Below are 57,671 nucleotides of genomic sequence, written 5' to 3' on the forward strand. Positions count from 1 at the left end.
ACTCATCCAGAAAAGGCATATAATTGGAATTGGAGACCAAATCATCGTTCCTTTGGATTTGATAAATCCTATGATATAAATGATTATGTTATAGATGAGGAAATTGGACCAGGAATTTCAGATGGATCATTCTTTAAGCAAACAATGGCTTATATGGAAAAAGAAAAAAATCCATACTTTTTACATTCTGTTACATTGACAAGTCATGGACCATTTGAAATGCCTGAAAAGGAAAGAGGATTAAAATTAGAAAAAGAATTTGATGAAAGCATAATGGGTTCTTATTTCCAAAGTGTAAATTACGTAGATAAACAAATTGGAAATTTAGTTAATATGCTAAAAGAAAAAAAACAATTAGACAATACAGTTTTGGTTATTTATGGAGATCATACAGGAGTTCATAAGTTCTATCAAGATAAAGTAAATGATATAAACGGTATGAAAGAGAGTTGGAAGGATAAAGATTTAAGAGTTCCATTTATAATATATAATCCAGAGTTAAATGGTGAGAAAAAGGATGTTATAGGTGGTCAAGTAGATATGATGCCTACAGTAGCTTATCTAATGGGAATAGAGAGAGACAGGTTAAAAGATAGTGCTATGGGAAGAATTCTTGTTAATACTGAAAGGAACTTCACTATATTAAATAATGGAGAGATAATGGGTGAACCTAAAAGTAAAGAAGAAGAAAATCATATAAAAAATGTTTTTTCAGTTGCAGATAAGATGATAGAGGGAAATTATTTTAAAGACAATCAATAAAATTATATGTTTAAAAGATATTTTAAAAAGGCATAAAATTTAAATAAGCACTATGATAATTATTGAATTTTAGTAATTATCATAGTGCTTTTTCTTTATCCTATAGGAATTCATAATCAAGTTAAAGAGGTAGATAACTCAAAATTAATGAAGGTAATCTTCATCAATAGTTATTACACAATTATACTCTGGAAATTTTTCTTTAACCTTAGATTTGATATCGTTTTTTAATTCTTCGTCACTCATTATTTTTCTCTTTTTATTGGAATCTACAACTACATCAAAAATTAAATTTTTAATTTCACCTTCTCCTACTATTCTAAAATCATGCATAGATTTTATTAGTGGGTGGTTATTTAATATTTTTAATAAATCATGCTCCGTTTTAAGAACTTCCTTATCATCTACATTTATTGGATCCATGTGTATAACTAAATAAAGCTTCAATTTTTTAGAAACTTCTTTTTCAGCTCTATCAATAACTTCATGTATAGTAATTATGGATAAATTGCAAGGAACTTCGGCATGGATAGAAGCCATTATTCTTCCAGGTCCATAATTGTGAATTATTAAGTCATGAACCCCAAGTATATGATAATAATTAAGCACAGAGGATTTTATGTTTTCAACAAGTTCAGGATCAGGAGCTTCACCAAGTAAAGGATTTAGAGTATCTTTTACTAAACCAAATCCAGAGTATAAAATCATAAGAGATACAAGAACTCCTGCATAGCCATCTATAGGAAGAGTTGTGAAGTTAGATGATACTAATGATAAGGCAACACAACTAGATGTTATAACGTCACCTAAAGCATCAATAGAAGCAGCTTTTAATGCGGCAGAATTTATTTTTTTGCCAATTAACCCATTAAACTTTGAAAGCCATATCTTAAATAAAATTGACACTAATATAAGAATAAATGATATAATTTCAAAAGTAACAGGTGTGGGTGAGAGTATTCTTCCTACAGAGGATTTTATAAATTGAAGTCCTACCAAAATAACCATAAAAGAAACTATCATAGCAGATATATATTCAAATCTACCATGTCCAAAAGGATGCTCTTCATCAGCAGGCATATTAGCTAGTTTAAAACCTAATATAGTTATAATTGAAGATGCTGCATCAGATAAGTTATTAAATGCATCAGCAGTTACAGCTATACTTCCGAGAATTAAACCTAAAGATAATTTAATTATAAAAAGCAATGCATTTATAATTATGCCTACAACTCCAGCTACAATGCCATAAGATGTCCTAGTTTTTTCATTTGATATAGAATCCCTATCTTTAATAAAAGTTTTTATAATTAATTTAGATAACATATATTCACTCCTCTATTTAAACAATTATAAATTGGCATAGTTTGCATCTAAACTATGCCTAAATATTAAAAAAAATTTTTAAAATCATCAAATTATTATATCATATAATAAAAACATATTCATTTATAAATAAGAAAATTTTATTTTAAAATGAATAAACTTCTATTTTTATAGGAAGTGAATATATAGGAAGTTTAGGGATATAGTCGAGTATATCCTTCATTTTATTATGTTTTACATTAAAACTTTTAATAAAAAAAATCCACATGTCTATAATATAAGTATGATAAAAAAACAAAACCTATAAGTCAAAATAGTTTTTATTTATAGGAGGTATATTATGGATAAAAAAAAATTAATCTTAATAATCTTTTTTATGTTAACACTTAATATTACAACACCTTTTAATTTTAATAAAAAGAATTTAGTTAATCCTAATCCTATGGAATTAAAAAGAAAAGGATGCATAGAGGTATCAAATTATAATAATATTCTATCCTAAAAAAAAATTGATATGCATGGTTAGTAGTATAAATTTCGAGTTTATTCAATATTCAATATTCAATAAGAAAAATTAAATACTTTTACAAAATTAAACTTTGTAAAACAATACATTAATGATAAAATATAATTGTATATATTTATTTACAAAGAATATTAAAATTTTACAAAAATGTGGGGGTAAATAATGAATAATGAATTGAAATTTGCAGAGGAACTTATAGACTTTTTATATGAAAGTCCAACTGCTTTTCATGCAGTAGAAAGTATAAAAAAAGTACTTGATGAAAATGACTTTGAGGAATTAAAAGAAGAAAATAGATGGAATATAAAACATGAAGGTAAGTACTATGTAACTAAAAATCAATCAGCATTAATAGCATTTGTTATTGGAAAAGGAGATGTAGGAGACAATGGTTTTAAGATTGTAGGAGCTCATACAGATTCTCCAACTTTTAGAATAAAACCAAACCCTGAAATCATGGTAGAAGATAATTATGTTAAATTAAATACAGAGGTGTATGGCGGACCTATACTTAGTACATGGTTTGATAGACCTTTATCAATAGCAGGTAGAGTAACTTTAAAAAGTGAAAATCCATTAAATCCAAACAATCAGTTAATTAATATAAATAAACCAATTTTAATAATCCCTAATATAGCAATACATATGAATAGGGAAGTAAATGATGGATTTAAGATAAATAGACAAAAGGATACTCTTCCATTAATATCATTAGTTAATGATAAGCTTGAAAAAGGAAAGTATTTATTAAATTTATTAGCACAAGAATTAAAAGTTAATATGGATGATATAATAGACTTTGATTTATTCTTATATGAGTATGAAAAGGGAACTATTATGGGATTAAACAATGAATTTATTTCAATGGGAAGACAAGATGATTTATCAATGGTTCATGCTGGAATAAAAGCATTAATTAATTCAAAAATTAATATGGCAACAAATGTAATGGTATGTTTTGATAATGAAGAAGTGGGAAGTTCTACAAAGCAAGGAGGAGATTCTAACTTACTTGTAAATATATTAGAAAGAATAGCTTTATGTTTAGGAGAAGATAAGGAAGATTTCTTTAGAGCTATAGCTAAATCTTTTATGATATCTGCAGATTTAGCTCATGCATTACATCCAAACTATATAGAAAAAAATGATCCTACAGTTAAATGTTTTATAAATAAGGGACCAGTTATAAAAATTAATGCAAATCAAGCATATACTTCAGATAGTGATTCAATAGCTGTCTATGAACAAATATGTAGAAGAGCAAAGGTGCCAGTACAAAAATTTGTAAATAGATCAGATTTAAGAGGAGGATCAACTATAGGTCCTATATCATCAACTCATTTACCAATACGTTCAATAGATATAGGTAATCCAGTATTTTCAATGCACTCTATAAGAGAATTGGGTGGGGTTTTAGATCATATGTATATCTTAAAATCATTTGAAGAATACTATAATTTATAATATTTAAAAGCAAAGCATTACTTTAATGAAATTAATTTATCATTAAAGTAATGCTTTTTTACTTTATAGGATATTATAAAATTTCAAATCTGTGGGTAACTTTTATAACTATTAAAATATATAGATTTTTTAGTTGAAAGCTTTAATGAGTGAAAAATTTAAAGTGGCAAGTTCAAGAGTTTAAGAAATTGACAATTGAAAATTGACAATTCAAGGATAAATCTTCTAAGGAAGATTTTAAAATTTAAAAAATATGATTTAGAGAAAACCTGTGATTTTCAACCTGAACTTTCAACTTTCAACTTTCCACTCTCAACTTTATATTTAGGAAGTCTTTGACTTCCAACAATAATCGTCAATTATCAATTATCAATTGTCAATTAAAAAAAGGGTGCAGCCTTTTGTTCTGTATAAGAATTGATATTAACCTATAACTTTACAGTTTGTCCATCCACTTAATTTGAATTGTTTAGTCATCATTTTTCTTATTTAGATGAATTTCTTTACATTAAATCCTTTTTATTTTGATATTATTCTTATAATTTTTATAATTTAAGGCAAGGCTATAAAGTAGTAACATTAAAAAATAGGAGGATTTTGCTAATGGTTTTGCTTTATATATTTGGAATTGTTACGTTAATAATCTTACTCTCATATCTAATAATTATAGATAATAAGACTTATTTAAAAGATAAAAGTAAAAAAATAAATGATTTATCTTATAGGGAACTTGAAAATTTGGGAGAGAATTTTTCAAAACATAATTTAACAAAGACCAACTTAATAAAAAGAAATATTTTTATAGATGATATTAAAAAAATATATTTTGATATATTAAATAATCATGATTATTTAAATGATTTGTATAAAAATCATGTAAGAATAAGTGGGGGAAGTCAATGGATTTTAGATAATATACATATGATAGAAAAAGAATATAATCATATAATGGTCAATTTTACTAAAAGTAGAAAAATAAAACTACCTCATATGAAGAATGATGAACTAAGATTATATAGAATATGTGAAGAATTTTTTTTAAATACAAATTTAAACATTACAGAAGAAAAATTATATTCATTCTTTAAGGAAGTTGATTTAACAACAGAAGAACTATGGTATTTTCCTTTGTTTATGAGAATAGTAAATCTAAATGTAATAAGAGATTTATCTAATAAAATTCTTAATGAAGAAAAAGAATATTTAGAGGGTGAATATTTAGCACATGAATTTACTGAAATTATAAATGATGAGGAACTCAATGAAATTATAAATAAATTTAAAAATGATAAAACACAAATTACCATTAATATGGCTGAAGGATTTTTAAATATAATAAGAAATAATGGTATACCGGAAAATAAAATACTTTTAATACTAAAAGATAAATTGTGTTTAAACGAAGAATCAATATTGCAAGCTTTAAAAAATTTAGAAAGAAAGAAAAAAAATAATGAGAAAAATATAGGCAATTCAATAAATTCTTTAAGATTTATAGATTCATTTAAATGGGAAGTATTTTTTGAAAAAGTAAGTATTGTAGAAAAAATACTTGCTAAAGATCCAAGTGGAATATATAAAAAAATGGATTTTCAATCAAGAGATTATTACAGACATAAAATTGAGGAAATATCAAGAGTATCTAACATAGATGAAAAGACAATTGCTAGCACTTTAATAAAATGTTGTAATTCAAAAGATTCCATAAAAAATCATGTTGGATATTACTTAATAGATGAAGGAATAGAAGAATTATATAAAAAATTAAACATAAATAAAAAGGTGAATAATCCTTCAAATGAAAAAAAGCTTTCTATGTACATTATATCTAACCTATTAATAATGTTAATCATAGAACTATTAATAATAAAATTTTTGGTTAATGATCTTAGTTTAGTTACTATTGTATTGAATATTTTAGCATTAATACCAATGAGTGAAATAGCTAAAATATTTACTAATACAATATTATCCTACATTATAAGTCCTAATTTTATACCAAAACTTTCCCTTGAGCATGGAGTAGATGAAGATAAAGCAACTTTAGTAGTAATTCCTGCAATATTAAATAATAAAAATAGAACTGAAAAGCTTATGAGAGATTTAGAAATTTATTATTTAACTTGTAGAGAGAATAATATTTATTTTGCACTATGTGGAGATTTTACTGATAGCAACAAAGAAGAAGGTAAGGACGATAATGAAATAATATCTGCAGGTATGAAAATTGCAAAAGAATTAAATGAAAAGTATGGTGAAAAGTTTCTATTTTTACATAGAAAAAGGCTATATAATTCAATAGATAAAATCTATATGGGTTGGGAGAGAAAACGTGGGAAAATAACAGAATTAAATAAACTTTTAAGAGGAGATAAGAGCACAAGCTATATTTATGGAGTAGAATTTCTAGAGAATTTACCCTGTATAGAGAATGTTATAACATTAGATGCAGATACTAAAGTGCCATTAGGAGAATTTAAGAAATTAATAGGTGCTATGGCTCACCCATTAAATTATAAATATAATATCATGCAACCAAGAATTATTGGAGACTTAGAAAACTCAACAGATACAGAATTTATTAAAAATTATATGGTAGATAAGGGATTAAATATATATTCAAACATGGTATCAAATATATACCAAGATGTTTTTCAATGTGGAATTTTCATGGGGAAGGGCATATATAGAGTTGATGAATTTATAAAGCTTTTAGAAAATAAGTTTAAGGAAAATTCTGTGTTAAGTCATGATTTGCTAGAGGGATGTCTTTTGCACACAGGTTTTTTAAGTGATGTAATCCTTGTGGAAGGATTTCCACTTAATTATTATTCCTATGCTATGAGATTACATAGATGGGTAAGAGGCGATATACAAAATATTATATATGCATTTAATAGAAATTTTAGTTCTTTAAATAGATACAAAATTCTTGATAATATTAGAAGATCATTATTGTATCCAAGTATTTTATTTACAATTATAGTCTCTAGTTTTGGAAAAACCTATAACCAAATGGGCTGGATAAGTCTTGGATTCTTAACATTAGCAATGCCAATTATTATGGATATACTTACATTAAGAAAATCAGGTTTGATAAAAAATATAAAAAATTATTTTTTAGTATTTACATTTTTTATTGATGAAAGTTGTTTATATATAAATGCTATAGCAAAAACACTTTATAGAATGGTATTCTCTAAAAAGAATCTTCTTCAATGGAAAAGTGCGTTTTTTGTTGAAAATGAAGAGAATGATAGTTTTATTTGGTATGTTAGATTTATGATGCCAGGCTTAGTTATCTCTGTTTTGTTATTTTTGATTTCGCTAGGTAACTCTACTGAAAACTTTAAATTTATTTTACCATCTATAACAGTATGGATTTTAAGTCCAGCTATTGCTTATTTGGTAAGTGTTAATTGGAGAGAAAAGAGAGAAAGTCTTTCAAAAGAGGAAATTAAAAAAGCTAGAATTTTAGCAAGAAGAACATGGGCATATTTTGAAGATTTTGTTAATGAAGAAAATAATTATTTAGGACCAGATAATTATCAAGAGGATCCTATGAAGGGAATAGCACATAGAACTTCTCCAACTAATATTGCAATGACATTAAGTAGTAATTGCTGTGCTTATGATTTGGGGTATATAGGTATATGTACATTTATTTCAAGAACTAAAAAAACATTATGCACTCTTAAAGACTTAGAAACAATTAACGGGCATTATTATAATTGGTATGATACGGTAACATTAAAACCATTATATCCAAGATATATCTCAACAGTAGATAGTGGAAATTTACTAAGCTATTTATGGCTTGTAAAACAATGTATAAAGGAATACACAAATAAACCAATTGTAAATGAAAACTTTAAGCAGGGTATTAAGGATACAATGGATGTATCTATGGAAAATAAGGATCTTCAGGTTTATTTTAATACATTCTTAAAAACCTTTGAAGAAGAATTGACAATAGATAAATATAAAATAATTCTTATGGAAATAAGATGTAGGTGTAAGGACATACAGAAAATAGAAGGGAAAAATTATTGGATTTCAAAACTTAAAGATAATGTTACTCAATATATAAAAGAAATTCAAATATTAATTCCATGGGTTCATATAGTGGATAAGGGAAATACGGACTTGTATAAGAGTTTAAGGAAATTAGTATTTAATGAGCCATTAAGTAATATTCCAGATAAGTTAAATAATATTTTAGATAAACATATTTTAGAACTAGATAAACATGAAGAACTTAAAATACTAATTAAGAAAAGTATAAATTCTTTTGAAAAACTTTTAAAAGAGCTTAAAAATATAGAAGATGATTTAGAAATCATAAGTGATGGAATGGATTTTTCTATGCTTTATGATAATAAAATGGGGTTATTTTCTATAGGATATGATGTTGAAAGCAATAAATTAAATCAGTCTTATTATGATTTAATGGCCTCAGAAGCGAGGATAGCTTCCTATGTTGCAATAGCTAAGGGAGATATACCAAAGCTAAACTGGAAAAATCTCGGGAGACAGCTTACAAATATGGGTGGAAGAAAAGCATTGGTATCTTGGAGTGGAACAATGTTTGAGTATTTAATGCCATTAATAATTTTAAAGAATTACGATGGCTCTATTTGGAATGAAACATATTATGGTGTTGTTAAAGAACAAAAAAAACATGGATTTAAAAATAGTATACCATGGGGCGTGTCTGAAAGTGGATATTTTTATTTTGATAGAAGTATGATTTATCAATACAAAGCATTTGGAATACCTAAAGCAGGATTAAAGACCGGATTAGAAAATGAACTTGTTATAGCTCCATATTCAACAGTAATGGCTCTAATGGTTGATCCTAAGGGAGCATTAGCTAATCTAGATAGACTATATTCTTTAGGAGCTAATGGAAGGTATGGATTATATGAAGCTATTGATTATAATAAAGAAAGAGTAACCAAGGGAAAAGGATTTTCAATAGTAAAATCATTTATGATTCATCACCAAGGAATGTCACTTATGTCACTTACTAATACCCTTAACAACAATATATTTAGAGAAAGATTTCATAAAGATTCTAGAGTTGAATCTTGTGAATTATTACTTCAAGAAAAATATTGTAATAAAGCAACATTTTCAAGAGAAAAAGTAGATACTGTAAAGTTATTAGAAAAGCCATTAGAGGATATAATAATTAGAAGTTATAGTACACCATATACAGAATTTCCAGAAATAGCTACTTTATCTAATGGAGAATATAATTTAATAATAACTAATAGAGGTAGCGGATATAGCAAATTAAGAGATATAAACCTTTATAGATGGAAAAAAGATTTTATAAATGATAATAAAGGAATGTATATTTATATAAAAGATATTAATGAAAACAAGTATTGGAGTGCAACTTATGAGCCAACTAGAATAAATACGGATGAATATAAAGTTAAATTTGCTTTTAATAAAGCTAAGTTTAATTGTAAATATAATAACATTAATAGTAGTTTATCTGTAGATATAAGTGGTGAGGACAATATAGAAATAAGAATATTAGAATTAGAAAATCTAAGCAATGAAGATAAAATTTTAGAAATAACAACATATAGTGAAATTACATTAACATCTAATGATGGAGATACATCTCACCCTGCCTTTAGTAATTTATTTATAAGTACTGAGTCTTTTGAAAACAATACTATTTTAGCATATAGAAGACCTAGAAAGAAAAGTGATAAAAAAATTTACGGATATCAAAGACTATTATGTGATGGAAACATGGTAGGAGATATAAGTTATGAAACTTCTAGATTAAATTTTATAGGCAGAGGAAACACTTTAGAAAATCCTAAAGTAATAAGTAGCTCAATATCTTTAAAAAATACAATGGGAGCAGTATTAGATCCCGTATTTAGTCAAAGAGTGAAAGTTCGAATGAAAAAAGGAGAAAAATCAAAAATATATATATTAATGGGTATTGAGGAAAGTAAAGAAGATGCAATGAATACCTTGAAAAAATATAATACAATAGATGAATGCAGAGGGATATTAAATAACTATAATTTAAATACAAGAGAAAATTTAAGAAGCTTGGGTGTCAAATATAAACAAACGCTATTATATGATATAGTAGCTAGCAGAATATTATATAATATAAAAGATGTATTAAAAAGAGAAAATTTCATAAAAACTCTTGATAATTCGCAAAAGGACTTGTGGTCTATAGGAATTTCAGGAGATATACCTATAGTTACTGTTTATATAGAAGATAATAAAAATATAGATTTAATAAGACAGTGGATTCAATGTCATAGATATTTAAATTATAGGGGTATAGAATTTGATTTACTTATAATAGATAACGAAGAGTTTAGTTATGATATGGGGTTGAAGTCAGAGTTAATAGATTTAGTTAATAAATATACTAGTGAAAAAGATTCGAATTTAAGAGGAAAAATTTATGTAAAAGGAAATGAATCAATTGATAAACCTATGATGAATTTTATAAGGGGAATCAGCAGCATTTTTGTAGATAATACAGAAGAGGATTCATTTTTCACAAAGCTTACAGAGGGGTATGATAACTTAGAAGAGAATCTTAGGGGAGTTCATAGCAATGTAATGTATAAGATGGAACATCAAATTAAACAAGTTCCATTAAAATGGGAAAGGGAAAAATATTTAGCTGAATTTTCTAAAGAAGATTTTCTAGAAGATAATTTTACAAAAGAAAAAATATATGATACATCAAAATTAAAATTTTTTAATGGGTTTGGTGGATTTAATGAAAAAAATCAGTATGTGATAATATTAAAAAATAATAAAAATACACCAGCTCCATGGATAAATGTTATAAGCAATAGAAATTTTGGGTTTCATATATCTGAATCAGGATCCAGTTATACATGGTACAAAAATTCAAGAGAAAACAAATTAACTCCTTGGAGTAATGACTTTGTAAATGATACCATAAATGAAGCTTTGTTTTTAAGAGATGAAGTTAGTGGAGAAACTTGGAGTGTAAATGCAAATTTAACAAGACACGAAAGTGAATATATAATAGAGCATGGTTTTGGATTTTCAAAATATTATCATTCATATAAGGGAATAAGTGGAGAGGTAACTTGGTTTGTTCCTGTAAATGATAATTTAAAAATAGGTAAACTAAAACTTAAAAATAATTTAAAAATAAACAAAAAAGTCTCTATAACATACTACAGTAATTTGGTTTTAGGAGTGACAGAACAAAGCATTCTTAATGGAATATCCACATATTACAATGAGAAAAATAATTTTATATACGGAATAAATCCTTATAATGAAAGCTTTAATAAAACAAAATGCTATTTAACTATAGTAGGTGGAAATGAAGAAAGTTATTGTTGTAGCAAAAAAGACTTTATAGGGGTAGGTAGAAATTTACAAGGTTCTATTGCAATGGAGGAAAAGGATTTAAACAAAGTTTTGTCATGTGGTGTAAATGGAGCCTTAAGTTATAGAAGTAAAATAGAACTTATGCCTAATGAAGAAAAAGAGTTGTTTATATTATTTGGAGCAGAGGATAGCTTAGAATCTATAGGGAAAAACGTTGAAAATTATAGTGATAAAGATTGTGTTTATGGAGCTTTTGAAGAAGTTGAAAACCATTGGAGTAACATAACAAATAAATATAAAATAAATACTCCAGATGAAAAAATAAATTTATTGATGAATGGATGGCTTATTTACCAAGTAATAAGTTGTAGATATTATTCAAGAAGTGCATTTTATCAATGTGGAGGAGCCTTTGGTTTTAGAGATCAGCTTCAAGATAGTTTATCAATAGCACTAATAGAACCAAGTATTACTAGACAACAAATTCTTTTAAGTGCATCAAGGCAATTTGAAGAAGGAGATGTGGAACATTGGTGGCACCCTGTAGTTAATTCTGGTATAAGAACTAAATTTAGTGATGATTTATTATGGTTGCCATATACGGTTATAGAATATATATCATTAACAGGAGATGATGATATTTTAAAAGAGGAGACTAAGTATCTAAAGGGTGATATTTTAAGCTTTAATGAGGATGAAAGATATGGTATATATGATGAGTCAAGTAAGATAGATACAGTATACAATCACTGTAAAAAGGCCATAGATAAAAGCTTAAAATTCGGAGAACATGGATTGCCTTTAATGGGGTGCGGAGATTGGAATGATGGAATGAGTAATATAGGTGTTGAAGGAAAAGGTGAAAGCGTATGGCTTGCATGGTTCTTATCCTATATATTAGATAATTTCCAAAACCTTTGCACAAAGATGGATGATAAGGAAACACAAGAAATTTATAAAGAGAAAAGAGAATCTATATTGAAAAATGTAGAGAATCATGGATGGGATGGAAACTGGTATAGACGTGCATATTTTGATGATGGAACACCTTTAGGTTCTATAGAGAATACTGAATGTATGATTGATTCCCTTCCCCAAAGCTGGAGCGTAATATCCCAAGGCATAGATAAAAAGAGACAAATAGAAGCTATGAACGCTGTAGAAAATCATTTAGTAAACAAGATGAATGGAATGATTCTACTCTTATATCCACCATTTGATAAATGTATGTTAGAACCTGGATATATTAAAGGATATATACCTGGAGTAAGGGAAAATGGAGGGCAATATACCCATGCAGCTATTTGGGTTATAATGGCTACATTATTACTTAAAGAAAATGATAAGGCATATGAATTGATAAGTATGATAAATCCAATAAATCATACTCTTTCATCTATGGATTGTGAAAAATATAAATTAGAACCTTATGTAATGGCAGCAGATGTTTATATAAAGGAACCACATGGTGGAAGAGGTGGTTGGAGTTGGTATACAGGGGCGGCATCATGGACATATAAGGTTATATTAGAGAATTTATTGGGATTTAAATTAAATGAAGGAAAAGGATTTTCTATAGATCCTAGAATACCTTCAACATGGAACGGATTTAATATGGAATATAAAAAAGACGAAGACACCATTTACAAAATAAATGTAGTTAGAGAAAATATAAATGAAATTTTGATAGATGGAATTAAGATGGAAAATAAGTTTGTGAAATTTGAAAAAGGTATCCATGATATTACAATAAAGATTTAAAAAATACTCAGGTAGAATGGTTCTGTCATCTACCTGAGTATTAAAATTTTCTGAAAGTATATTAGTAATTATAATTACTGATAATGAATTCAGAAAATAAGAAATATTGCAACGAAATTCTTCGGTTTAGTGTATAATGTAAGTAAGGCACATTCAAAAAATAACAAGTCAGTATGTTAGTCTATTTTGTGTCATACTTCGTCAGAGATATTAGCCCATAGTCTATGCTGTGAACTAATATCACTTCCTTGTCTTACACAAAATATACATGGCATCTTGGACATGTTATTTTCTTTCATGTGCCTAAGTGAAAATGGAAAGGAGCTTTTTATGGATAGAATTAAAGAATTGCTAGAGAAATTAAAGGAGCAAAAGTTAGAGGGGATATTTTTAACAAAGGAATCTAATGTAAACTACATAAGTAACTTTAGTGATGAAGCAGCTTTTGCACTTATATGTGAAAAAGGAAATTTTCTTATAACAGACGGTAGATTTACAGAACTTGCTGAAAGTTTATGCAAGGGGTTTACTATAGTTAACTGGCATAAATTTGATAGAAATCTTCAAAAAGCTGTGGCAATTGTATGTAAGGAAAATGAGATTAATAAATTGGGATTTGAAAAAACTCATATGACTTTTGATGTTTATAAAAAACTTGAAAATGAAGCTAAAAGTCTAGATATAGAATTAATACCTACAGAGGGTCTGGTTGAAGAGTTAAGATATATTAAAGATAGTGAAGAGATAGAGAATTTAAGGAAAGCCTGCAAAATTGCGGATAAAGCTTTAGAAGAATTGTTACCATATATAAAACCTGGAATTTCTGAAAATGATTTAGCTGCTAAGCTTGAATACTATATGAAAGTAAATGGAGCACAAAGCATAGGATTTGAAACAATATTAATATCAGGAAGTAAAACATCTCTTCCTCATGGTAAGCCAAATAATAAAGTAATAGAGAATGGAGACTTTGTAACAATAGATTTTGGTGCCCTTTATAATGGTTATATCTCAGATATGACAAGAACTTTTGTTGTAGGACAACCATCAGAGGAACAAATAAAGGTCTATAATTTGGTGAAAGATGCTCAAGAGGTTGGGTTAAACTCATTGAAACCAGGAATTTGTTCTAAAGTTCCTGATGATAATATAAGAGAAATAATAAAAGAATATGAAAAATTTTACTATCCAGGTATAGGACATGGAGTAGGAAGAGAACTGCATGAACAGCCGTTTTTAGGTAATTACGGAACAAAAATCATAGAAGCTGGATGTGTAATAACAGTGGAACCAGGATTATATATTCCAGGTTGGGGTGGGGTAAGAATAGAAGATACCGTATTGGTTAAAGAAGAGGGAATTGAAATACTAACGCATTTTTCTAAGGACCTCATAATTCTTAAATAAAATAAGACTAGGCTATGTTTTATAGCCTAGTTTTTATTCTAATCTTCTTCTTTAAAAATTGAGTCTGTGTAATCAAATTCAGAAGTTGCTATATTATTTGAAACTATTGGGTCAACCTTTGGATTTGGAAGCATAGTTGAGGTTTTACCATTTTTAGAAACGCTTTCAATATTTTTTGGACCCTCTTCTAAATAATCTCTTTCATTTGGAGGGTAAACTTTTTTGGAATTTCTATTCATGAACAATCACCATCCTTATAAATAGTATTACATTTTAAATTAAAAATTATTCTAACTAGAAAACTATTAGTGATTTTTAACTTCAAGTAGAGTTGGATTAAAATGAATACTTAGAAAAATTTATTTGTAAATTTAAATTAGAGAACAATAAATATATAAATAATAATGTTTTTTTATTTATTGAATATAATATATTTGGAAGCGAATTTAAAGTTAAGGAGTGTTGAAATGACTAAAATGAATGAAATCTATAAATGTGAGGTCTGCGGTCATATAGTTGAAATTATTCAACCATCAAAAGCATCTTTAATATGCTGTGGAAAACCTATGGTACTTCAAATAGAGAATACAGTTGAAGCATCTAAAGAAAAGCATATACCTGTAGTTGAAAATACTGATTTAGGACTTCGTATCAAAGTAGGTGAAGTAGAACATCCAATGATAGATAAGCATTATATAGAATTTATAGAAGTGATAACTTTATCAAAAATTTATAGAAAACAATTAAATCCAGGAGATAAACCAGAAGCAATCTTTTCTATAGATGAGGAAATATTGTGTGTTAGAGAGTACTGTAATATACATGGCTTATGGAAAGCATAAGCTAATTAAGAAAATAAGAGAGTGCATCATAGCACTCTCTTATTTTTGAAAATTAATCGTCACTTTTACCTATACCAGATAAAACTAGGCCTTTATTATGATCTAAAGCCCAACTTATACCCCAATCATTTTGGAATATAAGAAGATCTCTATCTTTTAAATCTTTAACTTTTTTTGTATCAGATGTTAGACTTAGTTTAGTAACATCTAAATCCTTGTTTTCAATCCATCTTATATTAGTGTAAGGAAGTCTATCAATTTTTATGTCAACATTGTATTCATTCTTAAGTCTATATTCAAGAACTTCAAACTGAAGAACACCAACAACACCAACAATGATTTCTTCCATACCAACAAAATCTTCTTTAAATACTTGAATAGCACCTTCTTGAGAAATCTGAGTCACACCTTTAACAAATTGTTTTCTTTTCATTGAATCTATAGGTTTAACTCTAGCAAAATATTCAGGAGCAAATGTTGGTATCCCTTCAAATTTAAATTTTTTGGGATTTTTACAAAGTGTATCACCTATACTATAAATACCTGGATCAAATACACCTATTATATCTCCAGCATAAGCCTCATTAACAATTTCTCTGTCCTGAGCTAAAAATTGTTGAGGTTGAGCTAGTTTAACTTTATTTCCTCCTTGAACATGGAAAACATCCATTCCTTTTTCAAACTTACCAGAGCAAATTCTCATAAATGCTAATCTGTCTCTATGTTGAGGATTCATATTAGCTTGTATTTTAAACACAAAAGCAGAGAACGGCTCATCAAATACATCTATTTCTCCAATACTAGATTGTCTAGGTAGTGGTGAAGATGTCAATTTTAAGAAATGACCTAAAAAGTTTTCAACACCAAAGTTAGTTAAAGCACTTCCAAAGAATACAGGAGTAAGATCTCCAGACATTACTTTATCCATACTAAAGTCATCCCCAGCATAATCAAGAAGTTCTATATCTTCTTGAAGTTTAGCATGTAGATCAGCACCAAGTAATTCAGAGAACTTTGGATCATCTACAGTTCCTTCAATAGTCTCAACTTCAGTTTGACCATGATTACCACCATTAAAAGATAAAATTTTATTAGTTTCACGTTCAAAAACTCCTTTGAAATGAGCACCTGAACCTATTGGCCAATTCATAGGATATGATTTTATACCTAATTCATTTTCAATTTCTTCTAATAATTCGAAAGGATCTCTAGCTTCTCTATCCATTTTGTTTACAAAAGTAAAGATTGGGATACCTCTTAGAGCACAAACTTGGAAAAGTTTTTTAGTTTGTGCCTCAACACCTTTAGCTCCATCAATTACCATTACAGCACTGTCAGCCGCCATTAATGTTCTATATGTATCCTCACTGAAGTCTTGGTGACCAGGTGTATCAAGTATATTTATGCAATAGCCGTCATAATTAAATTGCATAACAGAAGAAGTAACAGATATACCTCTTTGTTTTTCTATTTCCATCCAGTCAGATACAGCATGCTTTGAAGATTTTCTTGATTTAACAGAACCAGCAAGTCTTATTGCACCACCATATAAAAGAAGCTTTTCAGTAAGAGTTGTCTTACCAGCATCTGGATGGGAAATTATAGCGAAGGTCCTTCTTTTTTCGATTTCATTTAAATATTCCCTCATAATACCTCCTATAGATTCTAAGATTTAATATTTTTAATGTTACCTTAAATTTTATAATTAATTATCTTAAAATGCATTAAGATAATTTTACTGTTTACAGGATAAATTAAGCGTCTTTAATTAAAGTTTCATCCTCAAAACCAAGTATTTCTAAAATTTTCTTAGCTCTTTCTTTAGTATCTCCATTTATTGTTGTATAAGATACATTTTCATCATCAAGGAAACCTTTAATAGTTGAGTCTACAGATTTTGCTAAATCTTCATCTTGCCATCTTACACCATCTTGAGCATATCCAAATTCTCTTGGAACAAAGAATATATGATTATATTTTTTTATATCTTTTAATGCAAGAGCATATAGATCTTTTACAATTTCTATATCCTTATCTGATCTTCCATTTAAACCTGACATAAATCTAGCATATATATAAGGGACAAAAGTCGCATAATCAGTAAGAGCATAGTCAAATGAATTCAATGAATTTTCTAGTAGCATTTGGCCAAGGTAGATACCGTATTGTTCAGCTAGGTTTTCTATAGGGCCTTTATCTCTTAGGTATTCTGTACTATATTCAGTTGCCATTCCCACATTAAGGCCTTTAATTTTCATATCTACATAAAGTTGTTGGATAAGAGTGGTTTTACCACATCTAGGTCCACCTAAAATAGCTATTCTTATAGGCATGTTTAATTAATCCTCCAGTTTAAAATAAAATATTTTGGCTAGCATATGTTATCCTCTAAGGGAATATCTCATAGAAGATAACAGCTACTAGCCATTTAACGTAGTAATTATATCAGTTTATTTGGTATTTTTCAATTGAAATTGAAAAATACTGTTATCTTAAACATAAGAGAGATAATAGGAGAAAAAAACATTTTCAACAGAAAAAAACAAAAACAAACAAGGTTTGATGGATGGTTACAATTTTTTTTTTGATGCTATAATAAATACATAAGGTTAATTAAGAGCCTTGGAGGTGCTGTTTATGTACAAACTTATAGCATTAGATATGGATGGAACGCTATTAAATAGCAAAAAAAACATATCTAAAAGAACTAAGGAAGCAATCGAAAATGCTCGAAAAAATGGAGTTAAAGTTGTTTTGGCTACAGGAAGACCAGTAGATGGAATTGAAAGTTATCTTAAAGAGTTACAAATGATTAGTGATAAAGATTATGCAATAACATATAATGGAGCATTAGTCCAAAATGTAGGGACAAAAGATGTTATAAGCAGTACGCCATTAAATAAAAGTAACTTAATAGAGTTATATAACATAAGCAAAGAGTTGAATGTTAATATTCATGCATTTACAGAAGATAAATGTATAACTCCAAAGATGAGCAAGTATACAAAAGTAGAATCAGAAATAAATGGTATAGAAGTAGATGTAATAGATTTTCATACAGTAAATGATGATGAAACTATACTAAAGATAATGATGATAGATGAACCAGAAATTTTAGATGCAGCAATAAAAAAACTAGATAAGGACTTATACTCTAGGTACACTATAGTTAAGAGTACTCCATATTTTTTAGAATTTTTAAGCATCGAGGCTAACAAAGGACAAGGCATAAAAGGATTAGCAGAGGAACTAAAGATAAATAAAGATGAAGTTATATGCATAGGCGATGCAGGAAATGATCTTCATATGATACAATATGCAGGACTTGGAGTTGCAATGGAAAATGCTTTTGAAGAAATAAAAAAAGAAGCTGACTATATAACAAAGTCTAATGATGAAGATGGAGTTGCCCATGTTATTGAAAAATTTGTACTAAATAAGGTAAAAGAAGCTTAATAGCTTTTACAATATAAAATAAATATATATATATAACATAACCCCCTAAAACCCACTATTACCCCGTAGTGGGTTCTTTTATTTTTTAGAAAATATGTGATTTTAAACCATAATAATAGAATTTAATCAGGAAATAAATTTTTATGAATTTGTATCTTGAATGGAATATTATCATAACAATAAAATTGTTTAATGAAAAGTGAGGTATAAGCATTAGCAAACTATCTAGTTTGAATTGCTTATACCTCACTTTTCATGTTAGGATAAATTTTATTATTGTATAAAACCTATTTTCTTTTGCATTTTTCTAAGAGTTTTTCTAGAAATATAGTTTGCTTTTTCAGCACCTTTTTTATATACTTCTTCAAGATAAGCTTTATTATTAAGAAGCTCCTTTACTTTTTCTTGTATTGGAAATAATTCTTCTACTATTATTTCAGCTACATCTTTCTTTAAATCAGCATATCCTTTGTTAGCATATTGGCTAACAACTTCTTCAGTAGATATCCCTTTTATACAGCAGATTATATCTATTAAGTTTTTAACACCAGGTTGGTCATCGGTATAATTAACAATTCCAACAGAGTCTGTTACTGCGCGGGAAAGTTTCTTTCTTATTACTTCAGGTGGATCCATTATTAATATATAGCTATTAGGGTTTTCAGATGACTTAGACATTTTTTTAGTTGGGTCTTGAAGATCCATTATTTTGGCACCCTCTTTAGCTATATATGGTTCAGGAACCTTAAAAGTTGGGCTATAAAGATTGTTGAATCTTTCAGCAATATTTCTTGTTAACTCCAAGTGTTGCATTTGATCCTTACCAACAGGAACCAAATCTGTTTGATATAATAATATATCTGAAGCCATTAAAACAGGGTAAGTGAATAAACCGGCTGGTATTGAATCACCTTGTTTTTGAGATTTATCCTTATATTGAGTCATTCTAGAAAGTTCACCAACATAACTAAAGCAGTCTAAAAGCCATGCAGCTTCAGAATGAGCTGAAACATGAGATTGAATAAAGAGAGTGTTTTTATCAGTATCTATTCCAGAAGCTAAATATATAGCAAGAACTTCTAAAGTGTTTTTTCTAAGATCTTTAGGTTCTTGCCTAACAGTAATTGCGTGTAAATCAACTACACAAAAGTAACAATCATATTCTTCCTGAAGTTTAACCCAGTTTTTTATTGCTCCTAGATAATTACCTAAAGTTAAACTACCACTAGGTTGAATTCCACTAAAAATAACTTTTTTGTTTTCCATAATATACCTCCAATTGTAATCTTAGTTAAGATCACTATTAATTTTAACATTTAAATAGTATTACTTACTTTAAAAGTGACAAGTTGCAAGTAGAATTTGCTGATGATGAAATACCTATCTCCACCTAAATATTAGAATAACTTATCTAGATGCATAGATGCTATTATATCCCACTTTTTAGATGAGTGGAGTATAGGGTATCTAGTCATGGGATAAAATCTAAATTAGATAAAAACAAAAAAGCCCTATAAGAATATTTCTTATAGGGCGTAAATTACGCGGTACCACCTAATTTGAAAGTAACAACTTTCATCTCTAAAGATACAAACATATCCTACCTTTATAACGTAAGGTTAACGGATTAAGCTACTAAGACTTCACCTAAACATCTCAAAGACCCATTGGGCTTAATCATAATTGTTGTAATCCCACCATAATACAACTCTCTGGAAATCTGTTTTTAAGCTTACTTACTTCTTATCAAAGATTTTAAATACTATTTATTAAATATAATATTCCTATTAAATTGTTTTGTCAATAGTTTGAAATAATTTAGGCATCTGAAAAAATAATAGGCTACAGATTCCAAGTATATTGGTCTAGTATTTTTTCGAAGATGCCTTAAATAGATTTATTGGGATTAAGTATAGAATCTATGAGAAATACTATAGCTGAAACAATTAATAGTAAATTTATATAATGTCCTCCAAAATTAAGGATAATAGCTAAAAACCAAAAAAATATTATTATTAAACCAGTCCATTTTAAAATGTTCATATTATCACCACCTAGAAATATTATTAATTATAGTATCTGTAATTTCTCAAAATTAATGTAATTAGTGTATCCATACATTTGGGTTTTTGCAAAAATATAATATAATAAATAGTGAACTAAGTGATTATTAGATTTACATTAAGTACTGAGCAAGTGGAAAATGACAAATTAAGTTTATAAAATTGAGAAGAGAGGTCGTATAGTATAACTTTAGATTCTCCATTTGTAACTCCTAAATTAACATAAGTTATAAGCTTTATTAAAATTATAAGATTCAAGTTAAGAGGGATAATCTGAGTAAAGTTTAAAGTGAAAAGGTGAAAGATATAACTCTCAATTTTAAACTTTCAATTTATAAAATCATTAGTATAGCTGAAATAAAACATTTAATGGGGGGATTAATATGCAAGAAAATATTGTTAAGGATCGTAATGGTATGCAGGTAATTGATATCATACATGTAGCTCTTATGGGGGCACTAATATGTATAGCAACTATGGTTATCAACATAAGAACGTATAATGGATATGTTCATTTAGGAGATAGTATGGTTTTACTATCAACGGTATTATTAAGAAGAAAAAAAGCTATATTTTCTTCAGTACTTGGAATGGGACTTGCAGATATATTGTTAGGATCACCTCTTTGGGCTCCGTTTACTATAGTTATAAAAGCATTAATGGCACTTATAGCTACACTTATAGTTGGAGAAAAGAATAGATTTAAGTTATGGAGAGAAATTGTAGGATTCTCTTTAGGAGCCATTTGGATGGTAGTTGGATATTTTTTTGCTGGAGCAATAATAAAACACTTCATAGAGGGTATTCCAACCTTTACAGCAGCTTTAGGAGTAGCATCTTTAGATATACCAGGAAATATAGTACAAGGAAGTGTTGGAACTATAATAGCTATATTTTTAGCTATAGCATTAAAAAACGTAAAATTATTTAAAGAACAACTTTAAAAACATGAATTTAGGAAAAATTCTATTAATAGTTTAATTATAGGCCAATTGATAAAAAGCAAAATCTAATTTAAGTTAGAGGTTTTTATAATTATATAGTTAAGAACCAAAAAACATTTTACAAATATAATTAATAAAAAATAAAAGACCCACAATAATGGGTCTTATTTTAATAATTATAAAAAATTATCTTCTGTCTTGTTTTTCAGCTTTTCTAGCTCTTCTGCAATCAGGGCATCTTACAGGATCATTTTCAAAGCCCTTAGATTTAAAAAACTCTTGTTCTCCAGCAGTGAAAACAAATTCCTTTCCACAATCTTTGCATACTAAAGTTCTATCTTCCATTACAAAAAACCTCCTTAAAAATCATAGGATAATTTTGGTGTGAAGCGGGCTTCCTATGAATCTATTACTTGGAGACCATGGAAGAACTACTACCTAAAATTAAAACCTATTTGGTATAAAATATTATATATAATTATAACATAAAAAAATATATATGCAATATTAAATGTGTGTAAATAAGAAACAAATCCAAATATTCAGAAAAGATTATTACACAAAATGTATCAATTAAAAAAAATTGTAATATACTATAATGGTAAGGAATTCAAATAAAAACTATGAAACTGTAAAAAAATGAATAAATAAATTTAAAGTTTTAAACAATATAAATGACGAATAAGGTAATTTAATAAAGGATTTAAAAGTTGGAATTGTATTTTTTTATATGTTATTATAAGTTTATGATTTTAATTTTTTAAGAGTGTAATGGGGTTTAGGAGAGAAGAAGATGCAAGAATACAGGGTCATGTATGAGAAGTTACTAGAGGAATTTGAAACTTATCAAAATTTTGCAGAAAATCAGATACAAATACTAAATGAAAAAAATATAGAACTTGAAAAAAACCTGGATGCATTGGTTAATATAGTGGAAATAAGTAAATATATAAATTCTCATATTAGTGATGACAATTTAATACCTATGATAAATGATATGATTATAGGTATATTAGGGGTAACATATTCATCTATATATTTACTAGAAGATAGGTGTAGTGGATTTGAAATAAAAGCAACTAATTTACCAGAAAATGAGGTTGTTTATAGAGAAGAACACTATTTAACCAAAATAAACAAAGAAAATCCATTTGTTCTTAATAGTAGAGAGAGTATATTTGGAGATCATACATCACAAGAGGTTAGAGAAATACACTCACTTATAGGAGTCCCTATAAGGCTAAGATCTAAAGTAACAGGATATATAATGATAGAACACACTCTCTGGAATTACTTTTCTTATGAGCATATTACATTTATTACATCAATAGCTAATCAAATAGCAATAGCTATTGAGAACAATGCACTATACAAAAGAATTCAAGAAAGTTTAAAAAGAGATTCTTTATTAAATATATATAATAGAAAATACTTTAAAGAGTTTGTTAAAAACAAAATAGAAATTGGAATTCAAAAGTTTGCCTTAGTTATGATGGATTTTGATGATTTTAAAGTTTTCAACGATAATTATGGACATTTATACGGTGATGAGATATTAGTTAGAACTATGGATATTTTAAGAGAAGAACTTCAAATTGAAGATTTAATGGCTAGATATGGTGGAGATGAAATAGTATTATATTTAAAAATGGAAAATGAAAATGAAGCGGATATTAAAAACCGAGTTAATGACATAAGAGAAAAGATTTATAAAAATAAAATTGAGTTTAATGGAATTGAAAAGAATACAACAGCTACTTTTGGAATAGCTTATTATCCAGAGGATGGAGAATGTCTTACAACCATTTTAAATAAGGCTGATGAATGTCTTTATAAGGCTAAAGCTTTGGGAAGAAATAGAGTTATAACAACTAGAGATAAAATTTGATAAAAAACCTTCTATATGCTAATTTTGTAATTAGATATTATAGAAGGTTTTTCTACACAATTATAGTATGAAATCTACATAATAAATTGTATAATAATTACTTATAAGGTAATGATACTATAATAAATGAATATTTATTATAGTAAGAAAAAAGGTGGAAGATTCTTCATATATAATAAAGTTTATGAATAAAGTATTAAAAGGAGGGATATTAAACAAATCGTATTGATTAAAAATTCTGAATATTATACAATTTAATAAAGGATATTTCACCTAAAATAAAATTAAGGGGTGGTAACATGATACATGTATTTTGTAACAAGAGAGGTTCTGGAAAAACTAAAGCATTAATAAATCTTGCAAACGAAAAGGTATTAAATGCTAAAGGCCATATGGTGTATATTGATGACGACAACAGAGCTATTCACGAATTACATCGAGATATAAGATTCATAACTACAACTAATTTAAATCTTTCAGATCATGAAAGTCTTTATGGTTTCCTTTGTGGTATAGTTTCGGAGAACTATGATATCGATACGATTTTTATTGATGGGTTATCTAATATAGTTAAGGTAAATATAAGAGAAGCTGAGGTTTTGTTTAAGAAGTTAGAGGGGTTTTGTAAAAATTTTAATTTATGTCTATATATAAATATGAACGATGATATATGTAATGAATTACCGGATACAATAAAAAAATATGTTGCTTAATTAATTTGAGCTAGATGATTTAGAAAATAATATTATTTGAATATATAGTCCCATAACGTAGTTTATGGGACTTGATTTTTTTGAAAATTATGATACTTGTTAGTAATAGTACTTCAAGTTATAATAAAGGGTATATGTATATTAAGTAAGGAGTGATAATAATGGCTAATGTATATGACATATTAGTTGAAAGAGGATACATAAAACAGTTAACACATGATAATGAAATAAAAGAGTTATTAGAAAAAGACAAGGTAACTTTTTATATAGGTTTTGACCCTACAGCGGACTCTCTACATGTTGGTCACTTCATTGCTATGATGTTTATGGCTCATATGCAAAGAGCAGGACATAGACCAATTGCTTTAATTGGAGGGGGAACCGCGATGATTGGTGATCCAAGCGGAAAGACAGATATGAGAAAAATGATGACAGAAGAAACCATTGCTCATAATGTGGCTTGTATCAAAAAGCAGATGGAAAAGTTTATAGACTTTAGCGATGATAAGGCTATAATTGTAAATAATGCTGATTGGCTTTTAAAGCTTAACTATGTTGAGTTTATAAGAGAAATTGGAGTACATTTCTCAGTAAACAAAATGTTAACAGCAGAATGTTTTAAGCAAAGACTAGAAAAGGGATTATCTTTCCTTGAGTTTAACTACATGTTAATGCAAGGATATGATTTTCTAGTATTAAATCAAAAATATGGTTGTACTATGCAATTAGGTGGAGACGACCAATGGTCTAATATGCTTGCTGGAGCAGATTTAATAAGAAGAAAAGAACAAAAACAAGCTTATGCAATGACATGTACTCTTTTAACAAATAGTGAAGGCAAGAAAATGGGTAAAACTGAAAATGGAGCATTATGGCTTGATGCAGAAAAGACAACTCCATATGAATTTTATCAATACTGGAGAAATGTTGGAGATGCTGATGTTGAAAAGTGCTTAAAGCTTTTAACATTTGTTCCAATGGATGAAGTAAGAAAACTATGTGCATTAGAGGGCTCAGCTATAAATGAAGCTAAGAAGGTTCTTGCATTTGAAGTAACTAAGCTTATACATGGAGAAGATGAGGCTAAGAAAGCTCAACAAGCAGCAGAATCTCTATTTGGTGGTGGATGTGACTTAAGTAATGTTCCAACAGTAGAAATATCTAAGAAAGATTTAGAATTAGCATTAATAGATATTTTAGTTAATGGGAAGGTTTTACCATCTAAAGGAGAAGGTAGAAGATTAATTCAACAAAATGGATTATCATTAAATGATGTTAAAGTAACAGAAATAGGAAAAACTTTAACAGATGAAGATTTTAAAGATGGATATGCACTTGTTAAGAGAGGAAAAAAGAATTACCACAAAATAATTATAAAATAATGAAAAAAAAGTGTAGTTTAGAGCTAAAACAAGGCTTATAACTACACTTTTTTTTATATACATATATTGATAATGAAAAATATTACGATAAAATAAGTAAGTGACAAGCTGTAAGTTTAGAGATGTATATGTTGGGATTTATAAGGTATAGGTAGTAACATTGTTTAGGTGAGAGAGTTGGAGTGAAAAAAGTTAAAGGTGGTGTTTTTTATGGCCATAGTTGCTGGATTAAATAAGGTGTACAATGACATTGAAGTAAGAAAATTAAAAACAGATTTAAGTTCAATAAAAATTGGCCAAGTTGTTTCAGCTAAGATATCAGAAAAACTTGGAGATAGGGATGTAATTTTAAGACTTCAAGAAGGATGGAATTTTAGAGGTGAACTTTCAGAGGATATAAAAGATTTAAGAGATGGTCTTTTAAAATTTAAGGTTATAGGTTTTGAGGATGGTAAACTACAATTACAAGTATTAAATGAACAAGGGGCTACAGATGTTAAAGATATTGGAGACCTAAAGCAACTTATTGAAGCATCAGGCTTTAGCAAGGAAGATACAGAATTAATAAAAGTCTTATTAAAACATAATATACCTTTAAATAAAGAAAATATTGATATATTTAAAAGTGTTATGGAATTAAAATCCAATGGAAGCGAGAAGTCAATTGATGAATTTGTTGCAAAATATCTTAACGCAAAGGGATTAACATCAGAAAGTGAAAACTTTGAATTAATAAAAAATAGTTTAACATCTAGTTTGAAGGCATTAATAAATATGTCAGATGAAGAAGTATTTTTCTTTATAGAAAATGCATTACAAACAAATGAGGAAAATCTCCAAAATTTCAATAAACTATTTAAAGAAGAGGGACAACTTTTTAAAGAAATATTAAATCTGAAAAATAATGAAAATATAGTAGGAAATAAAGAAAATAGTATAAGTGAAGACAAAAGTCTAATATTAAAAACTTTAAATGAACCTCAAATAGAAGAATTAAAGTCTTATTTAAAAGATGCTATAGAAGGTAATGAAAATACCATAGAAATTAATAATGGAAAAGACATAGTGCCTAATAATAAGCTTAATAATGAAAATTTACTTAGAAATTTACCTGATGAGCTAAAAGAAAATTTAAGCAATGAGGCTATAAAGCTTTTAGAAAAAGGAGCTTTTAAAACTCTTTTAAAAGCTTTAGATGGAGAGGAAGCATCCATTAATTTATTGAAAAATTTAAACAAAGATATTATATCCAAAGAAAATAATCAAAGCAGCGTAGTACAAGAGAATAATACAATTGAAGAAGGTAATGAAAATAAACAAATAGATGTTTTGAATATTTTAAAAAATGTTAATAATAAAGAAGAACTAGAAAAAAGTTTAACATCTATTATTAAAGATGTTCCCAAGGAAAAGTTAGAGAAGGTAGAAAACCTTATAAATAGAATAGTAGATGGACATGTCACTAAAGAAGAGACAAATGAATTTAAACAATTAACATTAAAGAGTGAAGATACATTTAAGGCTATGACATCATTAAATAGTAAAGAAAGTATAACTTTAAAGGAAATCATATCAAAGGTTTTTGATAAGGAAATTTTAACTCAGCAAAAGCCAATGAGTGGAGAAGATATAAGAGAAGCGATAAGAAGTAAAACACAAGAAGTTAAAGAAGCTATTAGAGCATTGGCTAATGGGGATATAAGCAAGATTCCAAATGAATTTATGAAAGAAGCTAAATTTTTCAATGATGTAAGTAAAGAATATTATTATATGAATGTACCTTTAAATTTAAATGAAAAGGAATATGGTGCCAGTATAATAATAAAAGATAATAGAAAAGATGGAAAAAAGATCGATTCAAAAAATGTAAAAATGGTAGTAACTGTTGATGCTAATATTATGGGAACAGTGGATGGTTATTTAGTTTTAAATAATGAAAATATGAATATAACAATAAAAGCATTTTCGCCATGGGATAAGGTATTAAATAGTTCACGTGAAAAATTAAGTGCAGCTATCAGTAAATTAGGGTATAATGTATTGGTAAATGTAGAAGAAAAAATAGAAAATGTTGATATATCAAAATGCAATGACTTCTTTAATGATTATGAAATAAGTGTATTAAATACACTAGCATAGGAGGTGTAGCTTTTGGATAAAAGACGAGCAGCAGCTTTAAGATATCAAGAAGGTAATGACCACGCACCAAAGATTGTTGCCACTGGCATGGGGAGACTAGCAGATAAAATTATTGAAAAAGCAGAAGAAAATCATGTGCCAGTAGTTTATAATAAAGAGCTAGCAGATCTTTTGACAAATGTTGATGTTGGAGATTATATACCTTCTGAATTGTATGAAGCAGTTGCAGAAATTATTGCATATGTCACAGAAATAGATGGGAAGTTAAATAAATAATCAAATGAAAGGTGAGATGTTATGGCATTATATGCTATTGCAGATCTTCATCTTGCATTAAGTACTGATAAACCTATGGATATATTTGGTGAGAATTGGTATAAGCATGATGAAAAAATAAAAGAAAATTGGATAAATAAAGTAACAAAAGATGATACAGTTTTAATAGCTGGAGACATATCATGGTCTATGAAAATGGAAGAAGGAGTAAATGAGCTTCAATGGATACATGAATTGCCTGGAAAAAAGATAATTTCAAAGGGAAATCATGATTATTGGTGGGCAAGTATATCAAAATTAAATAAGCTATATGAGGATATATCATTTATACAAAACAACTTCTTCACATATAAGGACTATGCCATATGTGGAACTAGAGGGTGGATATGTCCAGGAAGCTATAATTTTAAAGAAAAAGACGAGAAAATATATGCTAGAGAACAAATAAGACTTAGACTTTCTTTAGATGAAGCAAAAAAGGCAGGATATGAAAAAATAATATGTATGATGCATTATCCTCCAACAAATGAAAAACTTGAATCATCAGCTTTTACTGAGATCTTTAAGGAATATAATATAGAGAAAGTAATATATGGACATATTCATGGAGCTTCAAAGAATAGCAAACTTCTTAGAGGGGATATAGATGGAGTTCAGTATATATTTACTGCTTGTGATTATATAGATTTTGATCCACTAATAATATTATAAATAGTGATACGTATATTAAGTATAATATTAGAAAAGTATAGTGTTACGGGTAATAGTTTTAGGTATATGAAAGAAAATAACAAGTCAAATATACTAGCATACTGACTTGTTATTTTTTTGAATATGCCTTAATAGAAAAAGGATGCATACCAACAACTTGTTTAGTTTTTGATATACATCCTTTTTCTATTATAGAATTCCATTTAAATATATATCTAAAAGTCTATAAGAATCTTAAATATATAATAATAACGATTATATAGCAATAGAAACATATTATTTTAAAATAAAAAGACAAATTAATTATAAAAAATAGTTAAGATTACATACAAATTAAAAATTTAAAGGTATATCAATTCATAAAACATATATAAGAATAGTTGAGGAATATTTAGTATATAATTAAGTGGCTTTTAGATTTAGATGAAGCATGCTCATTTAGAATAATTGTACATTTATATCATGATTTTTGGAAGAGTGGATTAGAATAGATCATAGTCATGATATAAATAAACATTGAATATTAAAATGTAAAATATTACAATATAATTGTGGAATGTTTTGAGAAATTATGAAAAGGTAGCTTTATATAATGGTACCATTGATCGAATAATTGTATAAGATCATTTTATAGGAAGAAGAAATCATTTGGAATTATATAATGGAAACATAGATTTAGATCATATGCTTAATTTAGCTTTAAAAAATAATGCAACATGTGTAATTGAAACTAAAACAAAAGAGGCTTTGATAAATTCAGTAAATAAGCTAAAGAAATAGAAATTAAAATAGTAAAAACTACTAGGATTATTTTTTAAATAATACTTATTAAGGAGGAGAAATATTTGGAACTAAAAAAAGAATGGCATAGTGCCGTAAATTTTAGAACATCTAGAAGAGCTTATATAGATAAAGAGTTAGGAGAATTTGAAGTTAACAGAATAACTTCTTTAATAAATGAGGTGAATAAAGAAGGGAATCTTAAAATTCAATTTATTAAGGATGGATCTAAGCTTATGAATGGTTTTAAGGCTTCCTATGGAATGATAAGTGGAGCGAAATCTTTTATAGCATTGGTTGGAAATAAGAATATTAAAAATTTGAAAAGTAGAATTGGATATTACGGGGAATTTATAGTTTTAGAGTGTACGAATCTAGGCGTTGGAAGTTGTTGGCTTGGAGGTACATATGATAAAGAAGAGTGTAAAAAGCATATTAGTTTATCAAAGGATGATGAATTAGTATGTATAATTTGTTTAGGATATGTGAATAAAGATAAATCATTAAAAGAAAAACTTATATCTAAGTTATCTAAGAATACTATGGATAAAAATAAATTTTTAATATCTCAAGATCAAGTTCCAGGTTGGGTTAATAGTGGTGTGGATTCAGCTATAAAGGCTCCTTCAGCATTAAATAAAAAGCCGGTATCATATTCTTTTATAAATGGAAAATTGAAAGCTTTTATAACTAAGGGAAATCATGGCTTTGAGGAGGTAGATCTAGGAATAGCCATGAGTCATTTTCAATTAGGTGCATTAAGTAACGGGATTTATGGAAAATGGGAAGTGGAAAATCAGGAATATGTTTTTAAAATAAAAAGTACTTCTTAGAGTAATATATAGAAAGTTACAAATTAAAAGTAACAAGTAGAAACTTACAAGTAATATTGCAATTGGAAGATTAAACTGAATATTATCTGATGAATGCCCCTTGTAATACCCCTTAAATTAAGATTCATTGTATGAAGAGATAAGATTGTTTAGTTTTCATAAGTTGGATATAATAGAAATATAAGAGGTTAGGGAGATGAAAAATAGACTAGCATACATGAGGTGATGAAAATATTTAAGGAAGAGCATTCATTACAATTTGATAAGGAAGAAATTGTTAATAAAATAGAAGGGTATTTATACAATAATGATAATATTGTGAGTGCATATATTTTTGGGTCTTTTGGCACTGGAGATTTTACAAATAAAAGTGATATTGATATTGCAATACTTACCAGTGAAGAAATCACATATTCACAGTGTCTTAAAATTAATTCAGAACTAGAAGATATAATAGGAATTCCTATTGACTTAAACAATATAATCTTATTACCAGAGCATATTCAAGTGCAGATAATTATGGAAAACAGACAATTATTTAGTAAAGACGATATTCTGGAAGAAAAATATATAAACCAATTAAATCACTGGATAAAGACAGAATTTCCATTTTGGAAAAAGCTTGTAACAGCTAAGTAAAAAGAGGAGAGATAATTATGAAAAAAATAAATTTAACGAGGCTTGATACAACTATTAACAAGGCTGAGAAGTGTGTTAGTGAATTGGATTTGTTTTACAAGGAAATTATTTCTAATAAATATGATAATAATGAAATAATTAAAAGGTCCATGGATTTATCATTTAGAAGTTTATTTAATAGTTTTCAATCATTAGTTGAAGATTATGTTTCGATTGTATTAAGAACATTAAGTGTGGATGTGAGTAAGTTATATTTTAGAAAATGCTTAGAAATATGTGTAGATAATAATTTTCTATCAAAAGAATTTATGGAGAAATTTAAGCCATCTGTAAAATTACGAAATGATATTGCACATGGTTATGACATACCAACAACAGAGACTTTAATTGATTTTTATAAAGAAAATGGAGAAATGTATAAATTATTTATAATAGATATAAATAATTTTAAGAATAATTTAAATCAACAGGAATTGTTTTAAGTAATAAATTTTATTTTCTACAAGAAAATAGTAACACATCTAACCGAAAAGAGAGGGCTAAACAACACAACCTAGCTGACTTATTGTAAGGTATAAAAATACTTTGAGAAGTCAGACAGGCTGCTAAGGATTAGTCCTCTCTTTTCTTTAGATTGGAAAATAACTCTCAAGTTTTGACGGAATCAATACTTTTTTCACTAAGAATACTTATGGGGTATGTGATAGTTTACTAATGTTTATAATTCTATTTTCATATTAATAAGAAAATGATCAATTTAATAATTATAAAATATTGAATACTAATAATTAATGATGCAAGATTATAATAATGATGTAATATACCAATTAGACTGATTTTTTTTGAGAAGGTATTGAATGTAATTTTAAAAATAAGTTTTAGTTTTAATACCAAGCATATATTGTTCTTTATTATCAAGTTAATAAAAAGATATTTATATATAAAATAATATGCAATGTATATAATTAATAAATAGATGAAAAATCAAAGAAAAACATATGATTTTTTAATTATATAGTTATAAGTAAATTGAGAATATAAAAGCAAAGAAGGGGATTTAATGAAAACAAAAGTTGTAGTAATAAAACCACAAAAAGGTCTTCATGCACGGATTGTAGCTATGGTTGTTCATAAAGCTAATGATATCAATAAAAAATATAACACCAGGTTATCGATAAAATATAAAGATAGAAAAAGTATACCAGCAGTAAGTCTTATGCCACTAATACTTTTAAAAGTAAAGAAAGGTGAAGAGATAACAGTAGAAGCGGAGGGGGGAGAGGAATTAAAAGCTTTAGAAGAACTATATGATTTTTTAAATAGTGATTTTCATATAGATGATGAGGAACAAAATCAAATAGACAATATAATTGAAGATAACAATATAACTTGGGAGCAAGTAATTAAAAGTACTGCCAATGGAATCGTTGTAGTTGATGAAAATGGAACTATAATAATGACAAATCCCGCAGGAGACAAAATACTTAATATTAAGTATGATGAGGTTGTTGGCAAAAGAGTTCTTGATGTACTACCTAAGTCGTATATACCTAAAGTTTTAGAGGATAAAAGGTTAAGGCTAGGAATAAAACAGCTGTATAATGATAAAATAATTTTTGTTAACATAACTCCAATAATTATAGATGGAAAACTAAAGGGTGCAGTATCTGTATTTGAGGATATTTCAAATTTAGAAAAGATAAAATCAGAACTTTATGAAGTAAAAGAACTTAAAGAAAGATTACAACTTATATTAGAAAATGTACATGATGGGATATGTTTTGTAAATAAAGAAGGATATATAACTTATATAAATAAGGCTTATTCTAATTTGCTTAGTGAAGAGGAAGAACATATATTAGGGAAAAATATAAAAGATTTATCTGGTAATGATGCTAAAACTAGTGTTTTAAACAATGGCAAGGCGATAATAGGTCATGTAAATGTAAGAGAAGATGAATCAACTTTAATTGAAAATGTAAACCCAATAATATTAGATGGAGAAGTAAGAGGAGTTGTTTCTGTAGTAAAAGAATTTTCTGAGGTTCAGGTTCTATGGCAAATGTTAAATGAGCTATCAGCTAAGGCAGATTACTTGGAAGAGGAATTATTAAGAACTAAAGAGAAAGGTGGATTTGAAAAGTTTATAGGTAAAAGTGGAAAAACGTTAGATGCTTTAGCGTTAGCGAAAAAAGCTGCTAAAGGAAATGCCACTGTTTTAATAAGGGGAGAAAGTGGTACGGGAAAAGAGGTTATAGCAGAAGGAATTCATTTTGCCTCTAATAATGCTAAGGGACCATTTATAAGGGTAAATTGTGCAGCAATACCAACAAATCTTTTAGAAAGTGAACTTTTTGGTCATGAAAAAGGAGCTTTTACAGGAGCAATAAAGAGAAAACTAGGAAAATTCGAGCTTGCTCATAATGGAACTATATTTTTAGATGAAATTGGGGAAATGGAAAAAAGTATGCAGGCTAAAATATTAAGAGTGCTTCAGGAAAGGGAATTCAATAGAGTTGGAGGAGATGAAGTAGTTAAAGTAAATGTTAGAATTATAGCAGCAACTCATAGAAATCTTGAGGATATGGTTAGAGCAGGTGAATTTAGAGAAGATTTATATTATAGATTAAATGTAATACCAATATATATTCCACCATTAAGAGAAAGAAAGCAGGATTTAGCTTTTTTAATGGGACATTTTTTAGAGAAAATAGGTAAAGATATTAATAAGAAAATAAATGGGGTTACCAATGAAGCAATGGAAGCATTTTTAAATTATTCATGGCCAGGTAATGTTAGAGAACTTGAAAATCTTTTAGAAAGAATAATAACTCTTACAGATAAAGATTATATAGATTATTATGATTTACCTTTGTATTTAAAAAGTGATAGCAAAATAGTTGATAATTCAAAGGATAAGGTAATAGATAAAAAAACACTAAAAGCTGATGAAATTATAACTATGTTAAGTGAAGCTGATGAAATACTTACAATGAAAGAATATGAGCAACTTATAATAGAAAAAGCTTTAAAAAAGTATGGGAGCTTTAATGCAGCAGGAAAGGCATTAGGTATTACACATAAGACAGTAGCGGCGAAGGCTAGGCAATATGGAATAGAAAAAATAGTAGGTTGGGAAAAAATATCTAGGTAAAAAAGCATATGATTGATATTTATTACCAAGAAACAGATGCTTTCTTAGAGAGATTGAAAAATCTCTCTTTTATATTTTTTATAAAAACTATTGTAAATCCGTACATAGGAGATTATTTTATAAAAAATAATGAAAATATAAAAAGTTGGCATAGTAAATGCTATTAATATATACATAAAAGAAGATCAGGGATATATGCACGGATTCCGTAACATTTCTAATAGTTAGTGGAATTTTAGAAGCGGCAATATTCAATATGTTATTTTAAGAGATTAATATGAAATATATTTTAGGAGGAATTAATTATGAAAAAATTAATAAATAATCCAAATAATGTTCTGGAAGATATGTTAAAGGGAATAGTCTATGCTCATAAAGAGCATTTAAGAAAAATAGATGGTTTTGATGTATTGGTAAGAAAAAATTCACCAGTTGAAGGCAAAGTAGCATTAGTTAGTGGTGGGGGTAGTGGACATGAACCAGCACACGGAGGTTATATAGGCGAAGGTATGCTTGATGGAGCGGTATGCGGATCAGTATTTACATCACCAACTCCAGATCAAGTGTTTGAGGGTATTAAAGCTGTAGATGGTGGAGACGGTGTACTTCTTATAATAAAAAATTATAGTGGAGATATAATGAATTTTGAAATGGCTAAAGATATGGCTGATATGGAGGGAATAAAAGTAGAAGCTGTTGTTGTTAATGATGACGTAGCTGTTGAAGATAGTCTTTATACAGCAGGAAGAAGAGGAATTGCTGGAACAGTATTTGTCCATAAAATTGCAGGAGCTAAAGCTGAAAAAGGAGCTTCATTAGAAGAAGTTAAAAAAACTGCTGAAAAGGTAATTAAAAACGTAAGAAGCATGGGAATGGCTTTAACATCATGTATAGTTCCAGAAGCGGGAAAAGCTAATTTTACATTAGCAGAGGATGAAGTTGAGATAGGAATGGGCATACATGGAGAACCAGGAACCCATAGAGAAAAGATTTCAACAGCAGATGAAATTACAGAGCAGCTGGTTAATAGAATACTAGAAGATATGCCTGTAGCGAAAAATGAAGAAGTTGCAGTTATGATAAACGGACTTTCAGGAACTCCATTAATGGAACTTTATATAATAAATAAAAAAGTTCAAGAAATGTTAGAAGAAAGAGGAATAAAATCATATAAGACTTTTGTTGGAGAATTTATGACTTCTTTAGAGATGGCAGGATGTTCAGTAACATTATTAAAACTTGATGAAGAACTTAAAGAGCTTTTAGATGCTAAAGCTGATACACCAGCATTAAAAGTTTTTTAGTATAAGTTAAAAGTAGTTTTATATTTCAGGAGGTAATTGAAGATGAATGGTAAAAAGGTAATAGAAGTAATAAATAAAATATATGAAGTTTTAGATAAAAATAAAGCTTATTTAACAGAGCTTGATGCGACTATAGGAGACGGAGATCATGGTCTAAATATGAGTAGAGGATTTAGTGCAGTTGTAGAAAAGTTAAAGGATGAAAGTGGAGATAACATAGGAGATGTATTTAAAAAGACAGGAATGGCTTTAGTTTCAAATGTAGGAGGAGCTTCAGGTCCACTTTATGGAACTGCTTTTATGAAGGGTGCCATGGCTGTTAATGGAAAAAGTGATATGGGTATACAAGATTTTCTAAATGTTTTAAGGTCAGCTTTAGATGGAGTAAAGCAAAGAGGTAAGGGAACTGAAGGAGAAAAAACAATGATAGATGCTTTATCTCCTGCTGTAAAAGCTATAGAAGAATCTATAAATAATGGAGATGATGTAGTAACAGTTTTAAAAAAAGCTAAAGATGCTGCATTACAAGGAGTTGAGTTTACCAAGACAATAGTTGCAACAAAAGGAAGAGCAAGTTATTTAGGTGAAAGAAGCATAGGACATCAAGATGCAGGAGCTACTTCATGTTTTTATATATTAGAAACTATATATGAAGAAGTAAAGGCTTAGGTTAAAGATAAAAGGAGATGGAAAAATCATGGTAGGAATAGTTGTAATATCACATAGTAGTAAAATAGCAGAAGGTGTAGTGGAAATGGCATTGCAAATGGCTCCAGAGGTGCCTATGATAGCAGCAGGTGGAACTAGTGATGGAAGAATAGGAACAGATGTAGAGAAGATATCTGAGGCTATAAAGAAAGTTTATTCAGAGGATGGAGTATTAATAATATTTGATTTAGGAAGTGCATATATGAATGCTGAGATGGCTATGGATTTTTTAATAGGTGAAGTTGATACAGATAAAATAGAGATTGTAGATTGTGCACTTATAGAAGGTGGAATAACAGCAGCTGTTGAAAGTAGCATAGGATCAAATAGGGAAACCATAAAAGAAACATTAAAACCACTAGTATTAAATAAAATGCCATAAGTAAGGCACCTGAAACAAAATCAAAATATAGTAGTAACTTTAACTTTGTGTGTAATATTGGTATAATTTAAATAGATAAATTATTCAAAAGAAGTGAGGTGAAAAGTTAGTGGAGTGTATCTACTAACATATACTATGTTAAAAGAGAATTTAAAAAAAGATGAAATAGCAGCAATGAAGGCAAGGGATAAAGCAAGAGTAAGCATTTTAAGATTGGTAAATGCTGATATTAAGGCATTTGAAGTTAATGAAAGAGAAACTATTTCTGATGAAGGTATTATAAAAATAATAGAAAAAAACATAAAACAAGTAAAAGAAGCTTTAGAATATGCTAAACAATTAAACAATGAAGAAAAAATAGCTGAAGGAAACTTTGCAATCGAAGTTTTAACTCCATATCTTCCAGCTCAATTAAGTGATGAGGAAGTAAATAACATGCTAAAAGAAATTATAGCTAATGGTAATTACGCATCATCAGATATGGGTAAAATAATGAAAGAAATAATGCCAAAAGTTAATGGTAAGTTTGAAAGATCAAAGATAAACCCAATGGTAAAAAGTTTATTAAGTTAATGAACAATGTAATACTTAGTTATTCATTCATATAAATTAGTTTAGATAGTAACGCAAAGTTCTTATTAGATTTAAATGTAGTTATTAAGCTATCCTTATCTACTATTTTTTAAGCTGGTAGTATTGCGGCACCAAGTCAAAGGATAAATGTTTAAATAAAACCTAGAGGGCAAGTATTGCCTTCTAGGTTTTTTCTATTTGATTAATGAGTTAAGAATTTATATAATTATCAGAGGTTTATGATATAATTTTATAAATATTAAAAGAGAATGGTAATTATAATTACCTATTTTGCTATAAATTAGATGCCATATAAATAAATTTTATTAAGAATTAATAGAGAGGTTATGCAATGAGTAATAATTGGGAGAAAAAGTGGATAGAAGATATAGATTTTTTAAAAAGCAACTTAATAAATAATCATAAAAATTTATTTTTTACTACAACAAGAGAAGAGTTTGAAGAAAAAATAGAAATGCTTAAATCCATAATTAATAATTTAGATTATGATGAGATGAAAGTAGAATTAAGTAGAATAGTAGCTTCAATTAAAGATGCACACACATCAATAGAATTTCCAGTAAACAAATACTTGCCATTTAAATTCTATTATTTTAATGATGGAATTTATATAACAAAAGTAACCAAGGGTTTTGAAAAATTTTTATATAGAAAGGTTACAAAAATTGAAGATATACCTATAGATGAAGTTATAAAGGAATTATCACAAATTATATCTTATGAAAATGAATATTTTTTAAAGGCACAGAGTATGAAATATCTTCAAGGAGCAGATATTTTATATGGACTATTGATATGTGATAATATTGATAAAATAAATATTACTTTAGAAGATGAAGTGGTAGAGGTAAAAACCATAAACCCAAAAGATTTGATTTATTTAGAAAATATAAGGATTCCATTATATGCCGAAAGGTATAAAGATAACTATTGGCATAAATACATAAAGGATGAAGAAATTCTATATATTAAATATAATTCATGCAAAGATAATGGAGATGTTTCTATAAAAAATAACATAGTTGAAACTATAAATTTTATAGAAAAGAATAATGTGAATAAGATAACAATAGATTTAAGAAATAATTTAGGCGGAAATTCTACATTGCTAAGGCCTTTAATTGAGTATATAAAAAGCAATAAAAAAATAAATCAAAGAGAAAACTTAAAGGTAATAATAGGCAGAGAAACATTTTCATCAGCTTTAATAAATGCTTATGAATTTAAATTTGAAACTAACGCCATATTAACAGGAGAACCTTCAGGGGGAAAACCTAACTGCTATGGAGAAATATTAAGGTTTACGTTGCCTAATAGTAAGTTTAGAGTTAGTTATTCTACTAAATACTATAAAATAATAGAAGATGATAGTATATTAGCTTTATATCCAGATGAATTTCAGGAAGAGAAAATAGAAGAGTATTTAATGTACTTGTAAAAATATTCAAAGAATATGATATAATTATGTTAATGATTGTTTAGAAAATACATAATATTTTAAAAAATATAATTAGGTCAATATATATGTAATAAATTTAAGGGGCGGGTTTGTTATGGATATTATTTATAAAGAAATAAGGGAGAGCTACAACAAGGAAGAATTAAGGCTTTTATATCATGATACAGCGTGGATAAATTACGGAAATGATATAGATAAAACAAAAAGATCTATAGAAAAATCATTATGCACTATAGGAGCATTTTGTAATGATAAATTAGTTGGAATTATTAGAGTTATTGGTGATGATGAACGCATAATATATATTCAGGAATTAGTAGTATTAAGGCAATACAAAAGAAAGGGAATAGGAAAAACGTTAATTAAACTCATAAGAGATAAATATAAGCATATTACTGATATAGTTTTAATCACAGATAATACAGATAATAATCCTGAAACTAACGGATTTTATAAGACATTAGGTTTTAAAGAAGCTAGTGAATATGGAACAATCTGTTATATGAAGTGTGAATAATAAGGAGAATACGAAGTGACAATGTTTTTCGGTGACAATTTAGAAAATAGAGATACTACAACTTTTACTTTATAAGTATGTGGGTGTTAGTAACGGCATAAATTTCATTGAAAAAAATTTTGATTAATACTAAGCATTTATATGTAGGAGAAATTAAATAGGTTTTTATGAAGTTTATATAACATTTATATAGCATTTATATAGCATTTATAAATAGGAAAGTTCTATAGTCCATAGATGTAACATAAATTTAAGAAGTAGTAATATTGTATAGAGGGTTTATTAAACAACATGACTAAATAGTACTAAACTGATAAGCATTAGTAAGGGGAGCCAGTGGATAAAATGAGTTTAGGGCGATAACTAGAAAAAATTAATATTATATAGGCTTTAAATATGTTTTTATAAGGCTATAGGAAGGGGGAAGTGCATGAAGTTATTATATCTTTTAGAGGGGTATCTAATAATACTTATATATTTTATTGGAATAGACACATGTAAGGATATAAAAAATGGTGTCAACTATGGTATTTCAATTAAAATAAATAGGGAGGATACCTTAGGATTAGATAGGATATTTAAACAATACTGGACAGTGTGCCATTTTATATATTGGCTTATTATTGTATTTATTCAAATTTACTCAAAAGATAGGTATATGCTAGTATCATTAGTATTAGGACCAATAGGAAACATAATTTTATTAAACATATGTCACTACCCAATCTATAGAAAAATTAAAATATTAGACTTGAATGAGAATATATGGAAATATAAAAGAGCTAATATATATGGAGATGGTATTGAAAATATAAATAATGATAATAGATTTAGTTTGAAATTATTTGTAATACCATTAATCTTATTAATTTGTGCAATAATATTAAATGCAACATTATACAATATAATTTTAAGTATAAAAACTTTTTTAAATAGTGGAAATTCAGCTATAGAAAACATTTTAGAAGTTTATAATAATAGTAATATTTTTGATCAAATTATTATGTTTCCTACAATATCCTTAATAATTATAATCTTATTAGGGGTATTAGCAAATGTTTTTATAAAATCAAATATAGAATTAGGAAAGATTTTAATTCCAAGTTCATTATTTATGGTATCAATAGGGATTGTAATTATATTAGAATTCTTTAATATTTATAGTATTAAAGGCGATAAACCTCAAATATTAGTAAGTATTATTGTTATAACTTTACTTATAAGCTTACCCATTATAAAGTTGTCATTTGGTATGTATATATATGATTTAGGTAAAAAACTTGGTTATAGCAGTGCATGTTATAATGAGAATCCTTTTATATCAGATAATGAACATTATTTTAAAAATAGTCTTTATTACAATAAAAATAATCCAGCACTAATGATTGAAAGTAGGAGTGGATTATCTTTACAAATTAATTTTGCAAATTTGAAAGTTAAGTATTTAGTTTTAATAATTGGTATAAGCACAATGTGTGCTATAGGAACTATGATTTCAAATAAAGTTTATTAAAAAAAGAAATTATTTCAGAGACAATAGTTAATGACGTTTTTCTCAAGTTGAAAATTGAAAGTGAGGACTAAGCATTAGCAAAATATCTGATGAACAGTTAGTATTGGTGGTATAAAAAATTTATATAGCGTTAGAAAATCCAATTGTTGTACCCAGTGAGTTATTGGATTTTAGTTATATAAATTTTTTGTACCTTACAATATTCAGTCAGCTAGTTTGTGTTGTTTAGTCCTCACTTTTCGGTTTAGATAAAATCTTTTACTTGATTAGTTGAGTTAAATTTTTAAGGTCTTTAGAAATATTTTTTATTGAATTAGATTGATGCTCTGTTTCAGATGATATATCAGTGCATAAGGTTGAATTTTCTTCTGCTAAATCAGATACGTGTTGAATTTTTTCTAAAACAACATGTTTTTTATCAGAAGTTATAGTAAGATTTTCTATGCATTTTTCAATTTCACTATTAGCATCGTCCATAGACCCTTTTATATTTGTAAACGTATCTTTTGTTTCATTAATTGTATTTATCTGAGTAGAAAGAGCTGTGTTTCCTAAGTTTATTGCAGATGATGCATTAAGAATATCAATTTTTATTTCATTTAAAATTTTTGTGATATTTTCAACTGCTATTTTAGAATTTTCAGCAAGCTTTTTTACTTCGCCAGCTACAACAGAAAAACCTTTTCCAGCATCACCAGCTCTAGCAGCTTCAATTGCTGCATTTAAAGCAAGTAAATTGGTTTGACTAGCTATTTTACTTATGGAATCGGTTATTATGTTAACTGATTCTAGCTTGTCTACTAAATCTTCAACAGAAGTAGTAGATACCTTAAAGGTTTCTTCTAAAGAGTTTAGTGAATCATCTAAGGTAGTTAAAGTTTCTAAACCAGAATTTATCATGGTGTTAGAATCCATTGTCTTGATTTGAACGTTAACCACATTAAAAGCTAAATCTTCCATATGAGTATTGAAATCTTTTAAAAGATTAACTGCTTGAATAACATCATTATGTTGTTCATATGCAGATTTTGAAATAGTTTTTATATAAGAAGTTATATGTGATGAGGAATCTTCAACACATAGGGTATTTTCTGTTATTTTAGTAACTGCGTCTACAACTTTAAAATTGTCACTGAGATTATCTGTAATTTGTTCTTGAAAAACTGAATTAACACATTCAGTTTGTTCGTTATCGTGACGATTGCTTCTTTTGAATATTGACATCATTACCCCTCCTAAATCTTACTTAAAAATATTAATTTAAATCAATGCTTTTTATCAAGTCCTTTTGGTCACGTGCTAATTCCTTCAACCTAGATGAAACTCCAGGGGTTGTAATTACCTTGCTCATCCAAATGAGAGATTTTTCATTATTTCCTATTCGTCTATTTAATTCGCCTAATAAGTACATAGTTGTGAATTTATCCATCCCATATATGGGGAAGGCTTCTTTCTCAAAGGCGTTTACAAAGCCTTCAAGTGATTTTTCAATAAATATAATTTCGTCATTAGGCACTTCCTTTAATCTATACATCCAAGCTATTTTAAGACAAAGCATAGCTTTTGTACTATCTTTGCAATTTGTTACAACAGCATTTAGTAAAGCTAACTTATAGCGTTCAATTGCTATATTTTCATCAAATGGAACTTTATATTCCCGTCCACGCCATTTAGAAGTTATATTTTTGAAAATCAATTCTTTTTGAAATTCTCTTATTTTTGGAAAGTCAACTTTAAGAGCTGCATAACCACAAGAATTGCAAACCCAAACATCATAAAAATATGGATTTACATTTCCATAGATTATAAAAAAATCTGACTCTCTTTTTAATACTCTTGGAGCTGAGGTTTTTACAGAAGGACATTTAAATTCTGCATTGCAAACAGGACATTTCACTGTTCTTTCATAAAGATAAGAATTGCCTCTTTCTTTCAGTTTAAGTTGTGTTAGCCTTACTTTTTCTTCGTTTTTATAAAGGTCAACATTTAAGTCAGAAAAACCTAGTTTTTCTAAGCCTGAAAAAAGTTTATTTGTATCGTCTTTGTCCGTACACATCATACACCTCAATAAATAATCAGAATTAATAAATATATATTAATATAGAGTCTATTATATCACAAAAATGGTTTTAGTTAGTATAATATATTTGGTATAATATAAAGTGATGTTTAATTATAAAAGAATAAATTTGATTTTTTGATTATAATGTTAAGTGGAAATGTTAATTAGAAAAACAAATAATATAAAATTGATTTATAAAAAGTAAGATTCTAAGGTTATTATGCTTTAGTAACTAAATATAGTAAAAGAAAAAAGGGTGATGAATATGGCTATGAAAGAGTGGAAGACCTTTTTAACCCCTTATGAGCAAGCGGTGGATGAATTAAAGGTTAAATTTAGAGCAATAAGAAAAGAATACAGAAGAAAAAATGAATATTCTCCAATAGAATTTATCACTGGAAGAGTTAAAGAAGTTTCTAGTATGTTAGAAAAAGCTAATAAATTCAATATACCTTTAGATAGGATCCAGTATGAAATGGAAGATATAGCGGGATTAAGAATAATGTGTCAATTTGTTGATGATATAGAAAAGGTTGTTGAGATAATAAGAAACAGAAAAGATATGCAAGTAATGTACGAAAAAGATTATGTTACAAATGTAAAGGAAAGTGGATATAGGAGTTACCATATCATAATAAAGTATCCTGTAAATATGGCAGAAGGCCAAAAAGATATACTTGCAGAATTCCAAATAAGGACATTAGCAATGAACTTTTGGGCAACTATAGAACATTCATTAAACTACAAATATAAGCAACAAATACCTTTTGAAATTAAGGGAAAATTAAAAAATGCTGCAGATGCTGCATATCAGTTAGATGAACAAATGAGGGAGATAAAGGGAGAGATAATGGATGCACAAACATTATTTGAAGTTAAGTCTGACATTGTCTCAAATATAATAAATAATATATTAACCTTAATATCTCAGGGAAAAGCAGCTGAGGCTTCAAGATATCAATTACATCTTAATAAGCTTATACAAGAGGGTGAAGTTTGGGAACTTAATAGTTTGCTTATGAATATCAAAAGAGACATTGAAAAATTTAAATAGAAATATAAAGTATCAAGTGGTTCTAAGGTAAATATAGAGTTTTCTCATGAGGAAAAACATAATAATAAAAGAAATAAAAGTCTATTGACAATTTGTAAAAATTGAAATATAGTTATAAATAACTTTTAAAATAATAATCTCTAATATTAGTAGATAGAGGTGCAGTAATTAAAAGTAATTCTACAGAGTTAAGCACTATGAAGTAGGATGAAAGGAATTATTGCCGAAGTGTACAACTAATGCTTTAAGGTTGTATCACTGGCTTTGTGCAAAACATGTACAGGGTTGTCACAAATTCGTTTGTGGAGAGCTATCACGTGGATAAACTTTATTTAGCATATTTAAAGTCCCAAGTGAGCTCCTTGGGGCTTTTTTTTATTATCATTGAATATGCGTAAATATCACGTTTTTAGCTTTCCTCCCATATAGAACGAATCTTCATTTAGGTGGTGTTTTTCCACCATATGAATGTTAGATGAGTTAGCCATCAGATAAAATTAAAATTGAGGGGGAAGTACAATGTTAACAAGAGAAAAAAATTTAAGAAGAATCTTTGAAATCACATCAATTTTCCTTATATTATTTACTATTTTTTACACACATCCAGCTATGGCGCAAGAGGTGGATTCAGCATCTAATAATGCTGATACATTAGGTATTTTAACTATCTTACCACCACTTATAGCAATAGTATTCGCATTTATAACAAAGAATGTTGTTATATCATTGTTTTTAGGAACCATTGTAGGAATATTTTTAATAAATATTGTTTCTAACGGATTTATTGAGGCGCTAGCTATGAGTTTTCTTAACTTTAGTGAAAGGATATTAGCAGCTCTTTCAGATCCATGGAATGCTGGAATAATTCTTCAAGTATTAACTATAGGTGGGGTAATTGCTCTTATTGGTAAAATGGGAGGAACTAAGGCTGTAGCAGAGGCATTAGCAAAAAAGGCAAAAGGACCTAGGAGTGCACAATTTATAACATGGCTTTTAGGGTTATTTGTATTCTTTGATGATTATGCAAACTCACTAATTGTAGGGCCTATAATGAGGCCTGTAACTGATAAAATGAAGGTTTCAAGGGAAAAATTATCTTTTATAATAGATGCAACAGCAGCACCAATATCAGGAATAGCATTTATATCTACATGGGTAGGCTATGAACTTACATTAATTAGAGATGGGTATAGTGCTATAGGAGAAACTTCAGTTGATGCTTTTGGCATATTTATGAATACAATACCATTTAGATTTTATAATATACTTATATTGGCATTTATAGTTTTAACAATAATTTTTTTGAGAGAGTTTGGACCAATGCATAGTGCAGAAAAAAGGGCTAGAACAACTGGAATGGTTATAAGGGAAGGTTCTACGCCTATGGGATCGACTGATGATGAATTTGAGCCAAAGGAAGGAATAAAGCTTAGCGTATGGAATGCAATAATACCAATATTAGTTTTAATAATAGGAGCTTTTTTAGGTTTTTATTATAATGGATACACTGGAATTTTAGCTGGAGAAGATGAAGTATTAAAAGGGGCAATTACAAATTCTCCAATGGCATTTAGTACAATCCAAGTTACTTTCGGAAAAGCTGATGCATCAATTGTATTATTTCAAGCAGCCTTACTTTCATCATGTGTAGCAATTTTAATGGGAGTTTGTCAAAAAATATTTAAAATAGGAGAGGCACTAGAGACTTGGGTTGGTGGAATGAAATCTTTAATAATGACAGGTGTAATTCTTCTTTTAGCATGGTCATTAAGTGCAGTTATAAAGGATTTAGGAACAGCAAAATATTTAGTGTCTGTATTATCAAACTCAATACCATATTATTTATTACCAAGCATAATATTTGTTTTAGCAGCTATAATATCTTTTGCAACGGGTACATCTTATGGAACAATGGGCATAATGATGCCTCTTACAATACCTCTAGCATATGGGATATTACCAAGTGATAATTTTATATTAATAGCTACAAGTGCTGTTTTAACAGGGGCTATATTTGGTGATCATTGTTCGCCAATATCAGATACAACAATATTATCATCTATGGGTTCATCATGTGATTTCCTGGATCATGTTAGAACTCAAATGCCATATTCAATTATGGTAGCAGTAGTTTCAGTAGTGGCAGGATACATACCAGTATCTTTAGGTGTACCAGTTTATATAGTGCTTCCAGCATCTATATTAATCCTTGCTTTAATAGTGAGATTTGTATTTAAACCAGTTGAGGTTTAAGAAGAGAACATAAAAAAATGACCTATAAATAGGTCATTTTTTATGTTTATATTTATAAATTATTATTAAGCTACATTTATATAATCATCTGATTTGTTTCCACGAACTATATCAGATGTTACTATTTTGTAGTTTTTAAATATTTTATATCCTATAAATCCTGCTAATACATTTAATAAAGCACAGCTTGCAGCAGTTATTAAAACTTTTATAGGTGGGTTGTAAGCAAACATTACAGCAAGTCCAGCTATTGGAGTAGCAGTTCCAGGTGAATTGTTTACAAGTCCCATAAGAGCTATTATGACACCAGACATAGCACCACCTATGAAGTTAGTAACATAAACTGGTATTGGATTAGCAGATATTAAGTCTGCTTGAGTTAAAGGCTCTATAGCAACAGATATACTGTCTTTCTTTGTACCAAACTTCATTTTTGAGAAGAATACAAAGTTCATGAAAGAAGAAGCAAATACTGATAATGCACCTATTGCCATTGGGGCACCAGTTAAACCTATCATAGCTGTTAAAGCCATTGAGCTAAGTGGAGCAGTAGCAACTACTGTTATTAATCCACCAAGTATTATACCCATTAATATTGGGCTAGCTGTTGAAGCAGATATTAAAACTGAACCTATAGTTTCTAAAGTACCGTTAACTATTGGACTTGTTACATCACCTATTAAATAAGTTAAAGGTGCAGCAACAACTATTATAATTATTAGGTCAAGTCCAGCAGGAATTTTCTTTTCTAATTTTTTAATAACGAAAGATATTAAATAACCAGCTATAAATCCAGGTAATATTTTAAAGTTTAAGCAAGTTAATCCAACTAATACTGCATATACTGGAGAAACTCCTAAAGCTAAAGGAACTAATGTAGCAGCAGCAACTCCGCCTAACGATCCGTTAGCAGTTCCAACATTTTCTAAAAATTTGCTTCCTAATACCTCACCAAAGAATGAAAAGTGGAAAGCTTCAACTAAGAAACTTGCGCATGCGGCGTTTGCAAGGCCACCCATAGCTTTCATACCCATTGGTGCTTTGTAACTAAATAATGTAAATAATGCCAATACCACTAATAATAATGCAGTACCTGTTAAAATTTGTATCATATTATGTCCTCCTAAAAAATGTAAATTATTGAAATGTGACATTTTGTAGTGTTTTCCTTGGTTACGTTTTCCCAAAACTAATAAATTTCAATACTTTCAATTATAAAATAAATATAATTAAAAGTAAATCAATTTTTTTGAAGAATAATATAAAAAATTGTATAATTAGTAAGAATATTTATATTTATATAAAAAATTTGCATAAATGAGTATATTCAAACAAGGAAATAGAAGTATATACCAAGTAACAAGAATAAGTTAATAAGGATTTTAAATAATAGTTATGTTTAATATTTTAGAAAGAAGATGCCTGATAATACTGCATGTTAAAAAATGTTAATTCTCATTATCAATTGATAAGAATTTACTTTTAAAAAGTGTTGATTTTTAAAAGGTTTAAGCATATAATGTGATTATTAAATGATAATGAGGTGAGAACATGAAGAGTAAATTTAATGGATTAACATCTAAACAGGTTAAAGTTCTTAGAGAAAAATATGGATTGAATGAACTTGTTAAACAGGAAAAACCAAGTCCATTTAAGAAATTTATTGGTATATTTAAAGAACCTATGTTTTTATTGCTTGTTATTACAGCTACTTTGTATTTTATCCTTGGAGAACCAAAAGAAGCATTTATTATGCTTGTATTTGTTGTTGCCGTTGCCTCTATAACTTTTATACAAGAATGGAAGACTGAAACAAGTATGAATGCCTTAAAGGATTTGACATCTCCAAAGGTTAATGTTTTAAGGGATGGAAAAGAAGTTGTGATAAAAAGTTGTGAACTTGTGCCTGGAGATATAATTTTTCTTTCAGAAGGGGAACGTATACCGGCAGATTGTTTGGTCTTAGAAGCATCAAATTTTTGTGTTGATGAGTCCATACTAACTGGAGAAAGTGAACATGTTATAAAACTTTCAAAAGAAGAGTGTGAAGAATCACAGGATCATTGGAAAAAATATGTGCTTTATGCAGGAACACTTGCTATTTTTGGAAAATGTACTGGAAAAGTAAAGTTAACAGGAGTAGAAACCGAATATGGGAAAATTGGTAAAGCTATTAGTGAAACGAAAGAAGAATCTACACCACTACAAAAAAAGATAGGGATTTTAGTGAAAAATTTGGCTATTGCAGCAGTTGTTTTATGTTCATTGGTAGTAGTAGCATCATATATATATAATAGAGATATATTAAAAAGTCTTTTGTCAGGTATAAGTTTAGCTATGGCAGTTATACCCGAAGAGTTCCCAGTGGTGTTAACTGTATTTTTATCAATGGGTGCATATAGACTAGCTAAGAAGAATACCCTTATGAGAAAAGTTTCTGCTGTTGAAACACTTGGATCTACAACTATTTTATGTGTTGATAAGACTGGTACAATTACTCAAAACAAAATGAAAGTAAAAAATATATATGCAAATGGAAAAGTTATAAATTCAAAAGATATGGATGATAAACATATAAGTGACTTATTTGTATTATCATGTGAAAGAGAACCATATGATCCAATGGAAAAAGCTATCGTAGAGATAGGGTGTTTAAATTCTAATATTAAGGATTTATATACTTATGAATTAAGTGGAAAGATAGCATTTAATTCTAAAACCAAGAGAATGGCTAATATATATACAAAAGAAAATAGGTACTATGTTGCAGCTAAAGGATCACCAGAAACAATCATACCAATATGTAATCTTAATAATGATGAAGTTAAAGAGTTAGAAAAAATAATTGATGATATGGCAGCTAAAGGGCTAAGGGTGTTAGCCTTTGCAGACACATTAAGTGATGATATAAATGAAGAATTAGATGAATATAGTCTTCAATTTAGAGGATTAGTAGGGCTCCAAGATCCACCAAAGGATGGTATTAAGGAAGCTATTAATACTTGTAAAAAAGCAGGAATAAGAGTGGTTATGATAACTGGTGACTATAGTAAAACAGCTATGGCTATTGGAGAGGAAATTGGACTAGAATTTGCAAATAAATCAATTACTGGAGATAATATAAATGAAATGGAAGATAGTGAACTATGTAAAGCTGTTAATAATTGTGATGTATTTTCAAGAGTAATACCTGAACACAAAATGAAAATAGTTAAGGCATTAAAGAAAAATGGAGAGATAGTTGCGATGACAGGAGATGGAGTTAATGATGCTCCAGCACTAAAAAATGCAGATATAGGAATTGCAATGGGGAAAAGTGGAACGCAGGTTGCAAGAGAAGCTGCTCATATGATTTTAATGGATGATAATTTTACAACTATTGTAAATTCTGTGGAAGATGGAAGAAGAGTTTTTGATAATATAAGGAAAGCCATAGTATATATTATGATAGTTCATATACCTATAGCGGCTATAGCATTATTTGCACCTATCTTTAATTTACCTCAACTTTTATTACCAATGCATATAATGTTTCTTGAACTTATTATAGATCCAACTTGTTCTATTGTGTTTGAGGGAGAAGAAGCTGAGCCTCATATAATGGAACAACCTCCACGTTCACCATCAGAATCGTTGTTAACAAAAGGGCTTACTAGAAAGGTTTTATTACAAGGAACAACAATGTTTCTTGGATCATTTTTACCTTTCCACTTATTAGTGGATAGTGGATATGGAGTTGAATATTCTAGGAGTTTTGCATTAGTTGCATTGATCGTTGCTAATGTAACATTAGTTTTGGTAAATAGATCAAATACTAAATATTTATCTAGTGCATTTAAGGAGAAAGGGAATAAAATAAGAGGAATTGTAAATGGTATAGCTGTAGGAATTTTATTATGTATAGTTTATATTCCATTTTTACAATCACTATTTAAGACTCAAGGATTAGAGTTCAATATGTTAGTTATAGCAGCAGCAATAGGATTTTCTTCAACAGCATGGTGGGAGATAATAAAGGTTATAAAAAACAGAAAAACATCTTTTTAAAAAAATAATAGGATTACTGAAGATAAATAAAAAACAATGTGATTTTCATTAAACAGCTTATCTCAATGTAGATAAGCTGTTTAAATTTTCAAGAATAATTAAGGAAATTCAAACTAAAAATATGCATTAAATGGTATAATAAGCTATACATTACAGTATTTAAGGTGGTAAGGAGGAAGGTATAACAATATATGTTGAATTTAAATAACATTATGCAAAGGTGAGGAATGTATGAAAAATGATATTTGCAAATTTATTATGAGAAATATGCCTTTTCCCATGTGGATAGAAGATCTTGAAGAAACAATTATTGGAGTTAATGAGGCATATGCAATTATACATAATAAAAATATAGATTATTTCACAAGTAGGAAGTATAACGAAGTTTATGATAAAGATAAGTATGTTAAACATAGAAAGTTGATAAATGAAGTAATTGCTACTAAGAGTTTAAGAAGATTTGAAGTAGTTAATGAATATATTTGTTCAGAATGTTACGTAATGCCATATTTTGATGATTATGATAATATATTAGGAATATTTGGTGTTTTTGTAGATATTAGGGAAAGTAAGGGCAAACAAAAAGAGTTAGAAAATCAAAAAAATATATTGAGAACTATCATAGATACATTGCCAGATTTTATATTTTTTAAGGACAGAGATAGTAAATACGTTGGGTATAATAAAAAGTGGGATGACTACTATAAAAACAAAGGCTTTAACAATATGATAGGAAAGACGGATTTAGAAATAGGGCTTCCAAAAGAATTAGCATTAAGTTTTATAAAAAAAGATAGGGAAATAATGAAGACAAAAAAATCTCAGTTTATAGAAACAATAATTACAACAGAGAAGGGCGAAAAGAGAACAGAAGAAAGTATAAAAGTCCCAGTAATAAATGAAGATGGAGATGTGTGGGGAATAGTAGGGGTTGCAAGAGATGTTACGGAAAGAAAAAAGATAGAAGATAAGCTGAGAACACTAAGCTATAAGGATGTTTTAACAGGATTAAATAATAGAACATATTTTGAGGAAAAAATTAAGGATATAAATCAAGAAAAGTTTTTACCGATAGGGGTTATAATGGGAGATGTGAATGGATTAAAAGTTGTAAACGATACCTTTGGCCATTTAGAGGGCGATAGGCTTCTTAAAACTATTTCTCAAATTATAAAAGATGTCAGTGGAAATTCCAGTTATGTTTTTAGATGGGGTGGAGATGAATTTGTGATTTTAATACAAAATTATGATGAAGATGGTTGTGAAAAAATAATAGAGGATATACTTAATAAATGTGATAATTATAATTTTGATTTAATACAATTAAGCATATCTCTTGGAGCATCTATCAAAAGAACTATGGATGAGGATATTTATTCTAATTTAAAAGAAGCAGAAGAAAAAGTTTATAGACAAAAGCTTTTAAGGGAAAAAAGTGTTAGAAGCTCTGTAGTTTTTTCTCTTCAACAATCTTTGGAAGAGAAAAATATGGAAACAGAGCAACATACATTAAGATTACTAAATTATGCTAAAATAATAGGGAAAAAGTTAGGTATGACAATAGCAGAATTAGATGAATTAGAGCTAGTTACTAAGTTGCATGATATAGGTAAAATTGGAATAAGTGAAGATATATTATTAAAACCTAGTAAGTTAACTAAAAAAGAATTTGATATTATGAAAACTCATACGGAAAAGGGATATAGAATATTACAGTCCTCTAGTGAATTAGCACATGTTGCTAGAGGGGTATTAACACATCACGAAAGATGGGATGGAAAGGGATATCCATTAGGATTAAAAGATAAAGAAATTCCGTTGGTAGCAAGAATTGTTAGTGTTGTAGATTCATTTGATGCAATGACAAATGATAGAGTTTATAGTAAAGCAAAAACGAAAAAAGAGGCATTAGAAGAACTAAGAAGGTGCTCAGGCAGTCAATTTGATCCAGAAATAGTTGATATATTTATTAAGATGATACAAAAATAAATTTTTAAAAGGGTATTTACATATATTTAAGTAAATACCCTTTTAAATTTTGTCTCATGACTAGGTGAAATACTTCTATCTTTTAAAAGTAAGTACAGCATTATATGTTTTTTAAATAGGTAAGCATTGTGTTAAGTCCTTAGAAATTATTTGCTATAGAAAAAATTAGTTTATTTTGGTTATATATGATTGTTAATACTGCAGAAGTCGCATTTAATTTAATTACAATATCATTTGATATATATTGAGTTCCTTGAATTAATTTATAATCATTATTAGAAAAATTAATAACTTCATTAGAGTTATAAATAATATTTATAAAATCATGGGAAACATTCTTAGTTGAATCATAACTAATTTCAATAACATCTTTTAAGGTGTTTATTTCGTTTATATATTACTTGCAATTTATTTAAGATAAAATACTCTTCTTAGAAAAAATAATTATCAGCATAATATATTATGGATTAAATTACAAGCTTTAAAAATAACAAATTGTTAATAAATTTAAAAGTAATTTAAAAAAACGAATAGCTTAAAGTATTTTATTGAGACTATAATAAAAAAACTACAAAATCACTTCATTATGATAAATTGACAAAATATATAAATATAATATACTAAAAGTAATAAAAGTAAAAAAATTGAATTATGGGGTGATTATATGTTTTCAACATTCAAAGATCTTAAAAGTTTTGTAGAAAACCAAGAAGTCAAAATAATAGATTTCAAGGTTGTAACATTAGAGGGAAGATGGAATCATTTATGTATACCAGCAACTAGATTAAATGAAAAACTTTTTGTAGAAGGTATAGGATTTGATGGCTCAAGTTATGGTTATTCAAGTATAGAGAGTTCTGATATGAGATTTATACCTGATATGGAAACTGCCTTTCTAGATCCTTATTGTGAAGAAAAGACTTTGTCAATAATATGTAACATATTTACATTAGGTAAAAATGAAGGAAGATTTCAAGGAGATCCTAGATTTATAACTGAGAAGGCAGTAAAATTTTTGAAAAATAGTGGAATAGCTGATGAATTTGTAATAGGACCAGAGTTTGAATTTTATATTTTTGATAAAGTAGGTTTTGAAATAAAAGGAAACCATCAAGAAGTGTCAATAAATTGTGAAGAATCACCATGGAGCACTAATGATAAAGAAAATAATTTGGGGTATAAGGTTCCATTTCAAAAAGGATATCACATAGGCTTGCCATATGATTCTACCAATGATTTAAGGAGTGCAATGTGTTTAGCATTAGAAGAAATGAATATACCAATTAAATATCATCATCATGAAGTTGGTGCAGCAGCTCAAGTAGAAATAGAAGTAGAACTAGGAAATTTAGGATTCATGAGTGATGCTACTATGATGATAAAGTATTTGATAAAGAATGAAGCTATAAAGAATGGAAAGACAGCTACATTTATGCCTAAACCTATATATGGTGAGGCAGGTAATGGTATGCATGTTCATATGTTATTGAAAAAAGACGGAAAAAATATATTCTATAATGAAAAGGGATATTCAAAATTAAGTGATGAGGCACTTCATTTTATTGGGGGAATACTTAAGCACTCAAAAGCATTACTTGCCTTAACTAATCCATCTACAAATTCATATAAGAGATTAGTCCCAGGATTTGAAGCACCAGTGTCAATATGTTTTGCTACAGGAAATAGAAGTTCTGTAATAAGAGTGCCTGGATATATAAAGGATCCTTCAAAAATCAGGTTTGAGTTCAGACCATCTGATGCTACATGCAATCCTTATTTAGCATATTCAGCATTACTTATGGCGGGGATAGATGGGATTTTAAATTCTATAGATCCTACTGAAGAGGGGTATGGACCATATGATGTTAATGTATTTGATTTACCAGAAGAAGAGAGAAATAAAATAGAAGCATTACCAAGGAGTCTAGAGGAAGCATTAGAAGAATTAAAGAAGGATTATAACTTCTTATTAAGAGATGGAGTGTTTACAGAAGAATTCATATTTAATTGGATAAAGAAAAGATATGAAAAGGATGTATTAACTATAAATAAAGTTCCAAGTCCTATTGAGTTTTCTTTATATTATGATCTATAAAAAATAGCTTTTTATTAGCGGAGTTAATTTAAAAAAATCAGTATTATTATATATACGGATTTAAAATTAGCTTCGCTTCTATAATTTGAATTTATAATATGAGTAGTTTAAAAAGAAACTGTTAAATTAACAAACTGTTAAAAATATACTGTTAAATCTAGGTTATAAAACACATAATATTATGAATAGATATGTACACCAAATTCAACAAGTAGTATAATATAAAATAGCTTATATTTCCATTAAAGATGATGTAAGCACTCTAAAAAATACTTAAATTAAAATTATACTTAAAAAGGATGAGAATTATGGAACTAATAAGTAAAGTCATTGATGTGTTTTTGCATCTAGATAAGTATCTTGGAACAATGATATCCAATTATGGGGCCTGGTCATATGGATTATTATTTTTAATAATATTTTTTGAAACGGGTTTAGTTGTGACTCCATTTTTACCAGGAGATTCTATATTATTTGCAGCTGGAGCATTTGCAGCGTTAGGTTATTTGGATATATACATAATTATAGGTATGTTAATAATAGCAGCTATATTAGGAGATACTTTAAATTATCACATAGGAAAGTATTTTGGAGCAAAAGCTTTTAGTAATGAAAAGTCTAGAATATTTAAAAAAGAATATCTTGATAAGACACAAAGCTTTTATGATAAACATGGAGGAAAGACAATTATATTAGCTAGATTCATACCAATAATTCGTACATTTGCTCCTTTTGTAGCTGGTATTGGAAATATGGGATATATGAAATTTATCTCTTACAATGCTGTTGGTGGAGTTGTATGGGTTACAATATTTACATTAATGGGATATTTCTTTGGAAATTTACCATCTGTAAAAGAGAATTTTTCAGTTGTAATATTTGGGATAATATTTATATCAATATTACCTGGCGTTATTCAGTATTTTAAACATAAAGTAGAAGTGAAAGAAAATTAAAAAAATAACTTAAATAGATTATCTATTTAAGTTATTTTTAATTTAATATAAAAAATAAAAACTAAACTCTAAATTTAGTTTTATCTTAGAAATACGAATTGTTATACAGGCCAAAGTGTATTTTATATTAGATATAAAAAATACAATAGATACACTTTAGGTCTGTTAAAAATTAATGATTATAATTCAAGGCTGGAATTTAACAAATCATCAGCTTTATCTTCTGAAATTTCTTTTATTGCACTTATTTCAGTAACCATAAATCTTTTAGCATTTGTTAACATTTGTTTTTCACTTGAGTTAAGAGTCTTTTCTTTATTGATTTGAGTTAACTCATAAAGAACATCCGCACAATCTTCTAATGAGCCAGATTTAATTTTTTCCATGTTTAATTGGTATCTTTGTCTAGATGCTGCAAGATCATCTAAATCACATACCCTATCTTTGAAACTTAATAATATGTTATCTAATGTATCACCATCAGATATTAGACGTAAATTAGAATTAGAAATTCTATCAGCTGGAATCATTACTTCCATATTATTATGCAACATTTGTATAATAAAGTACTGCTTATTTTCTCCAGTAAAATCTTTTTCTTCTATATTTTTGATTACTCCGATACCTTGCATTGGGTAAACAACATTATCACCAATTTTAAACAAACAAAACACCTCCGTAGTTAATTATTATCTGTTAAATGATTATCTACTCTAATAAGCCCTTTAACAAAGAGTTTATTAGAGTAGATAATCTTAAGCGTGAATTAAACTTAAGTTCATGAAAAATATATTCGACGTGAATTAAATTCAACTGCCTTTATTTAATAATAACATATATGAAAAAAAATATCAAATTTATTATGATATCATAAACTTGATATTTATGTCAACAACATTATTGATAAAATTTTAATTAATGAATTTAAGAAAAACTTTATCCAAGAATTAGATGCTAAAATACACCTATTTTCTAAAAAATTTCAGATAAGGGAATTTGTATAATTGTATAACATGAAGTTATTTTAGAGAAATTCTTTTAAGATTTAGATGGAGAGGGGTGTTTACTAACAAGTAATTGATTAATAATGTTATAAAAGCTAAGTTTATTATGAAATTAAATAATAAACTTAGCTTTTATAATTTTTAATATATTAAAGTTTAACTCTACTTTTCTTAGGCATTATTAATGATAGTATAAAGCAGATAATTACAAGAAAAATAAGAACAATAAATATGTTATGTATTCCTGTGAAAAATGCTTCTTTGATTTGTATATTAGATATATTCAATGCTTCTTGTGAATTGATTATATTATCAGGAGTTACGTTAGATATACCTAGCTTAGAAAAATAACTTGTTATACCTGAATTTAGGACACCACCAAATATGCTAACACCTATAGTTTGTCCTAATGTACGAATTAAGGTGTTAGTAGATGTTGAAACTCCTCTTTCACTTTTTTCAACTGCGCTTTGAACAACAATTGTAGAAGAATTAAATATTCCTCCAAATCCCAAGCCCATTATAATTACAGAAATAAGTAAATATATTATAGGAGTAGAAACATTTAGGAATCTTAAAATTATAGTACTTATAAAAAGTATGAATAAAGCAATTTGAATAATTTTTTTCTCTCCATATTTAGGTAATGCTCTTGACAATATAAATGAGCTTATAAGCCAAGTTACAGACATAGGAGCCATGCACAGTCCAGATAAGGTAGCATTCAATCCTAATACATTTTGAGTGTATAGTGGGGTATAGGATTCTATGGCTGTAAGTAATGATGCCATTACAAAACATATTAAATTTATTACAATTGTAGTTTTACTAAAAATATTAAATGGGACTAAAGGTTCTTCTACCTTTTTTTCAATATAATAAAACATTATTAGAGATACAATTGTTATTAAGGCACATATAGTAATAATTAATACTGATTTTCCTAATGCACCAAATAATAAGGAGACTATAGAAATTGTTAATAGAATACATCCAATATAATCAATCTTAGGCTTACAGTTAATAACAATTTCATCTAAATTATTATTAAGCATTATTATGGAAATAAGTCCAAAGGGAATATTTATAAAAAATATCCAATGCCAAGAAAATGTATCTAATAAAAAACCACCTATTAGTGGACCAATTAAGCTAGCTATTCCCCAAACGGTGCTAAGCCAACCTTGAATTTTTACTTTTTGAGACAAATCAAATAAATCTCCAACTATAGTAAAGGTAACAGTTAGAATAGAACCAGCACCTAATCCTTGTATTGCACGGAAAATTATAAGTTGAACTA

General features: G+C 27.8%; 44 protein-coding genes, 1 riboswitch and 1 other annotated feature (1 of these 46 running past the window's edge). Of the genes, 32 read left to right on the forward strand and 12 right to left on the reverse strand.

Features of this window, described 5'->3' with window-relative positions; translation table 11 throughout:
* Positions 1–762: LTA synthase family protein (locus tag BM119_RS10820; protein ID WP_143087318.1), on the forward strand; the 762-nt coding region annotated here is incomplete at its 5' end.
* 144 nt (positions 763–906) lie between these two features.
* Here BM119_RS10820 and BM119_RS10825 read toward each other — a convergent pair.
* Positions 907–2,088, reverse strand: coding sequence for a cation diffusion facilitator family transporter (locus tag BM119_RS10825; protein ID WP_090041385.1), 1,182 nt, complete (start codon positions 2,086–2,088; stop codon positions 907–909).
* A 340-nt stretch (positions 2,089–2,428) separates the two neighbouring features.
* On the opposite strand from BM119_RS10825, the gene BM119_RS19870 reads away from it, so the two are divergent.
* The 4 genes from BM119_RS19870 to BM119_RS10840 all read left to right on the forward strand — a co-directional run bounded on the left by BM119_RS19870 (position 2,429) and on the right by BM119_RS10840 (position 14,614).
* The gene (locus BM119_RS19870; RefSeq protein ID WP_177199393.1) at positions 2,429–2,590 is read left to right on the forward strand and encodes a hypothetical protein; all 162 of its coding nucleotides are present in this window, start codon (positions 2,429–2,431) and stop codon (positions 2,588–2,590) included.
* Between the two features lie 186 nt (positions 2,591–2,776).
* Entirely contained in the window at positions 2,777–4,078 is a 1,302-nt protein-coding gene (locus BM119_RS10830; RefSeq protein WP_090041386.1) for a M18 family aminopeptidase, read from the forward strand.
* Positions 4,079–4,681: 603 nt separating this feature from the next.
* Positions 4,682–13,207 (forward strand): glycoside hydrolase family 94 protein, encoded by an 8,526-nt coding sequence (locus BM119_RS10835; protein WP_090041388.1) that lies wholly within the window; start codon positions 4,682–4,684, stop codon positions 13,205–13,207.
* Between the two features lie 330 nt (positions 13,208–13,537).
* Positions 13,538–14,614: a M24 family metallopeptidase gene (locus tag BM119_RS10840; protein ID WP_090041390.1), complete on the forward strand. Its 1,077-nt coding sequence runs from the start codon at positions 13,538–13,540 to the stop codon at positions 14,612–14,614.
* 38 nt (positions 14,615–14,652) lie between these two features.
* Here the strand turns inward: BM119_RS10840 and BM119_RS10845 are convergent, their stop codons facing one another.
* Positions 14,653–14,853 (reverse strand): hypothetical protein, encoded by a 201-nt coding sequence (locus tag BM119_RS10845; protein ID WP_090041391.1) that lies wholly within the window; start codon positions 14,851–14,853, stop codon positions 14,653–14,655.
* Between the two features lie 228 nt (positions 14,854–15,081).
* Here BM119_RS10845 and BM119_RS10850 point away from each other — a divergent pair, with 228 nt between their 5' ends.
* On the forward strand, positions 15,082–15,456 hold the full coding sequence (locus BM119_RS10850; RefSeq protein WP_090041393.1) for a desulfoferrodoxin: 375 nt from the start codon (positions 15,082–15,084) through the stop codon (positions 15,454–15,456).
* Between the two features lie 52 nt (positions 15,457–15,508).
* Here the strand turns inward: BM119_RS10850 and BM119_RS10855 are convergent, their stop codons facing one another.
* Both BM119_RS10855 and BM119_RS10860 read right to left on the reverse strand, forming a co-directional pair.
* Positions 15,509–17,104, reverse strand: coding sequence for a peptide chain release factor 3 (locus tag BM119_RS10855; protein WP_090041394.1), 1,596 nt, complete (start codon positions 17,102–17,104; stop codon positions 15,509–15,511).
* Positions 17,105–17,210: 106 nt separating this feature from the next.
* Entirely contained in the window at positions 17,211–17,789 is a 579-nt protein-coding gene (locus BM119_RS10860) for an ATP/GTP-binding protein (RefSeq protein ID WP_090041396.1), read from the reverse strand.
* 304 nt (positions 17,790–18,093) lie between these two features.
* On the opposite strand from BM119_RS10860, the gene yidA reads away from it, so the two are divergent.
* Positions 18,094–18,912: a sugar-phosphatase gene (yidA, locus tag BM119_RS10865; RefSeq protein WP_090041398.1), complete on the forward strand. Its 819-nt coding sequence runs from the start codon at positions 18,094–18,096 to the stop codon at positions 18,910–18,912.
* A gap of 273 nt (positions 18,913–19,185) precedes the next feature.
* Here the strand turns inward: yidA and trpS are convergent, their stop codons facing one another.
* A complete protein-coding gene (gene trpS / locus BM119_RS10870; RefSeq protein WP_423231007.1) occupies positions 19,186–20,178 on the reverse strand; it encodes a tryptophan--tRNA ligase in 993 nt (330 codons plus the stop codon).
* Between the two features lie 260 nt (positions 20,179–20,438).
* Positions 20,439–20,671, reverse strand: a binding site (T-box leader).
* 128 nt (positions 20,672–20,799) lie between these two features.
* Positions 20,800–20,955: a hypothetical protein gene (locus tag BM119_RS19875; RefSeq protein WP_177199394.1), complete on the reverse strand. Its 156-nt coding sequence runs from the start codon at positions 20,953–20,955 to the stop codon at positions 20,800–20,802.
* 403 nt (positions 20,956–21,358) lie between these two features.
* Here BM119_RS19875 and BM119_RS10875 point away from each other — a divergent pair, with 403 nt between their 5' ends.
* Positions 21,359–21,919 carry an ECF transporter S component gene (locus tag BM119_RS10875; protein ID WP_242948413.1) on the forward strand — a complete coding sequence of 187 codons (561 nt, stop codon included), beginning with the start codon at positions 21,359–21,361 and terminating at the stop codon, positions 21,917–21,919.
* 186 nt (positions 21,920–22,105) lie between these two features.
* Here the strand turns inward: BM119_RS10875 and BM119_RS10880 are convergent, their stop codons facing one another.
* Positions 22,106–22,264, reverse strand: a complete 159-nt coding sequence (locus BM119_RS10880) for a zinc-ribbon domain-containing protein (protein ID WP_090041401.1) — start codon at positions 22,262–22,264, stop codon at positions 22,106–22,108.
* A 448-nt stretch (positions 22,265–22,712) separates the two neighbouring features.
* On the opposite strand from BM119_RS10880, the gene BM119_RS10885 reads away from it, so the two are divergent.
* The 18 genes from BM119_RS10885 to BM119_RS10965 all read left to right on the forward strand — a co-directional run bounded on the left by BM119_RS10885 (position 22,713) and on the right by BM119_RS10965 (position 40,911).
* The gene (locus BM119_RS10885; RefSeq protein WP_090041403.1) at positions 22,713–23,807 is read left to right on the forward strand and encodes a sensor domain-containing diguanylate cyclase; all 1,095 of its coding nucleotides are present in this window, start codon (positions 22,713–22,715) and stop codon (positions 23,805–23,807) included.
* Between the two features lie 299 nt (positions 23,808–24,106).
* Positions 24,107–24,520 carry a hypothetical protein gene (locus tag BM119_RS10890; RefSeq protein WP_090041404.1) on the forward strand — a complete coding sequence of 138 codons (414 nt, stop codon included), beginning with the start codon at positions 24,107–24,109 and terminating at the stop codon, positions 24,518–24,520.
* 161 nt (positions 24,521–24,681) lie between these two features.
* Positions 24,682–25,902 (forward strand): tyrosine--tRNA ligase, encoded by a 1,221-nt coding sequence (gene tyrS, locus BM119_RS10895; protein ID WP_090041406.1) that lies wholly within the window; start codon positions 24,682–24,684, stop codon positions 25,900–25,902.
* Between the two features lie 210 nt (positions 25,903–26,112).
* Positions 26,113–28,041, forward strand: coding sequence for a V-type ATP synthase subunit I domain-containing protein (locus BM119_RS10900; RefSeq protein WP_090041408.1), 1,929 nt, complete (start codon positions 26,113–26,115; stop codon positions 28,039–28,041).
* A gap of 12 nt (positions 28,042–28,053) precedes the next feature.
* Entirely contained in the window at positions 28,054–28,317 is a 264-nt protein-coding gene (locus BM119_RS10905) for an EscU/YscU/HrcU family type III secretion system export apparatus switch protein (protein WP_090041409.1), read from the forward strand.
* 21 nt (positions 28,318–28,338) lie between these two features.
* Complete coding sequence (locus BM119_RS10910) at positions 28,339–29,028, forward strand: metallophosphoesterase (protein WP_090041411.1); 690 nt, start codon at positions 28,339–28,341, stop codon at positions 29,026–29,028.
* 648 nt (positions 29,029–29,676) lie between these two features.
* Positions 29,677–29,808 carry a hypothetical protein gene (locus BM119_RS20420; RefSeq protein WP_278336792.1) on the forward strand — a complete coding sequence of 44 codons (132 nt, stop codon included), beginning with the start codon at positions 29,677–29,679 and terminating at the stop codon, positions 29,806–29,808.
* A gap of 65 nt (positions 29,809–29,873) precedes the next feature.
* Positions 29,874–30,641 carry a nitroreductase family protein gene (locus tag BM119_RS10915; protein ID WP_177199395.1) on the forward strand — a complete coding sequence of 256 codons (768 nt, stop codon included), beginning with the start codon at positions 29,874–29,876 and terminating at the stop codon, positions 30,639–30,641.
* A 225-nt stretch (positions 30,642–30,866) separates the two neighbouring features.
* Positions 30,867–31,280: a type VII toxin-antitoxin system MntA family adenylyltransferase antitoxin gene (mntA, locus tag BM119_RS10920; RefSeq protein WP_090041415.1), complete on the forward strand. Its 414-nt coding sequence runs from the start codon at positions 30,867–30,869 to the stop codon at positions 31,278–31,280.
* A 17-nt stretch (positions 31,281–31,297) separates the two neighbouring features.
* Entirely contained in the window at positions 31,298–31,762 is a 465-nt protein-coding gene (locus tag BM119_RS10925) for a HepT-like ribonuclease domain-containing protein (RefSeq protein WP_090041416.1), read from the forward strand.
* Positions 31,763–32,340: 578 nt separating this feature from the next.
* Entirely contained in the window at positions 32,341–34,434 is a 2,094-nt protein-coding gene (locus tag BM119_RS10930; RefSeq protein ID WP_090041418.1) for an HPr family phosphocarrier protein, read from the forward strand.
* Between the two features lie 305 nt (positions 34,435–34,739).
* Positions 34,740–35,738 carry a dihydroxyacetone kinase subunit DhaK gene (gene dhaK / locus BM119_RS10935; RefSeq protein ID WP_090041420.1) on the forward strand — a complete coding sequence of 333 codons (999 nt, stop codon included), beginning with the start codon at positions 34,740–34,742 and terminating at the stop codon, positions 35,736–35,738.
* Positions 35,739–35,774: 36 nt separating this feature from the next.
* Positions 35,775–36,407 carry a dihydroxyacetone kinase subunit DhaL gene (gene dhaL / locus BM119_RS10940; RefSeq protein ID WP_090041422.1) on the forward strand — a complete coding sequence of 211 codons (633 nt, stop codon included), beginning with the start codon at positions 35,775–35,777 and terminating at the stop codon, positions 36,405–36,407.
* 28 nt (positions 36,408–36,435) lie between these two features.
* On the forward strand, positions 36,436–36,828 hold the full coding sequence (gene dhaM / locus BM119_RS10945) for a dihydroxyacetone kinase phosphoryl donor subunit DhaM (protein ID WP_090041425.1): 393 nt from the start codon (positions 36,436–36,438) through the stop codon (positions 36,826–36,828).
* A 135-nt stretch (positions 36,829–36,963) separates the two neighbouring features.
* Positions 36,964–37,401 carry a GatB/YqeY domain-containing protein gene (locus BM119_RS10950; protein ID WP_090041426.1) on the forward strand — a complete coding sequence of 146 codons (438 nt, stop codon included), beginning with the start codon at positions 36,964–36,966 and terminating at the stop codon, positions 37,399–37,401.
* A 352-nt stretch (positions 37,402–37,753) separates the two neighbouring features.
* Entirely contained in the window at positions 37,754–38,860 is a 1,107-nt protein-coding gene (locus BM119_RS10955) for a S41 family peptidase (protein ID WP_090041428.1), read from the forward strand.
* Positions 38,861–38,975: 115 nt separating this feature from the next.
* Positions 38,976–39,398, forward strand: a complete 423-nt coding sequence (locus BM119_RS10960; protein ID WP_090041429.1) for a GNAT family N-acetyltransferase — start codon at positions 38,976–38,978, stop codon at positions 39,396–39,398.
* Between the two features lie 430 nt (positions 39,399–39,828).
* Positions 39,829–40,911 (forward strand): hypothetical protein, encoded by a 1,083-nt coding sequence (locus tag BM119_RS10965; RefSeq protein WP_090041431.1) that lies wholly within the window; start codon positions 39,829–39,831, stop codon positions 40,909–40,911.
* Between the two features lie 258 nt (positions 40,912–41,169).
* Here BM119_RS10965 and BM119_RS10970 read toward each other — a convergent pair whose 3' ends face one another.
* Together BM119_RS10970 and BM119_RS10975 are read right to left on the reverse strand one after the other, a co-directional pair.
* Positions 41,170–42,135, reverse strand: coding sequence for a methyl-accepting chemotaxis protein (locus tag BM119_RS10970; RefSeq protein WP_177199396.1), 966 nt, complete (start codon positions 42,133–42,135; stop codon positions 41,170–41,172).
* A gap of 31 nt (positions 42,136–42,166) precedes the next feature.
* The gene (locus BM119_RS10975; RefSeq protein WP_090041434.1) at positions 42,167–42,970 is read right to left on the reverse strand and encodes a DUF2225 domain-containing protein; all 804 of its coding nucleotides are present in this window, start codon (positions 42,968–42,970) and stop codon (positions 42,167–42,169) included.
* Positions 42,971–43,238: 268 nt separating this feature from the next.
* Between BM119_RS10975 and yjbM the strand changes: the two genes are divergently transcribed.
* Together yjbM and BM119_RS10985 are read left to right on the forward strand one after the other, a co-directional pair.
* Complete coding sequence (yjbM, locus tag BM119_RS10980) at positions 43,239–44,027, forward strand: GTP diphosphokinase (protein WP_090041436.1); 789 nt, start codon at positions 43,239–43,241, stop codon at positions 44,025–44,027.
* 146 nt (positions 44,028–44,173) lie between these two features.
* Positions 44,174–44,348: riboswitch (Lysine riboswitch) on the forward strand.
* Positions 44,349–44,546: 198 nt separating this feature from the next.
* On the forward strand, positions 44,547–46,280 hold the full coding sequence (locus BM119_RS10985; protein ID WP_090041438.1) for a Na+/H+ antiporter NhaC family protein: 1,734 nt from the start codon (positions 44,547–44,549) through the stop codon (positions 46,278–46,280).
* A 65-nt stretch (positions 46,281–46,345) separates the two neighbouring features.
* Here BM119_RS10985 and BM119_RS10990 read toward each other — a convergent pair whose 3' ends face one another.
* A complete protein-coding gene (locus BM119_RS10990) occupies positions 46,346–47,389 on the reverse strand; it encodes a PTS sugar transporter subunit IIC (RefSeq protein WP_090041488.1) in 1,044 nt (347 codons plus the stop codon).
* A gap of 442 nt (positions 47,390–47,831) precedes the next feature.
* Here BM119_RS10990 and BM119_RS10995 point away from each other — a divergent pair, with 442 nt between their 5' ends.
* The 4 genes from BM119_RS10995 to BM119_RS11010 all read left to right on the forward strand — a co-directional run bounded on the left by BM119_RS10995 (position 47,832) and on the right by BM119_RS11010 (position 55,367).
* Positions 47,832–50,327 (forward strand): cation-translocating P-type ATPase, encoded by a 2,496-nt coding sequence (locus BM119_RS10995; RefSeq protein WP_090041439.1) that lies wholly within the window; start codon positions 47,832–47,834, stop codon positions 50,325–50,327.
* A 231-nt stretch (positions 50,328–50,558) separates the two neighbouring features.
* Complete coding sequence (locus tag BM119_RS11000; protein WP_090041441.1) at positions 50,559–52,316, forward strand: sensor domain-containing diguanylate cyclase/phosphohydrolase; 1,758 nt, start codon at positions 50,559–50,561, stop codon at positions 52,314–52,316.
* Between the two features lie 664 nt (positions 52,317–52,980).
* Positions 52,981–54,411: a type I glutamate--ammonia ligase gene (gene glnA / locus BM119_RS11005; protein WP_090041443.1), complete on the forward strand. Its 1,431-nt coding sequence runs from the start codon at positions 52,981–52,983 to the stop codon at positions 54,409–54,411.
* Between the two features lie 308 nt (positions 54,412–54,719).
* Complete coding sequence (locus BM119_RS11010) at positions 54,720–55,367, forward strand: DedA family protein (protein WP_090041444.1); 648 nt, start codon at positions 54,720–54,722, stop codon at positions 55,365–55,367.
* Positions 55,368–55,546: 179 nt separating this feature from the next.
* On the opposite strand, the gene BM119_RS11015 is transcribed toward BM119_RS11010, so the two are convergent.
* Positions 55,547–56,032, reverse strand: coding sequence for a CarD family transcriptional regulator (locus BM119_RS11015; protein WP_090041446.1), 486 nt, complete (start codon positions 56,030–56,032; stop codon positions 55,547–55,549).
* Between the two features lie 488 nt (positions 56,033–56,520).
* Positions 56,521–57,671: the 3' portion of an MDR family MFS transporter gene (locus tag BM119_RS11020; RefSeq protein WP_090041448.1), read on the reverse strand. 280 nt of this gene lie beyond the right edge of the window; 1,151 of the gene's 1,431 nt are visible here — the last part of the coding sequence; its start codon lies beyond the right edge, outside the window — the gene reads right to left on this strand; the stop codon is at positions 56,521–56,523.

The organism is Clostridium frigidicarnis, from assembly GCF_900111985.1.
Taxonomy (GTDB): Bacteria; Bacillota; Clostridia; order Clostridiales; family Clostridiaceae; genus Clostridium_Z; species Clostridium_Z frigidicarnis.

Bases quoted from the DNA above. Each gene is read 5' to 3' on its own strand.
- BM119_RS10970 (WP_177199396.1), bottom strand. From the start codon at position 42,135: ATGTCAATATTCAAAAGAAGCAATCGTCACGATAACGAACAAACTGAA.
- BM119_RS10835 (WP_090041388.1), top strand. From the start codon at position 4,682: ATGGTTTTGCTTTATATATTTGGAATTGTTACGTTAATAATCTTACTC.
- BM119_RS10965 (WP_090041431.1), top strand. From the start codon at position 39,829: ATGAAGTTATTATATCTTTTAGAGGGGTATCTAATAATACTTATATAT.
- BM119_RS11000 (WP_090041441.1), top strand. From the start codon at position 50,559: ATGAAAAATGATATTTGCAAATTTATTATGAGAAATATGCCTTTTCCC.
- BM119_RS10975 (WP_090041434.1), bottom strand. From the start codon at position 42,970: ATGATGTGTACGGACAAAGACGATACAAATAAACTTTTTTCAGGCTTA.
- glnA (WP_090041443.1), top strand. From the start codon at position 52,981: ATGTTTTCAACATTCAAAGATCTTAAAAGTTTTGTAGAAAACCAAGAA.
- BM119_RS10885 (WP_090041403.1), top strand. From the start codon at position 22,713: ATGCAAGAATACAGGGTCATGTATGAGAAGTTACTAGAGGAATTTGAA.
- BM119_RS10955 (WP_090041428.1), top strand. From the start codon at position 37,754: ATGAGTAATAATTGGGAGAAAAAGTGGATAGAAGATATAGATTTTTTA.
- yjbM (WP_090041436.1), top strand. From the start codon at position 43,239: ATGGCTATGAAAGAGTGGAAGACCTTTTTAACCCCTTATGAGCAAGCG.
- tyrS (WP_090041406.1), top strand. From the start codon at position 24,682: ATGGCTAATGTATATGACATATTAGTTGAAAGAGGATACATAAAACAG.
- BM119_RS10825 (WP_090041385.1), bottom strand. From the start codon at position 2,088: ATGTTATCTAAATTAATTATAAAAACTTTTATTAAAGATAGGGATTCT.
- BM119_RS10890 (WP_090041404.1), top strand. From the start codon at position 24,107: ATGATACATGTATTTTGTAACAAGAGAGGTTCTGGAAAAACTAAAGCA.
- BM119_RS10855 (WP_090041394.1), bottom strand. From the start codon at position 17,104: ATGAGGGAATATTTAAATGAAATCGAAAAAAGAAGGACCTTCGCTATA.
- BM119_RS10860 (WP_090041396.1), bottom strand. From the start codon at position 17,789: ATGCCTATAAGAATAGCTATTTTAGGTGGACCTAGATGTGGTAAAACC.
- dhaM (WP_090041425.1), top strand. From the start codon at position 36,436: ATGGTAGGAATAGTTGTAATATCACATAGTAGTAAAATAGCAGAAGGT.
- BM119_RS10960 (WP_090041429.1), top strand. From the start codon at position 38,976: ATGGATATTATTTATAAAGAAATAAGGGAGAGCTACAACAAGGAAGAA.
- trpS (WP_423231007.1), bottom strand. From the start codon at position 20,178: ATGGAAAACAAAAAAGTTATTTTTAGTGGAATTCAACCTAGTGGTAGT.
- BM119_RS10950 (WP_090041426.1), top strand. From the start codon at position 36,964: ATGTTAAAAGAGAATTTAAAAAAAGATGAAATAGCAGCAATGAAGGCA.
- BM119_RS10850 (WP_090041393.1), top strand. From the start codon at position 15,082: ATGACTAAAATGAATGAAATCTATAAATGTGAGGTCTGCGGTCATATA.
- yidA (WP_090041398.1), top strand. From the start codon at position 18,094: ATGTACAAACTTATAGCATTAGATATGGATGGAACGCTATTAAATAGC.
- BM119_RS10830 (WP_090041386.1), top strand. From the start codon at position 2,777: ATGAATAATGAATTGAAATTTGCAGAGGAACTTATAGACTTTTTATAT.
- BM119_RS10995 (WP_090041439.1), top strand. From the start codon at position 47,832: ATGAAGAGTAAATTTAATGGATTAACATCTAAACAGGTTAAAGTTCTT.
- BM119_RS10880 (WP_090041401.1), bottom strand. From the start codon at position 22,264: ATGGAAGATAGAACTTTAGTATGCAAAGATTGTGGAAAGGAATTTGTT.
- BM119_RS19875 (WP_177199394.1), bottom strand. From the start codon at position 20,955: ATGAACATTTTAAAATGGACTGGTTTAATAATAATATTTTTTTGGTTT.
- BM119_RS10985 (WP_090041438.1), top strand. From the start codon at position 44,547: ATGTTAACAAGAGAAAAAAATTTAAGAAGAATCTTTGAAATCACATCA.
- BM119_RS10900 (WP_090041408.1), top strand. From the start codon at position 26,113: ATGGCCATAGTTGCTGGATTAAATAAGGTGTACAATGACATTGAAGTA.
- BM119_RS10925 (WP_090041416.1), top strand. From the start codon at position 31,298: ATGAAAAAAATAAATTTAACGAGGCTTGATACAACTATTAACAAGGCT.
- BM119_RS10845 (WP_090041391.1), bottom strand. From the start codon at position 14,853: ATGAATAGAAATTCCAAAAAAGTTTACCCTCCAAATGAAAGAGATTAT.
- BM119_RS11010 (WP_090041444.1), top strand. From the start codon at position 54,720: ATGGAACTAATAAGTAAAGTCATTGATGTGTTTTTGCATCTAGATAAG.
- BM119_RS10930 (WP_090041418.1), top strand. From the start codon at position 32,341: ATGAAAACAAAAGTTGTAGTAATAAAACCACAAAAAGGTCTTCATGCA.
- dhaK (WP_090041420.1), top strand. From the start codon at position 34,740: ATGAAAAAATTAATAAATAATCCAAATAATGTTCTGGAAGATATGTTA.
- BM119_RS10875 (WP_242948413.1), top strand. From the start codon at position 21,359: ATGCAAGAAAATATTGTTAAGGATCGTAATGGTATGCAGGTAATTGAT.
- BM119_RS10910 (WP_090041411.1), top strand. From the start codon at position 28,339: ATGGCATTATATGCTATTGCAGATCTTCATCTTGCATTAAGTACTGAT.
- mntA (WP_090041415.1), top strand. From the start codon at position 30,867: ATGAAAATATTTAAGGAAGAGCATTCATTACAATTTGATAAGGAAGAA.
- BM119_RS10840 (WP_090041390.1), top strand. From the start codon at position 13,538: ATGGATAGAATTAAAGAATTGCTAGAGAAATTAAAGGAGCAAAAGTTA.
- BM119_RS19870 (WP_177199393.1), top strand. From the start codon at position 2,429: ATGGATAAAAAAAAATTAATCTTAATAATCTTTTTTATGTTAACACTT.